Source organism: Chitinophaga horti (genome assembly GCF_022867795.2).
GTDB lineage: Bacteria > Bacteroidota > Bacteroidia > Chitinophagales > Chitinophagaceae > Chitinophaga > Chitinophaga horti.
Window position 1 is genome coordinate 5,766,344 of the sequence record NZ_CP107006.1, and the last position, 57,671, is coordinate 5,824,014.

52 protein-coding genes (2 of these 52 running past the window's edge) are annotated in these 57,671 nt (G+C 48.7%); 34 read left to right on the plus strand and 18 right to left on the minus strand.

Going from position 1 to position 57,671, the window contains the following annotated elements; genetic code table 11:
* The 6 genes from MKQ68_RS23415 to MKQ68_RS23440 form a co-directional block, all read left to right on the plus strand.
* Window positions 1–306: the final stretch of an ABC transporter ATP-binding protein gene (locus MKQ68_RS23415; protein ID WP_264281180.1), read on the plus strand. Its footprint begins 357 nt before the window's first position; 306 of the gene's 663 nt are visible here — the last part of the coding sequence; the start codon falls outside the window, past its left edge; its stop codon occupies window positions 304–306.
* A 150-nt stretch (window positions 307–456) separates the two neighbouring features.
* Entirely contained in the window at window positions 457–1,887 is a 1,431-nt protein-coding gene (locus tag MKQ68_RS23420; RefSeq protein ID WP_264281181.1) for a TolC family protein, read from the plus strand.
* Window positions 1,888–1,915: 28 nt separating this feature from the next.
* The gene (locus MKQ68_RS23425) at window positions 1,916–3,289 is read left to right on the plus strand and encodes an efflux RND transporter periplasmic adaptor subunit (RefSeq protein WP_264281182.1); all 1,374 of its coding nucleotides are present in this window, start codon (window positions 1,916–1,918) and stop codon (window positions 3,287–3,289) included.
* Window positions 3,290–3,338: 49 nt separating this feature from the next.
* A complete protein-coding gene (locus MKQ68_RS23430) occupies window positions 3,339–4,352 on the plus strand; it encodes an NAD(P)H-dependent glycerol-3-phosphate dehydrogenase (RefSeq protein ID WP_264281183.1) in 1,014 nt (337 codons plus the stop codon).
* A 448-nt stretch (window positions 4,353–4,800) separates the two neighbouring features.
* On the plus strand, window positions 4,801–5,160 hold the full coding sequence (locus MKQ68_RS23435) for a BlaI/MecI/CopY family transcriptional regulator (RefSeq protein ID WP_264281184.1): 360 nt from the start codon (window positions 4,801–4,803) through the stop codon (window positions 5,158–5,160).
* Window positions 5,161–5,170: 10 nt separating this feature from the next.
* Window positions 5,171–6,730: an N-acetylmuramoyl-L-alanine amidase gene (locus MKQ68_RS23440; protein WP_264281185.1), complete on the plus strand. Its 1,560-nt coding sequence runs from the start codon at window positions 5,171–5,173 to the stop codon at window positions 6,728–6,730.
* On the opposite strand, the gene hemW is transcribed toward MKQ68_RS23440, so the two are convergent.
* Window positions 6,727–7,851 (minus strand): radical SAM family heme chaperone HemW, encoded by a 1,125-nt coding sequence (hemW, locus tag MKQ68_RS23445; RefSeq protein WP_244836722.1) that lies wholly within the window; start codon window positions 7,849–7,851, stop codon window positions 6,727–6,729. The two genes, MKQ68_RS23440 and hemW, sit on opposite strands and share 4 nt — an antisense overlap.
* 126 nt (window positions 7,852–7,977) lie before the next feature.
* Here hemW and MKQ68_RS23450 point away from each other — a divergent pair, with 126 nt between their 5' ends.
* The 9 genes from MKQ68_RS23450 (at window position 7,978) to MKQ68_RS23490 (ending at window position 18,358) form a co-directional block, all read left to right on the plus strand.
* Window positions 7,978–8,931, plus strand: a complete 954-nt coding sequence (locus MKQ68_RS23450) for a DUF4271 domain-containing protein (RefSeq protein ID WP_264281186.1) — start codon at window positions 7,978–7,980, stop codon at window positions 8,929–8,931.
* A 164-nt stretch (window positions 8,932–9,095) separates the two neighbouring features.
* Entirely contained in the window at window positions 9,096–9,767 is a 672-nt protein-coding gene (locus tag MKQ68_RS23455; RefSeq protein WP_264281187.1) for a uroporphyrinogen-III synthase, read from the plus strand.
* A gap of 114 nt (window positions 9,768–9,881) precedes the next feature.
* Complete coding sequence (locus MKQ68_RS23460; protein ID WP_264281188.1) at window positions 9,882–11,936, plus strand: thioredoxin domain-containing protein; 2,055 nt, start codon at window positions 9,882–9,884, stop codon at window positions 11,934–11,936.
* 266 nt (window positions 11,937–12,202) lie between these two features.
* Complete coding sequence (gene porK / locus MKQ68_RS23465) at window positions 12,203–13,483, plus strand: T9SS ring complex lipoprotein PorK/GldK (RefSeq protein ID WP_264281189.1); 1,281 nt, start codon at window positions 12,203–12,205, stop codon at window positions 13,481–13,483.
* 124 nt (window positions 13,484–13,607) lie between these two features.
* The gene (gene porL, locus MKQ68_RS23470; RefSeq protein WP_244836727.1) at window positions 13,608–14,354 is read left to right on the plus strand and encodes a type IX secretion system motor protein PorL/GldL; all 747 of its coding nucleotides are present in this window, start codon (window positions 13,608–13,610) and stop codon (window positions 14,352–14,354) included.
* A 53-nt stretch (window positions 14,355–14,407) separates the two neighbouring features.
* A complete protein-coding gene (gene porM, locus MKQ68_RS23475) occupies window positions 14,408–15,967 on the plus strand; it encodes a type IX secretion system motor protein PorM/GldM (protein ID WP_264281190.1) in 1,560 nt (519 codons plus the stop codon).
* Between the two features lie 23 nt (window positions 15,968–15,990).
* Window positions 15,991–17,025 (plus strand): type IX secretion system ring subunit PorN/GldN, encoded by a 1,035-nt coding sequence (porN, locus tag MKQ68_RS23480; protein ID WP_264281191.1) that lies wholly within the window; start codon window positions 15,991–15,993, stop codon window positions 17,023–17,025.
* A gap of 76 nt (window positions 17,026–17,101) precedes the next feature.
* The gene (locus MKQ68_RS23485; protein ID WP_244836729.1) at window positions 17,102–17,677 is read left to right on the plus strand and encodes a Crp/Fnr family transcriptional regulator; all 576 of its coding nucleotides are present in this window, start codon (window positions 17,102–17,104) and stop codon (window positions 17,675–17,677) included.
* A gap of 66 nt (window positions 17,678–17,743) precedes the next feature.
* Window positions 17,744–18,358: a DinB family protein gene (locus MKQ68_RS23490; RefSeq protein ID WP_244836730.1), complete on the plus strand. Its 615-nt coding sequence runs from the start codon at window positions 17,744–17,746 to the stop codon at window positions 18,356–18,358.
* 266 nt (window positions 18,359–18,624) lie between these two features.
* Here MKQ68_RS23490 and uvrC read toward each other — a convergent pair whose 3' ends face one another.
* The 3 genes from uvrC to gpmI form a co-directional block, all read right to left on the minus strand.
* The gene (gene uvrC / locus MKQ68_RS23495) at window positions 18,625–20,451 is read right to left on the minus strand and encodes an excinuclease ABC subunit UvrC (protein WP_264281192.1); all 1,827 of its coding nucleotides are present in this window, start codon (window positions 20,449–20,451) and stop codon (window positions 18,625–18,627) included.
* A complete protein-coding gene (locus MKQ68_RS23500; RefSeq protein WP_244836733.1) occupies window positions 20,448–21,026 on the minus strand; it encodes a hypothetical protein in 579 nt (192 codons plus the stop codon). Before MKQ68_RS23500 ends, uvrC begins: the two co-directional genes overlap by 4 nt.
* A gap of 876 nt (window positions 21,027–21,902) precedes the next feature.
* Window positions 21,903–23,426 carry a 2,3-bisphosphoglycerate-independent phosphoglycerate mutase gene (gene gpmI, locus MKQ68_RS23505; RefSeq protein ID WP_264281193.1) on the minus strand — a complete coding sequence of 508 codons (1,524 nt, stop codon included), beginning with the start codon at window positions 23,424–23,426 and terminating at the stop codon, window positions 21,903–21,905.
* Between the two features lie 258 nt (window positions 23,427–23,684).
* Between gpmI and MKQ68_RS23510 the strand changes: the two genes are divergently transcribed.
* The 4 genes from MKQ68_RS23510 (at window position 23,685) to MKQ68_RS23525 (ending at window position 26,266) form a co-directional block, all read left to right on the plus strand.
* Window positions 23,685–24,080, plus strand: a complete 396-nt coding sequence (locus tag MKQ68_RS23510; RefSeq protein ID WP_264281194.1) for a DUF4783 domain-containing protein — start codon at window positions 23,685–23,687, stop codon at window positions 24,078–24,080.
* A 93-nt stretch (window positions 24,081–24,173) separates the two neighbouring features.
* Window positions 24,174–25,022, plus strand: a complete 849-nt coding sequence (gene nadC / locus MKQ68_RS23515; RefSeq protein WP_244836735.1) for a carboxylating nicotinate-nucleotide diphosphorylase — start codon at window positions 24,174–24,176, stop codon at window positions 25,020–25,022.
* 16 nt (window positions 25,023–25,038) lie between these two features.
* On the plus strand, window positions 25,039–25,914 hold the full coding sequence (locus MKQ68_RS23520) for a diacylglycerol/lipid kinase family protein (RefSeq protein ID WP_264281195.1): 876 nt from the start codon (window positions 25,039–25,041) through the stop codon (window positions 25,912–25,914).
* 16 nt (window positions 25,915–25,930) lie between these two features.
* Window positions 25,931–26,266, plus strand: a complete 336-nt coding sequence (locus MKQ68_RS23525; protein ID WP_244836738.1) for a translation initiation factor — start codon at window positions 25,931–25,933, stop codon at window positions 26,264–26,266.
* A gap of 704 nt (window positions 26,267–26,970) precedes the next feature.
* Here MKQ68_RS23525 and MKQ68_RS23530 read toward each other — a convergent pair.
* Entirely contained in the window at window positions 26,971–27,714 is a 744-nt protein-coding gene (locus MKQ68_RS23530) for a biotin--[acetyl-CoA-carboxylase] ligase (protein ID WP_264281196.1), read from the minus strand.
* A 170-nt stretch (window positions 27,715–27,884) separates the two neighbouring features.
* Here MKQ68_RS23530 and rsfS point away from each other — a divergent pair, with 170 nt between their 5' ends.
* From rsfS to MKQ68_RS23550, 4 genes are all read left to right on the plus strand, one after another.
* Entirely contained in the window at window positions 27,885–28,286 is a 402-nt protein-coding gene (rsfS, locus tag MKQ68_RS23535) for a ribosome silencing factor (protein ID WP_264281197.1), read from the plus strand.
* A gap of 77 nt (window positions 28,287–28,363) precedes the next feature.
* Complete coding sequence (gene ftsH / locus MKQ68_RS23540) at window positions 28,364–30,397, plus strand: ATP-dependent zinc metalloprotease FtsH (RefSeq protein ID WP_264281198.1); 2,034 nt, start codon at window positions 28,364–28,366, stop codon at window positions 30,395–30,397.
* Complete coding sequence (locus MKQ68_RS23545; protein ID WP_244836743.1) at window positions 30,397–31,032, plus strand: LutC/YkgG family protein; 636 nt, start codon at window positions 30,397–30,399, stop codon at window positions 31,030–31,032. Before ftsH ends, MKQ68_RS23545 begins: the two co-directional genes overlap by 1 nt.
* Before the next feature lie 30 nt (window positions 31,033–31,062).
* Window positions 31,063–31,839: a UDP-2,3-diacylglucosamine diphosphatase gene (locus tag MKQ68_RS23550; protein ID WP_264281199.1), complete on the plus strand. Its 777-nt coding sequence runs from the start codon at window positions 31,063–31,065 to the stop codon at window positions 31,837–31,839.
* A 67-nt stretch (window positions 31,840–31,906) separates the two neighbouring features.
* On the opposite strand, the gene recO is transcribed toward MKQ68_RS23550, so the two are convergent.
* Window positions 31,907–32,641, minus strand: coding sequence for a DNA repair protein RecO (gene recO / locus MKQ68_RS23555; RefSeq protein WP_264281200.1), 735 nt, complete (start codon window positions 32,639–32,641; stop codon window positions 31,907–31,909).
* A 14-nt stretch (window positions 32,642–32,655) separates the two neighbouring features.
* Window positions 32,656–34,854: a type IX secretion system anionic LPS delivery protein PorZ gene (porZ, locus tag MKQ68_RS23560; protein ID WP_264281201.1), complete on the minus strand. Its 2,199-nt coding sequence runs from the start codon at window positions 34,852–34,854 to the stop codon at window positions 32,656–32,658.
* A gap of 145 nt (window positions 34,855–34,999) precedes the next feature.
* Between porZ and MKQ68_RS23565 the strand changes: the two genes are divergently transcribed.
* From MKQ68_RS23565 to MKQ68_RS23580, 4 genes are all read left to right on the plus strand, one after another.
* Complete coding sequence (locus MKQ68_RS23565) at window positions 35,000–37,363, plus strand: efflux RND transporter permease subunit (protein ID WP_264281202.1); 2,364 nt, start codon at window positions 35,000–35,002, stop codon at window positions 37,361–37,363.
* A 277-nt stretch (window positions 37,364–37,640) separates the two neighbouring features.
* Window positions 37,641–38,318, plus strand: a complete 678-nt coding sequence (locus MKQ68_RS23570) for an IS1595 family transposase (protein WP_264281203.1) — start codon at window positions 37,641–37,643, stop codon at window positions 38,316–38,318.
* A 602-nt stretch (window positions 38,319–38,920) separates the two neighbouring features.
* Window positions 38,921–42,139, plus strand: a complete 3,219-nt coding sequence (locus MKQ68_RS23575; protein WP_264281204.1) for a SusC/RagA family TonB-linked outer membrane protein — start codon at window positions 38,921–38,923, stop codon at window positions 42,137–42,139.
* A 48-nt stretch (window positions 42,140–42,187) separates the two neighbouring features.
* Complete coding sequence (locus tag MKQ68_RS23580; RefSeq protein WP_264281205.1) at window positions 42,188–43,666, plus strand: SusD/RagB family nutrient-binding outer membrane lipoprotein; 1,479 nt, start codon at window positions 42,188–42,190, stop codon at window positions 43,664–43,666.
* A gap of 1,435 nt (window positions 43,667–45,101) precedes the next feature.
* On the opposite strand, the gene MKQ68_RS23585 is transcribed toward MKQ68_RS23580, so the two are convergent.
* From MKQ68_RS23585 to MKQ68_RS23605, 5 genes are all read right to left on the minus strand, one after another.
* Complete coding sequence (locus MKQ68_RS23585; RefSeq protein WP_264281206.1) at window positions 45,102–45,581, minus strand: helix-turn-helix domain-containing protein; 480 nt, start codon at window positions 45,579–45,581, stop codon at window positions 45,102–45,104.
* A 514-nt stretch (window positions 45,582–46,095) separates the two neighbouring features.
* Window positions 46,096–46,473 carry a VanZ family protein gene (locus MKQ68_RS23590; protein ID WP_244836760.1) on the minus strand — a complete coding sequence of 126 codons (378 nt, stop codon included), beginning with the start codon at window positions 46,471–46,473 and terminating at the stop codon, window positions 46,096–46,098.
* 36 nt (window positions 46,474–46,509) lie between these two features.
* Window positions 46,510–46,890, minus strand: a complete 381-nt coding sequence (gene gcvH / locus MKQ68_RS23595; protein WP_264281207.1) for a glycine cleavage system protein GcvH — start codon at window positions 46,888–46,890, stop codon at window positions 46,510–46,512.
* A 94-nt stretch (window positions 46,891–46,984) separates the two neighbouring features.
* Window positions 46,985–47,647 carry a peptidylprolyl isomerase gene (locus tag MKQ68_RS23600; RefSeq protein WP_264281208.1) on the minus strand — a complete coding sequence of 221 codons (663 nt, stop codon included), beginning with the start codon at window positions 47,645–47,647 and terminating at the stop codon, window positions 46,985–46,987.
* A gap of 18 nt (window positions 47,648–47,665) precedes the next feature.
* Complete coding sequence (locus MKQ68_RS23605) at window positions 47,666–47,998, minus strand: hypothetical protein (RefSeq protein WP_264281209.1); 333 nt, start codon at window positions 47,996–47,998, stop codon at window positions 47,666–47,668.
* Window positions 47,999–48,304: 306 nt separating this feature from the next.
* Between MKQ68_RS23605 and MKQ68_RS23610 the strand changes: the two genes are divergently transcribed.
* From MKQ68_RS23610 to rsgA, 5 genes are read left to right on the plus strand one after another with little or no spacing between them, the layout of a single operon-like run.
* Window positions 48,305–49,306 (plus strand): AAA family ATPase, encoded by a 1,002-nt coding sequence (locus MKQ68_RS23610; protein ID WP_264281210.1) that lies wholly within the window; start codon window positions 48,305–48,307, stop codon window positions 49,304–49,306.
* 27 nt (window positions 49,307–49,333) lie between these two features.
* Window positions 49,334–50,200, plus strand: coding sequence for a DUF58 domain-containing protein (locus MKQ68_RS23615; RefSeq protein WP_264281211.1), 867 nt, complete (start codon window positions 49,334–49,336; stop codon window positions 50,198–50,200).
* A gap of 10 nt (window positions 50,201–50,210) precedes the next feature.
* Window positions 50,211–51,209: a hypothetical protein gene (locus MKQ68_RS23620; protein ID WP_264281212.1), complete on the plus strand. Its 999-nt coding sequence runs from the start codon at window positions 50,211–50,213 to the stop codon at window positions 51,207–51,209.
* Between the two features lie 16 nt (window positions 51,210–51,225).
* The gene (locus MKQ68_RS23625) at window positions 51,226–52,236 is read left to right on the plus strand and encodes a vWA domain-containing protein (protein WP_264281213.1); all 1,011 of its coding nucleotides are present in this window, start codon (window positions 51,226–51,228) and stop codon (window positions 52,234–52,236) included.
* Between the two features lie 26 nt (window positions 52,237–52,262).
* Complete coding sequence (rsgA, locus tag MKQ68_RS23630; RefSeq protein WP_264281214.1) at window positions 52,263–53,192, plus strand: ribosome small subunit-dependent GTPase A; 930 nt, start codon at window positions 52,263–52,265, stop codon at window positions 53,190–53,192.
* On the opposite strand, the gene MKQ68_RS23635 is transcribed toward rsgA, so the two are convergent.
* Genes MKQ68_RS23635 through MKQ68_RS23645 form a run of 3 tightly spaced genes read right to left on the minus strand, consistent with a single transcriptional unit; the run spans window position 53,189 to window position 54,126 of the window.
* Window positions 53,189–53,368 carry a hypothetical protein gene (locus MKQ68_RS23635; protein WP_244836768.1) on the minus strand — a complete coding sequence of 60 codons (180 nt, stop codon included), beginning with the start codon at window positions 53,366–53,368 and terminating at the stop codon, window positions 53,189–53,191. The two genes, rsgA and MKQ68_RS23635, sit on opposite strands and share 4 nt — an antisense overlap.
* Window positions 53,369–53,393: 25 nt before the next feature.
* Window positions 53,394–53,543: a hypothetical protein gene (locus tag MKQ68_RS23640; RefSeq protein WP_264281215.1), complete on the minus strand. Its 150-nt coding sequence runs from the start codon at window positions 53,541–53,543 to the stop codon at window positions 53,394–53,396.
* 55 nt (window positions 53,544–53,598) lie between these two features.
* Entirely contained in the window at window positions 53,599–54,126 is a 528-nt protein-coding gene (locus MKQ68_RS23645) for a gamma carbonic anhydrase family protein (protein WP_264281216.1), read from the minus strand.
* A gap of 60 nt (window positions 54,127–54,186) precedes the next feature.
* On the opposite strand from MKQ68_RS23645, the gene MKQ68_RS23650 reads away from it, so the two are divergent.
* Entirely contained in the window at window positions 54,187–55,371 is a 1,185-nt protein-coding gene (locus MKQ68_RS23650; protein ID WP_264281217.1) for an aspartate aminotransferase family protein, read from the plus strand.
* A gap of 41 nt (window positions 55,372–55,412) precedes the next feature.
* Window positions 55,413–55,616 carry a hypothetical protein gene (locus tag MKQ68_RS23655; protein WP_244836773.1) on the plus strand — a complete coding sequence of 68 codons (204 nt, stop codon included), beginning with the start codon at window positions 55,413–55,415 and terminating at the stop codon, window positions 55,614–55,616.
* 4 nt (window positions 55,617–55,620) lie between these two features.
* On the opposite strand, the gene MKQ68_RS23660 is transcribed toward MKQ68_RS23655, so the two are convergent.
* The 3 genes from MKQ68_RS23660 to prfA form a co-directional block, all read right to left on the minus strand.
* Entirely contained in the window at window positions 55,621–56,304 is a 684-nt protein-coding gene (locus MKQ68_RS23660; protein WP_264281218.1) for a YiaD family glycine zipper/OmpA-like lipoprotein, read from the minus strand.
* Between the two features lie 140 nt (window positions 56,305–56,444).
* Window positions 56,445–57,023, minus strand: a complete 579-nt coding sequence (locus MKQ68_RS23665; RefSeq protein WP_264281219.1) for a DUF937 domain-containing protein — start codon at window positions 57,021–57,023, stop codon at window positions 56,445–56,447.
* 142 nt (window positions 57,024–57,165) lie between these two features.
* Window positions 57,166–57,671, minus strand: the final stretch of a protein-coding gene (gene prfA, locus MKQ68_RS23670) for a peptide chain release factor 1 (protein WP_264281220.1). The gene runs 559 nt beyond the window's last position; 506 of the gene's 1,065 nt are visible here — the last part of the coding sequence; its start codon lies beyond the right edge, outside the window — the gene reads right to left on this strand; its stop codon occupies window positions 57,166–57,168.

Here is a 57,671-nt window from a genome sequence, read left to right on the forward strand (position 1 = left end):
AGTCGCGTGGCCGACGTGCTGGATAGGTTTAACATTGTGGCTAAAAAAGACCTGTTCCCAAACCAGTTGTCGGGCGGCCAGCAGCAACTGGTGGGCATTGCCCGCGCCATTATCGGCGAGCCGAAGGTGATATTTGCCGACGAGCCTACGGGCAACCTGCACTCCGATCAGGCCCTTTCTATCATGCAGCTTTTCAGGGAGCTGAATCAAAAAGATAAGATCACCATTGTACAGGTAACCCATTCCGACCAAAACGCGACCTACGGTAACCGGATCATCCGGATTATGGACGGCCAGGTGCAATAGCTGGCAAAAAAAGCCTTTCGTATGATGTTTTCCTTTAAATTCGTATGGCCTTGCACCATACCTACCCTCAAATTGCCATTTATCAAGAAGGGAAGAATGGTGTCTTTACATTTAATATATTTTTGTCAGGCTATGATATTAAATCGATGCATGAAAGCCGCCATGCTTTCCGCTTTATTGTTTGTTGGTTCCTTCCGTGCCCAGGCGCAGGACAAGTGGAGTTTTGAAAGATGTGTGGCGTTTGCATTGGAGCATAACCTTACTATTAAACAGTCGGTATTGCAAAAACGGCTGGCGGAACTTGTTTATCAGCAGAATCAACTTTCCCAGTTGCCTACCCTCAACGCCGGTGCGGACATCGGGTACAACTTCGGTCGTTCCATTAACCCGACCACCAACTCCTTCGATAATACAACCCTGTTTAGCAGTGGCCTTAGCCTGAGTGCCGGAGCCAACCTGTTTAACTTCTTCAGGGTACAGAATAATATTAAAGGCAGCCGCTACGAAATGGAGGCCAGCAATTTCCTGCTGGAAAGAGCGCGTAACGACATGTCGTTCAACATTGCCAATGCGTTTTTGCAGATACTGCTGGCTAATGAACAGGTAAAGATCGGCGAATCGCAGGTGGCCCTTTCTACCTCGCAGTTGGAAAATACGAAGAAGCTGGTAGCAGCCGGCTCCGTACCCGAAAGTAACCAGGCCGACCTGGAAGCACAGCTGGCGCGCGACAGCTCTACGCTGGTAACCGCCCGCAACCAGGCGGTGATTTCCGTACTCACGTTAAAAGCTATATTGAACCTCGATTTCAATATTCCTTTTGAGCCAGAAGTACCCGCCAACATCAAAACTACTCCTGTATTAGATATTGCGCAAACCGCCCCGGAGATGGTGTTTAGCGCAGCCCTCTCGAACCAGCCGCAAACAAAGGCCGACCGCGCCAATGTAATGGCTTCCGAGCGTTATCTCGCAGCCGCCAGGGCACTCCAGTATCCATCGCTGCGCGCAGCGGGAAGTTTGGGTACCAACTATGCCAGTACCTCGCAGGAGGTGTTCGGCGCGCCGGTTTTTAACGGCTTCGATACGATCGCTGCCGTGAATGTAGGAGGCTCGGAGTACGGTGTTTACCAACCCAGCTACGGCTTTAACACCCGCAAAACGCCATTTGGTACACAAATCGGTAATAACTTCCGCCAGTATATTGGTCTGAGCCTCAACATTCCCATCCTGAATGGCTGGGCCAACCGCAGCGCCGTACTGCGTGCGAAAATAGATGTAGAGAACCGCGAGCTTACACAGGCGGTGAACCGTCAGCAACTCCGTCAGGATGTTTACACCGCCCATGCGAATGCCGCCGCTGCATTACAGAAGTTTCATGCAGCAGAGTCGACGGAGCGCGCATCGCAAAAAGCATTCGACTTCGCCACCAAACGTTACAATGTTGGTTTAATGAACTCGGTGGAGTATATTACTACGCAAACGAACCTTAATAAGGCACAGATAGACAAAGTATCTGCCCTCTACGATTATATATTCAAAATCAAATTGCTGGAGTTCTACCGCGACCAGAAAATTACGCTGTAGCGTAGGCCCGGCCGAAACAAAACCGTTTATGAAAAGAAAAAGAAGAGTAGTCTACATTGTGTTGGGCCTGCTTATCTTAGTGATTGCTGTCATTGTCATCAAAGGCAGAAAGAAGGATGACAGCATCACAGTAGCGACAGACAAAGCCGCCATGCGCGACATCATAGAGGTAGTTTCGGCGACCGGCAAAATATATCCTGAAATAGAAGTGAAAGTTAGCTCGGACGTGTCCGGCGAAATTACCGACCTGCTCGTACAGGAAGGCGATTCCGTTAAAAAAGGACAGGTACTGGCACGCATCTACGCCGACGTGTATGGCTCCATGCGCGACAAAGCCTCCGCTTCCGTAAGCCAGTCGCAGGCCATGTTGGCCAACAGGGAGGCGACTATCGCCGCTTTTAAAGCCCGGCTCGACCAGGCCAAGATCGTATACGATCGTAACAAGAAACTACTCGACGATAAAGTAATCGCCCGCACCGAATTTGAAACGGCGGATGCAGAATACAAAGCCGCGCTCTCTGACTTTAATGCTGCACAACAACAGGTAAACAGCGACCGGTTCGCGGTGCAGAGTGCCCAGGCCAATCTGAAAGAAGCGAATACGAATCTCGGTCGTACCACCATCCTCAGTCCCATGAGTGGTATCATTTCTATGCTGCCCGTTAAAAAAGGCGAACGCGTAGTAGGTACCGCACAAATGGCGGGTACCGAAATGCTGCGCATCGCGGATATGAACGTGATGGAAGTACAGGTGGACGTGGGCGAGAACGACATTCCGAAAGTGAAGTACGGCGATACGGCGGTAATCGAAGTGGATGCTTATAACAACCGCAAGTTTAAAGGACTGGTAACACAAATCGCCAGCTCCAGTAAAGACGCTGCAAGTGCTACCGCATCCAGTTCCACCGAACAGGTGACTAACTACATTGTACACATCCGCGTACTGCTTCAGTCGTACGCCGATTTATATGATCCCAAACATCCCAACGTATTCCCGCTGCGCCCGGGTATGAGCGCCAGTGTAGATATTCAAACCCGCTATGGAAAAGGCGTATTGTCTATTCCCATCACCGCCGTTACCACCCGCGATATGAACGATACCGGTAAAACTACGCCGAAAGGTGGTAAACCCGCTGGTGGTGCTCCTTCCGCTGATGAAGGTCCGGAAAAGAAGAAAGACATCCGCGAAGTAGTGTTCGTGTTGCAGAGCGATGGTACCGTGCGTATGCGCGAAGTGACGATCGGCATCCAGGACGATAACAACATCGAGATCCGCAGTGGTCTTAAAGCCGGCGAAGAAATCGTGCAGGCGCCATATGCAGCCGTATCGCGCGAGTTGAGCAATGGCAAGAAAGTGAAGGTGGTGCCTAAAAAAGATTTGTTCGAAGGGCAGGCTAAATAAGTTCCCGCAATATTATTTACATTGCAGGAAATTTCCTGGAACGTTGAGCATGGGTAAAAAAATCGGGATTATCGGCAGTGGCAGCTGGGCCACGGCTTTGGCGAAAATACTGACCGATAACGAGCATCATGTGGCGTGGTGGGTACGTAATGAAGATACGATCCGTCACCTGCAGTTAAGGCATCACAACAAACACTACCTTACTTCCGTATATTTCAATACACAACTGCTGACCGTCAGCAACGTGGTGGCCGATGTAATTGAGGCCAGCGAATATATCATCCTGGCCGTACCCTCCGCCTTTTTGCGCGATGTACTGGCCCCGCTGTCCAACGACGCGTTGCAGGGCAAAAAGGTAGTGTCGGCCATCAAAGGCCTCATCCCCGGCGATAACATGCTCATTAACGACTTTCTCGCCGAAACATTCGATCTTCCCCTCGAACAATATTTTACGATCACCGGTCCGTGCCACGCCGAAGAGGTAGCCGCGGAAAAGCTGTCGTACCTTACGTTCTCTGGTGTTAACCTGGCAGATGCCCAGTCGCTGGCAGACTTATTTACGAACAGCTACCTGCAGACCATCGTGAACCGCGATGTGTTAGGTGTTCAGTTCGCGGCCGTACTTAAAAACATTTACGCCATGGGCGGTGGTATCGCTCACGGTCTCGAATACGGCGATAACTTCCTGAGCGTTTATGTCGGCAACTGCTTCCGCGAAATGCAGGTGTTTCTCGAAACGTACGAGCGCCAGCAGCCTGAGGAAAGTGCCACCCAGCACAATTACAACGCCAGCGCCTACCTTGGCGACCTGCTCGTTACCTGCTATTCCCTGCATAGCCGTAATCGCACGTTCGGTAACATGATTGGCAAGGGGTATAGCGTAAAAGCGGCGCAACTGGAACTGAATATGATCGCCGAAGGCTACTACGCCAGCCGCTGTATTTTCGAGATCAATAAACAAACCGGTGCCCATATGCCCATTGCCCAGGCCGTTTACGCCATCCTCTGGGAAGGTCTTCACCCCGAAGAAGCCTTCCTTGCTTTAGAAAAAGAATTTATCTAGCTGGTAACCAGCTTTTTATACGTTTCTCGGCCGCCGTTGTGTCACTCACTTCGGCGGCTTTTTCTTTCTTCATCTTAAGAGGATCCTAAGTGCATCGTAACTAACTGTAACTAAAATGTAGCTAATTGTTACTGATCCAGTAGTGTTTTAGCTACCATTCAGTAACGATCCTCTTTAGATCCTCTTACGATCTACCATCCGGTTCCGGGCCGGGGTAGATCCATCGTATACGCTTTCTATATGCCTGGTTAGCACCAGCAAGGGTTTCAGCGTTTTAGTATATACACAGGGTATACACCGGATATACCACCACTTTGCTGAAAAAAAGAAAGAACGGGTGTTCCGTAGCTGTTTTCCATCGGTTTAACTGAAAAATAAGTTCAATAACTGATAAAATAGTTGTTCAACTGAAAAATACGTTATATATTCGTACTGTATCATTAACAGTATGGAAAGTTTAACCAAGGCAGAGGAAAAAGTAATGCAAGTTTTGTGGAAGCTCGGCAAGGCGTTCGTAAAAGATATCATCGAACACATGGACGAGCAGCCCAAGCCGCCGTATACCACCATTTCCTCGATCGTGAGAATATTGGAGTCGAAGGGGTTTGTAGGCTATAAGGCGTACGGTAAAACCCATGAGTACTTCCCGGTAATTCAGCGGGAAGAATACAGTAAACGCACGCTGCGCCAGATGATCACGGATTATTTCGACGGCTCTGCGGCGAATGTGATGTCGTTTTTAGTGCGGGAGGAAAAGTTGGGAGAGGCGGAAATAGAAGCGTTGAAAAAACTGATCGAGAAATCTTAAAATCCTGTGTATGCCGCAATTCCTGCAGTACCTGTTACAAAGTTCTGTTTGCCTGTTGGCGTGTTACCTATTGTACCTGCTGGTATTCAGGCGCCTGACCTTTTTTGGGATGTCGCGGCTGTATTTGCTGTTGGCGTTGGTAGCCTCGCTGGTGATACCCTTATTGCGCATCGCGGTTCCGGAACAAGTGGCGCCGGTGGCCATGCCTGTCATAGATGCCACGCCCATTGCCATTGCATCCGGCAGCTTTGAGGCAGATATGCCGGAGGTAGCGCCGCAAGCGCCTTTATGGCCGGTGCTGTTACTGGCGGGTTACGTGTTGGGCGCCTTGGTGGTATTGGCGCGGCTTATGCTGGGATTGAAAGGATTATGGAAGCTTATGCGGCAAGGAGAGAAGCTGATTATCGACGGCTACCGGGTGGTGTTGACGAACGGCGTAAATGCTTCTTTTGCTCCTTACATTTTTGTAGACCGTAACGCTTTCAATAGTGCAGACCGCGCACAGATCCTGTTACATGAAAAAACGCACATCCGGTTATACCATGCGGCGGACCTGCTGTTGCTGGAAGTCGTGTCGGTCTTGTGCTGGTTTAACCCGGTAACCTGGTTTTACCGTCGCTCGCTGAAGGAGGTGCATGAGTACCAGGTAGACAGGGTGGTGAGCGGCCAGACGGATATAAAAGCGTATGCATCTTTATTACTCAGACTGGCCACTGCCGGTCGTTCGTACCCGGTTAATACTTTCAGTATGCAACCCCTGAAAGGCCGTATTACGATGTTATTCACCCATCCATCTCATCACATGAAAAAGTTACTATTCGCGTTGGCCATACCTGTTGTGGCAGCACTGCTCTACAGCTTCTCGCTGGAACGTAAGCCTGTTATAACTTCGGGCGAAAAAAACTTCGTATTACTACTCGATGCCAGCCATGGCGGCGATGATGCGGGCGCAGTAGGTCATGGCGCCAAAGAAAAGGAACTGACTTTGTTACTCGTCAAAGAAATAGGCGAACAGGCTAAAGCTGTCGGTTTCGAAGTGAACTATACCCGCACCGGCGATGAAACTGTTGGCTTAAAAGAAAGAGTCGCGCAAATGGAAACCAACAAGGCAGATCTTTTCCTGAGTGTACATGTGGATGCGGTGAATAACGCCGATGCAGGCAACTCTGCTATTTACCTGAATACGAGAAATGCACATGCATCGTCCTCCGCAAACGCTAGCCGTATTTTATACGCGCAGCTGAAAAACCTGGAAGGGCTTCCCGTAAAAAACCTGCCCATGCATATGGATAAGGTGATGGTGCTGGAAAAAGCTTCTACGGCGGCAGTGCTGTTATCAATGGGTAACATGCTGCACGAGGCCGACCTCAAATTGCTGTCGGACGCAAAATGGCGTACTGACTTCGGAGCCAAAGTGGTGCAGGCGCTGCAGAACATCAAAACCGCTGGCGCACAAAGTACAACGCTGCATGAAATGATGGGCGTGCCCGAGGAGATGACGCACATCTGGCAGATGGAACGCCCGCGGCGTACAGTGAATGCGGATGGCGAAGTAAAGGAAGGATGTTAAACGAACAGGTCGGCGGCAATGCCGTCGGCGAAGAACTTTCCTTCGCGGGTGAGTTTGAGGTGTGACCCCTCATGTATCATCCATCCCTGTTGAACATATTGTTCGCCGGCAGCCAGCAGCTGCCGGCTTTTTTCTTCCCCGAAACGTTCGTTCACGACCCGCAGATCGCAGCCGGCAGCGGTGCGCAGCGATATCATGATCAGCTCATTGAGCATCATCTCCGGCGTGAGTAATTCAACCTCGAAAGGTACTTGAGCCTGGCGGATGCTTTGCATGTACAGGGCATTGTTCGCCACATTCCATTGCCGGCTTTTGCCGTTGAAGGAATGGGCAGATGGGCCTAAACCCAGGTAGGGCGTACCTTTCCAGTAACTGCTGTTGTGCCGGGAGTGGTAGCCGGGCAGGGCAAAGTTGGAGATTTCGTAATGCTCGTAACCGGCAGCCTGCACCATATCCATCAGGATCGCGAAGTGGCGGGCGGCCTTATCAGCATCTATGGGTGGTATCTTTTTCTTTTCGATGAAGTGGTCGAGCGCGGTACCTGGTTCCACGGTAAGTGCGTAGCAGGAGAGGTGCGGAATGCCCAGTGCGATGGCACGTTCCACGTTTTCTTTCCAGGCTTCGTCTGTTAACGTGGGGCCGCCATATATAAGGTCGATGCTGATGTTGCGGATGCCGCTTTGCTGCGCGTTCATAATACAGGCGACGGCCTGGTCTGCATTGTGCGCACGGTTCATCCAGCGCAGGTCTTCCTCGCTGAACGATTGTACACCGATGCTCAGGCGGTTTATGCCAGCGGCCGAAAATTCGGCCAGCTTCTCCATCGTAAGGTCGTCGGGATTGGCTTCGAGAGTAATTTCCGGAACGGGAATAACGTTGAAGAGCCGGCGCGCTTCGGTGAGCAGGCGTTGGATGTCTACAGCGGGCAATATGCTGGGAGTGCCGCCGCCGAAGTAAATCGTTTCGATAGACTGGCCGGCCAGGTAAGTTTGTTGTATGGTCATTTCCGCTAACAGGCAGTTCACCATCTCGCCTGCGTTGTGCCGGGTGGTAGAAAAGTGAAAGTTGCAGTAATGACAAGCCTTTTTGCAAAAAGGGATGTGAATATAAATACCGGCCATGGTCGCACGTAAAAAAGAAACTGATCTAATATTTGCAATCCTCGAAAAAAGAGGGAGTTTTGTCAAAATTTTCGGAACAAGAAATAGTTGCACTATATTACGGTGCATCGCCAAAAAAAGCTATCCGTGCGTATTGTAGTATCCTTCCTTGTCTTATTATTTGCCTACTTTCCGCTTGCAGCGCAAACGGATTCCCAGTTGGTCGCTCCCGCGCCACAGCCGGCCAAACCAGCCGTACGCGTAGCAGCACCCAAAGTTAAGACAGATTCCGCGCAACTCCTTATGAAGGTGGCAGACTCGCTGCAGGTGAAGGATTCGCTGCCTGAAGTGCACGCATATGACACGCTGATGGCCGCCCTGGAAGCACGCAATTTGCTGCTCAGCAAAAAAATCGATCCCCCTTATTACGATATTAATCCCCTGCGGGAAGCGCCGGACGAAGACTGGCTGGTGTATACCGTAGCGGGTGTATTGCTGCTGCTCGGTATCATCCGTGCAGCCTACGTGAAATACTTTTCCGACCTGTTCCGCGCATTTTTCAATCCGACGTTGAGCCAGCGCCAGTTAAAGGACCAGCTGTCGCAGTCGCCGTTCCCGAATTTTTTGCTGAACGTGTTTTTCGTGATCAGTCTTGGGTTGTACCTATACCTGCTGATGAAGCGGCTCGATTATCTTAAAAATGAAAATGCCTGGATTTTGATCCCTGCGCTCATAGTACTGGTGGCAGTCATTTACTTTGTAAAATATGTAGTGCTGCGATTCTGCGGTTGGCTGTTTGGTAACGCAGAACTGATCGATGCGTATGTGTTCGTTTTGTACCTGATCAACAAGATACTCGGCATTTTGCTGGCGCCTTTCCTGGTGCTGCTGGCCTTCGGAAAGCCCGATTTAGCCATGGCAATGCTATATATCTCGTTATTTTGTATAGTATTATTGATTGTCTACAGGTATATAAGGTCATATTCACTGGTCAAACAATACTTATCTTTCAGCAGATTGCATTTTTTTCTTTACCTTTGCGCATTCGAAGTAGTGCCGGTGTTGATTATAACAAAGGCTTTACTGAAACTAATTGGTTAACTGGTAATCTAATTTACTGCGATTGTTAACACAAGAGCAAATTACGTATGATAAAAGGCGGGCCAAAAAAAGAATTGCTGGATAAGCAACTGTCAATCCTGATTTCCCAACCTAAGCCAGAGACAGAGAAATCCCCTTACTACGACTTAGCAAAGAAATTTAACGTGAAATTGGATTTCCACCCTTTCATCAGGGTAGAAGGAGTTCCGGGCAAGGAGTTTCGCAAGCAAAAGGTAGATATTCTCAACTACAGCGCTGTCATCTTTACGAGCCGCAACTCCGTAGATCACTTTTTCCGCGTTTGCGAGGAACTAAAGCTGAAGGTATCACAGGACTGCAAATATTTCTGCATTACAGAAGCCGTGGCTTTGTACCTGCAGAAGTTCATACTTTACCGTAAACGTAAAGTGTTTTTCGGCGCCGACGGCACTACCAAAAGCCTGCTCGATGTGATGAACAAACACCGCGAAAACGAGAAGTTCCTCTTCCCCAGCTCCGACAGTCAGAAGAAAGACATTGAAGAATGGATGAAAGCGAACAAGTGCGAATATGCAACAGCAAGTTTGTACAAAACCGTTTCCAACGATGTGAAAGACGTATTGGCGGCCACTTCCTACGACATGATCGTGTTCTTTAGTCCGTCGGGTGTTAAATCGCTTTTCGAAAACATGCCTAAGTTTAAGCAGAACGGCACCGCTATCGGCGCGTTCGGTCCTACTACTTCGGCAGCGGTGGAAGAAGCCGGATTACGTTTAGATCTCAAAGCTCCCGCTCCGCAGGCACCGTCTATGGTAGCTGCTTTAGAAAAATATCTTAGCGAGCGCGGCAAAAAATAAACAGAATTGCCAAAAATATATTTATTTGCAAGGGAACGGTGAAAGCCGTTCCCTTGCTGCTTTTGGGGCGGCCTGTATTTTGAGGGGGAATAGACACATTAAACCATAACATGAATGCCTGCACATACGAACAGGCTGGCCCGCGAGGCCAGTCCATACCTGCTACAGCACGCCCATAATCCCGTAGACTGGTTTCCCTGGGGGGAAGAGGCGCTTCGTCGCGCAGAAGAAGAGGATAAACCTATACTTGTGAGTATCGGGTACGCCGCCTGCCACTGGTGCCATGTAATGGAACGCGAAAGTTTCGAAAATGAAGAAACGGCGGCCATCATGAATCAACATTTCATCAACATAAAGATCGACCGCGAAGAGCGGCCCGACCTCGATCATATTTACATGGACGCCCTGCAGGCGATGAGCGGGCAGGGCGGCTGGCCGTTAAATGTGTTCCTGTTGCCCAACAGGCAACCATTTTACGGCGGCACCTACTTTCCGCCCGTGCAGGCGTACAATCGCCCGTCGTGGACGCAGGTGCTGGAGTCTATCAATGATGCCTATCACAACAGGCGGGCGGAGTTGGAGGAGCAGGCGCGTACGCTGACCGAGCATCTCGAAAACTCGAACAAGTTTGGGGTAGAGGCAGTGAAAAACAGCCTGGTGCCGGTGAACGAACTGTTCACCCGCGAACAATGCGACACGGCGGCAAAAGCCATATTGGCGCAGGGCGACAAGGAATGGGGTGGTTTTGGCAGGGCACCAAAGTTCCCCGGCACGTTTTCGATCCGTTATCTTTTACAATACCATCACGCATTTGGCGATGAGGCGGCAAAAAAGCAGGCCTTACTTTCCCTCGATAAAATGATACAGGGTGGTATTTACGACCAGCTTGGCGGCGGCTTTTCCCGTTACTCCACCGACGAAATGTGGCTTGCGCCGCATTTTGAGAAGATGCTGTACGACAATGCGCTGCTGATCGATGCGATGGCCGATGCCTACCAGCTCACTTCCAACAAAACGTATCTTGATACAATTGTTCATACCCTGGAGTTCATCAAACGCGAAATGACCTCGCCGGACGGGGCCTTCTATGCCGCGCTGGATGCGGATTCCGAAGGAGTGGAAGGTAAGTTTTACACCTGGTCAAAAACAGAGATAGAAGACATCCTGGGAGATCATGCAGAATTGTTCTGCCGGTTTTACGATGTCCGCGACGGGGGAAATTGGGAGCATACAAATATTTTATGGACGCCCGAACCTGTAACTGAATTTGTAGCCGGCACCGGATTACCCATTGAGCAGCTGGAAGTTATACTTGCCGGATGCCGCGCAAAACTGCTACAGGAGCGAAATAAACGGGTAAGACCGGGGCTCGACGACAAAATATTATTAGGCTGGAATGCGTTATTGATTCACGCGTGTTGCAAAGCATACAGTATAAGTAACGATCCCGTTTACCGGGACATGGCGGAAAGCGCTATGAACTTTGTACTAAAGGCGATGGAACAGCCGGGAGGAAGCGGGGCCCTATACCATACCTACAAAAACGGTGCTGCCAAGTATCCTGCCTTCCTGGATGATTATGCATATGTGATCAGGGCGCTGATAGCGCTGCAGGAAGTGACGGGCAATCTTTTCTACATTCGCCGTGCGAAAGCGCTGGCGACCTTTGTAGAGGCGGCTTTTGGAGATGAGGAAGGAATTTATTTTTACTATACGGCAACCGGTCAAACCGACGTTATCGTACGTAAGAAGGAAATTTATGATGGCGCCGTCCCCAGCGGTAATGCAGTAATGGCCTGCAACTTGTTGTATCTCTCCATCGTATTCGATGAGCAGTCGTGGGCAAACAGGGCAACCGGTATGATGTCGGGCCTGGCGCAAACGGCAGTACGGTATCCAACTTCTTTCGGTGTATGGGCGGCTTTGCTGATGCAGCTGGTGCTCGGAACAAAAGAACTAGCGGTCGTTGGGCCGGAATATGCGCAGCGCATGAACGAGATTAACCAGCGGTTCATTCCATTCAAAGTATTGTTAGGCTCGCCGCGGAGTGAGGCAGATATGCCGCTGTTGCAGGGCCGGGAACAGGAAAATGAAACATTAATATATTTATGCGAGCATTATTCTTGTGTTAAGCCCGTGAAATACATATCAGAAATTTTTAATTTGTAATGAAATTTGAGTATTTTTGATTGGTTTTTCAAGAAATTTGATCGGATATAATAAAATGTTAAAAATCTCGTTTAAATTAGTTACAGATATAAAGAGCGGGTTGAAAAAGTTGTGGTAAAAGTAACTACGGATTAAAATTAATTATTACATTTGCTATCTTTCTGATAAACAACCAGGTGAAAAGTGATGATCAAACGGCCGAAAAGGTTGGCAGAATGCATCTGGCAGGTAAAAGGAAAACGCATATTCTAATGAAAGTCACCCTTATGAAGATTAATTATTGTAAAGGGCTTTTGGCTATACTGCTGCCTGTTCTGCTTGCGAGTTGCGGCGGCAGCAAGACTCCAAAAAACGCACAGGGGCAACTGATCGGTGTGAGCCCCAGGCCCAAGTATTATCCTCCTGTACCTTATGGAATGGTGTATGTGCCGTCCGGAACTTTTCACATGGGCCCCAGCGATGAGGACGTGAACTATTCCTTCACAGCCAGGAACAAAGCCATCTCTATTTCCGGGTTTTACATGGACGCGACCGAGATCACGAACAACGAGTACCGCCAGTTTGTAGGCTGGGTTACGGATTCTATTGCCCACGTACTGATGGGGCATGTAAAGAACGTAGACGGTATCGATTATGTGGACTGGAAGCAGAAGATCAACTGGAAAGACAAAGCTACCCTCGACAAAATTGATGCATTGTTATACTCTGAAGAAGATCGTTTGTACGGTCGTAAGGAGATAGACGTGCATAAATTAAAATATCACGCCGAGACCTTTAACTGGGATAAGGCGAAGCTGCGTGAGAACGCTAACAAGCCGCGTTCGCAGTTCGTGGAAAAGAAAGATGTGGCCATTTACCCGGACACACTTTGCTGGATCAGGGACTTCTCGTATGCGTACAACGAACCGATGACCAGGATGTACTTCTGGCACCCGGCCTTCGATAACTATCCGGTTGTTGGCGTAACCTGGCACCAGGCAAATGCTTTCTGCGAATGGCGCAGCCGCTTCTGGGATGACTATCGTACCTCGCACAAACTGTTTACGGAAGATAAATTCCAGCTGCCTTCTGAAGCGCAGTGGGAGTACGCAGCCCGCGGCGGACGCGAGCAGGCGCCCTATCCCTGGGGTGGTTACTATGCACGCAACAAAAAAGGTTGTTTGCTGGCGAACTTTAAACCAGGTCGTGGTAACTATCCAGAAGACGGCGGTTTCTACACGGTACGTGCCGATGCTTACTGGCCTAACGATTACGGCCTGTACAACATGGCTGGTAACGTAGCCGAGTGGACGCAGGACATTTATTATGAAAACGCCTACTCTTTCACATCGGACATGAACCCGTACCTGCGTATGGACGTTCCGGACGATGCGGCGCCTAAGATGAAACGTAAAGCGCTGAGAGGTGGTTCCTGGAAAGATATCGGCTTCTTCCTGCAGAATGGTACCCGCTCGTACGAATTCCAGGACAGCGCCAAATCTTATATCGGCTTCAGGTGTACGATCGCCTTCCTGAGCCGCTCCAAAAATGACTTTAGTAAGAAATAACCATTAGTAGCTATAGGGGTATTGAAAACCCTGCATTGCAAATCAAGTCATGAGAACACTATATTCTATAAAGAGCTTTTTAACCTTTAAAAAAAACACAAATTTTAATCTAAAATTTTGACCTATGGCTATGAATAACTCTACTGGAAAATGGCTGAACTTCGGTGTGTGCGTTGCTGCTGCCGTTGTAATTATGGGTGCGCTGTTTAAAATCCAACACTGGAAAGGCGCAGACGTTGCTTTGATCGTTGGTTTGAGCGTGGAAGCGTTTATCTTCCTGATCTACGCGTTCATCCCGGACAACTCTCATCCGGCAACACCTGTTGAAGTAACTGTTGCGGGCGCAGGTCCGTCAAGCACTGCTGCAATGGACAAAATGCTGCAGGAAGCTGACATTACTCCCGCAAACCTCAAACGCCTGAGCGAAAACTTCCAGAAACTGGGAACTACAGTGGAAGGAATGAAAGACGTGAGCAACGTTGTTGCCGCGACTGGCGAGTACACCGCAAAAACCAAAGAAGCTACCCAGGCTCTGGGCGCCGTAACAAATGCTTACACCAGCGCAGCTGCCGCCGTGGCTTCCTTTAACTCTGCGTCTGATTCAACCAGAACGTTCCACGAGCAGGTACAGGTGATGACCAAAAACCTTGCTTCCCTGAACGCGATCTATGAATTAGAACTGCAGGATACTAATAATCACCTGAAAGCAATGAACAACTTCTACAGCAACTTGCTGACTGCTTCTCAGGCGATGACTAACAGTGCAGAAGACGCGAAGAAAACTCAGGAGCAGATTTCTCTGCTGGCGAAAAACCTGGGTAATCTGAATACCATTTATGGTAATATGTTGACTGCAATGCAAGGCAGATAAGGTAATCGCAATAGATTGGAACAAAGACATTAATCTAAAATTTGTAAACAACTATGGCACTACCTAAAGAACCCAGGCAAAAGATGATTAACATCATGTACCTGGTCTTAACGGCGATGCTGGCGATGAACGTATCGGCAGAAATCCTCAACGCATTCGACATAGTAAATGACTCTATCATCACTTCAAATAACTCGATCGACGCTAAAAATACGGTAACCTACAATCAGTTCACCAAGCAGGCTGCTGAAGATGCCGCCAAAGCGGGTCCTTACAAGGCGAAAGCTGAAACGGTGAAAAAATTGTCGGCCGACGCGGTATCGTACATCGAGAACCTGAAGAACAGAATCATCATGGAAAGTGATAAGCTCGACAAGCTTCCCCCCAATGCACAATTGGTTAAAAGGGACGACCTGGACGCTGCTACACGCCTGATGGAAAACCAGAAAGAAGGCCCGAAGCTGGAATCAATGCTGAAAAAGCTTCGCGTAGACATGCTGGAACAAGTAGATCCTAAAATCCGCACCGAAATGAGCAAAAACCTGCCGCTGAACATCCAGGTAGGTCACGCTAAAACCGGTCACGACGACGGAACGCCTAAATCATGGTCTGTGTACCACTTCAACATGGTACCTTCCATTGCAGCGATCACCATCCTGAGCAAGTTTCAGAATGACATCAAGAACTCTGAAGCCATGATCATCGATGAATTGCTGAAAGAAATCGGCGCTAATGATATCCGCTTCGACGCGATGGAAGCTTTCGTTTCCATGAACTCGAAAAGCTTCACCACCGGCCAGGACCTGGAAGCGAAGATCGCTATCGGTGCTTACAGCACAACTGTAAACCCGGACATCATCGTAAACGGTCAGAAACTGGAAGTGGTAAATGGTATCGCTACCTATAAAATGTCTGGTCTGACTTCACTCGGCGAACACGCACTGACTGGTAGCATCTCCCTGAGAAAACCAAATGGAGAGCTGATTACCCGCCAGATCAACGAAAGCTACAATGTAGGTGCTTCTGCAACAGCTATCTCTGCTGATAAAATGAACGTACTCTACATCGCTGTACAAAACCCGATCTCTATCACCGCTGCCGGCGTACCTGCAGAAAACGTGGTAGCAACGATCGAAGGCGGCGGCGGACGTATCGAACGCGTAGGCGCTGGCAAGTTCATGGTGTCTGTTACCAACCCTGGTAAAGCAATCATTAAGGTAGCTTCTAACGTAGGTGGTAAAGTAACACAGCTGGACGCTAAAGAATACCGTGTAAAAATGATTCCCGACCCGATCGCTATGGTTGGTTTGTCTAAGAGCGGCAACGTTAAAACTGCCGAGTTTAAACAGCAACAGGGTGTAAGGGCGGTACTGGAGAACTTCGAGTTCGAAGGTGTTAAATACGATGTAATGGGTTACCGTATCGGTATCGATGCAAAGGGTAAAGATTATGTGGATGAAGTGGCCAGCTCCGCTTACTTCCCTGGTCCTGCCATGAGCGCCATCAGATCACTGAAACCAGGCGACCGCGTATACATCGAAAACATCAAAGTGAAAGGTCCGGACGGTAAGGTGCGCGACATTCCTTACAACCTGACTTACAATTTAAACTAGTCAAAGTATAAACCTCCCTGGTTATGCGAGCAGAAATGATTAAAAATATTGGCCTCGGCGCGCTGCTGATTTCAGCAGTAGCAGTTACAGACGCGGATGCTCAGAGGCGCAGGCGTTCAACAACAGAAACGACCCCTCCACCGACGGAGCAGGCGCCTGTTACCAATCCTGCCACTGGCAACCCGGTAACGCCACCACCAGCTGGTGCAACTCCGGCTGCCGCCACTCCCGGCGACGTAGCTCCGGCGCAATTTAACCCGGCTGTTGATACGCCGCGTAAATCGCTGAGGATCGACGGTGTGGTAGAGAAAACGCTGAACCGCGAGCGCACGCCTATCCAGTACGACTACATCCGCGAGGATGACCGTTTCTGGGAAAAAAGGCTGTGGCAGGTAATCGATGTCCGCGAAAAAATGAATCTTCCTTTCCAATACAACGTGGAAGATGAAAGCGGCACGAACCAGCTGTTCATTAACATTCTGCTCGAAGCCATCAAGAACAACGAAGTAGAAGCCTTCAGCCCGATAGATGATCGTTTCAGTACGAAAATCTCCTGGCAGGAGATCCAGACTAAAACCGGCGGCGAAGAAAGGACGGTACGTAGTATCGACCCGGTATCCGGCGAGGAAAAACTGGTAACTACCCGCGACGAGTTTAACCCGCTTACGGTTAAACAGTTTAAGGTGAAGGAAGTTTGGGTGTTCGACAAAGAAGCTTCCGCACTGAAAGTGCGCATCCTGGGTATCGCGCCCCTGATGTCACGCTTCAATGAAGACGGCTCCTTCCGCGCTTCCGTTCCGCTGTTCTGGGTTTACTACCCGGACCTGCGCCCGGTGCTGGCTAAGTACGACGTGTACAACCAGAACAACGACGCAGCTACCATGAGCTGGGAAGACCTGTTCGAAATGCGTTTCTTCTCCAGCTACGTAGTAAAGGAAAACAACACTTACAACCGCGAGATCCGCCATTACATCAAAGACGGTGTAATGCAGCTCCTGGAAGGTCAGTCTATCAAAGAAAAGATCTTCAACAAGGAGCAGGACCTGTGGCAGTACTAATCGTGTAACGTAAATCCTGTATAGAGAAGCTGCTCCGCCTGGGGCAGCTTCTTTTTTTGTTTATTTTGGGATAGATATGCAGATCGATCAGCTGAAAGCCGCCGTGCAGGCAACCGTTCAACTTCCTCCCGAACAGTGGGAGGAGCTGGCCGCCTGCTGGGAACCGGTCAGTTATAAAAGAAAAGAAGTGGTTACGGCCGCCGGTGAAGTCGAGCGCTACGTATACTTCGTGCTCGAAGGCGTGCAGCGCGCCTTCGCCATTGAAGGTGACCGGGAGGCCACCATCGTGTTTAACTATACCGGCTCTTTTTCCGGCGTGATCGACTCCTTCCTGTTACAACAACCTTCCCGTTACTACCTCGAAACACTTACCGCCTGCCGCTGTTTACGCATGCCTTATGCGGAACTGGTGCGGTTAATGGATAAATATCCGCTTATCGAACGTTGGGTGCGTTTGGGTACCACCTGGGCCCTTTCCGGCGTAATGGAGCGGCATATAGAAATGCTGACGAGTAACGCTGAGCAAAAGTTTAGAAAGCTGCTGGCCCGCAGTCCGCATGTACTAAACCTCATTCCTCATAAATACCTGGCTTCTTATTTAGGGATTGATCCGGCTACTTTCTCGAAGTTGCTTAGTACGGTGCGTTTGTAAAAATGTTTGTGCAGGTCAAGATTTTACGAAAATGCCCGGCCTACTTTTGCATAAATAATTCATTGTATGAGAACATTTGATCGCCAGCAGCTCCTGCAAACCCTTGAAGCCGACGTTCGCCGCATCGAGAGCGTTATCAGAGAACAGCTATGTGGCCTCCCCGAAAAAGTTTTGTTACAAGCCCCCGCAGCCGGCAAATGGAGCATTTCACAATGCTTAGATCACCTAAACGGTTACGGACATTATTACCTGCCACAGCTCGAAGCTGCTATCAATAAAGGCTTACAGCAAAAAGCAATTGCACCTGCTACATTTAAAAGCTCGTTATTAGGTAATTACTTTGCTAATACGATGAAGCCACAGGACGACGGCACGTTAAAAACAAAGATGCAGGCACCGAAAGGTCATCGCCCGGAAGCCGCGCTGGATACGACCGCTGTACTCACTGAAGCATTAAGGCAACAGCAGCAACTGATCACGCTGTTGGATCGCGCTGCAAAAATAGATATGCAAAAACTAAAGGTGCCGATCTCGATAGCAAAGTGGCTGAAACTCTCTGTAGGCGATACTTTCCGCTTTCTCATTGCGCACGAGCAACGTCACCTGCTGCAGGCCCTGCGCGTTAAGTCAACGATAACAGGAGGTAAAGCCATTACGCCAGCCATTCTCCTTGCCATATAAACAGCCACAGTAAAGGATTTACAGGCATTAATGAGTGTTGTAACAAGTGTGTTATACCACGTTGATATTTGTGGTGATAACAAGCCCTTAACATAAGGATAATGAAGCCATCGCTATTTTTATATCGTACTCAGACGATGGGCGCAAACCAAGCGTGGTACACGAATTAGCCTATAATCTACCGGTAAATCCGGCATTCAAATATCTGTGTCTTTTAATGGTTAACTTGGGGAATGAGCCTGGTTATACAACCGGGCTCCCTTTTTTTACACAGATGTATTGCCTTGCTCCGGCTTATGGAAGTAATCATATACGATCTTACCTTTCGCCTGGCCGATTTCATTCACTAAATCCTGCAGCGTTAATAATTTGATTTTAGCCACCGAACGGAACGTTTGCAGCAGCTGCGTTGCAGTGTTCTGTCCAATGCCTTTAATACCCTCTAATTCGTTCTTAAAGGTGCCTTTACTGCGCTTCTGCCGGTGGAAGGTAATACCGAAGCGGTGCACCTCGTCACGAATGCGGCGGATCAGTTTCAGGCTTTCACTATCGTAGGGCAGTTTAATACTTTGGCTGTCGCCGGGAAAGAAGATTTCTTCCTCGTTTTTAGCGAGGCCCACTACGGTCATGCTGCCAATAAGGTCGAGCTTGCGGATGCTGTCGAGCGCTGCGCCCAGCTGACCTTTACCACCATCAATGATGATCAGTTGAGGTAAGGGTTGCTGCTCGTCCAGCAGTCGCCGGTAGCGGCGGTATACGACTTCGCTCATCGAAGCAAAGTCGTTAATGCCCTCAACGGTTTTGATGTTGAAGTGGCGATAATCTTTCTTGGAGGCTACGCCGTCCTTAAACACCACACAGGCAGACACAGGGTACGAGCCCTGGAAGTTGGAGTTATCGAAACACTCGATGTGGACGGGCAGTTCCTGCAATTCAAGGTCGGCCTGCAGCTTATAGAGTACATTCTTCTTCTCCATATCGCTCTTGCCTTCCAGGTGCAGTATCTTCTTTTTATACAGCTCCTCGCGGAAGTAGTTTACATTTTTGGCGGATAGGTCCAGCAGTTTCTTTTTATCACCCAGTTTAGGGACGGTAACGGTTACGTTTTCTTCCGGGTAACTTACTTCAAACGGAACGATGATCTCACGGGCGAGACTATTAAAGGCTTCGCGCAGATAGGAAATCGCGTACGGCAGTACCTCCTCGTCTGTTTCTTCGAGCTTCTTTTCGAGCGTAATGGTCTTGGTGTCGGCAATGGTGCCGTTCAGTACACGCAGGTAGTTAACGTAAGCATGATTGCCTTCGCTGATCACCGTAAATACATCTACGTGGCCGATGCGGCTGTTCACGATCGTCGACTTGGACTTATATTCCTGCAGGCTTTCGATCTTCTTACGCATGATCTCCGCCTTCTCAAATTCCATGTTCATCGCATGCTCCTGCATTTGCTCTTTAAACATGTTTAACACAGGTGACAGGTTGCCGCGTAAAATCTCTTTTACCTGCTGCAGGCCTTCGCGATAATCCTCCTCCTCCTGCCTGCCTTCACACGGGCCTTTACAGTTACCCAGGTGAAATTCAAGGCATACTTTGAACTTACCCTTTTCTACATTTTGTCTAGATAGATTCAGGTTGCAGGTGCGCAACGGAATATTATACCGGATCACCTCCAGCAATTCGCGCACGCGGCCCACGGAGGTAAACGGACCAAGGTACTCGGAGCCGTCTTTGATGATATTACGCGTAAGGAACACCCGAGGGAACGGTTCGTGTTTGATCACGATGAAAGGATACGTTTTATCGTCCTTCAGGTTAATATTGAACTTCGGCTGAAACTGTTTGATCAGTGAGTTCTCGAGCAAAAACGCATCCTGCTCGGAGTCAACGATCGTAAACTCGATATGGTGGATGTTTTCTACCAGTTTACGCGTCTTATAGTTGTCGTGATTTTTTACAAAATAGGAGCTCACGCGTTTACGCAGGTTAATCGCCTTTCCCACGTACAACAGTTCGTTGCTCGTATTGAAATACTTGTAGATCCCCGCGTTGGTGGGGATGGTGTGCGATATCTGCTGAAACTCTGCTGCCGTCATAATTTACTGCTTGTTTGTCCGCCAAACTGTACGATTACTTCCATTTCCTCTTCATCGAGAAATAACACCTTCTGAATAGTATTGATGCGTATACTCTTATCGCGCTCGTACCGCAGCTCCTGCTTAAAGCGATAAAGCATGTTACTTGCGGATGAGGTGATGTTCGCATTACGCAAACGCCTGTTCCGGTCCACCTGCAGTATTACCTGCGCCGGCCTTGTCTGTTTACCCTTCGCGGAGTAGATCACGCTGGTATCGCCGTTAAAGGCATTAGCGGTAATGCCTTCCGAGTAGGCGTCTTGCAGGGAAGGTTTGCTGATGTCTGCTTCCATAAAGGGCTGGAACAAGGTGAGCAGGTTAGTGGTGTCTGCCAGGGTAACCGTATCAGTAACGCCATTGAGGCGAACCACTTTGGTAACGATGGGGCGTTGCTGCTGCAATTGCGCAGCCTCGTCGGTGAATATTTGTCTGAGGTTCCGGTAACCTGCGGCCGTACGTGGCTGCTGCTCCGTGCCGGCGCAGGCGGCCAATCCCATCAACATTCCTAAAATCGAAAACCGGGCTATTGATCTCATAGACACAAAATTAGGGAAAACCGGGCCAACAGGCGGTGTTAACATGGCCACAAAAAAATAATGCGCCGTTGAGACGGCGCATCTGATGCATGAGCAAATCTGTCGAGAGCACTAAAAAGTTAAACCGGGCATTTGCCCGTAATGTTGTTCGTTTGTTTTTGCCAGGGCGCCCTTTAGGGCGATATATCTTGATGGCCAGCGGCCGTTGTATTTACAGGATGCCTGTTTTTACCCTTTTCCATAACCGGTCGCTACTTTTTCTTTTTAAGCGGAAACGAGTACCAGGTGCGGTTACAACACGAACCCGGCATCGCCTCCAAAATCTAAAGCACGTTCCTGTTTCCGTAATATCGTGACGCTTAGCGTTTATTCTTTACTGTTAGTAGCGGACCCTCTCAAATATTTTATCATGTGGACGTTTTCACAGGCTTTCGGGTCATCGAGCCATTAAACGGTTGTTTTGCTCAAAGTATTGCTGACCTCGCAAAACTTTACCGCCGGTTCCCCCACATTTCACTATAGAACGGGTAGGTAGAAATAAAAGTTACAGATCAGGAAAAATTCAGGGGTGGGATGTGTCGTAAAGTGTCGTGAACTGTCGTAAAGTGACGAGCATCCCTACTATCGTTATCGCGACTGAAAGAAGCGAACATCCGCTGGAGTCTTCGCGGCAGTAAGGTTGGCAGCCATGAACTACTTGCGCGAAGATGGCTTCACTTTGTTCGTTACGGAAAAGGGGAAGCCGCTTCGCCGAAAAGCGAAACTGCCGCACAAGGGAGTGACACAACGGCGGCTGATGAAGGCGCTATCGCCGGCGACCAAAATAAAAACGCCCCGGCGTTAATCGCCAGGGCGTTACAATTGTTTATCGAAAGTTTATACCAGTACGTTGCCGGTCATCTCTTTCGGGATGGGCAGGCCCATGAAATGCAGGATGGTCGGGGCAATGTCGCCCAGTTTGCCGCTTTTTACGGGACCTTTAAAGTCTTTGCTGATAATGAACAGCGGCACCAGGTTGAGCGAGTGCGCGGTGTTAGGCGTACCGTCTTCATTGATCATGAAGTCGGCGTTGCCATGGTCGGCCGTCAGGAACACGGTATAGTCGCCAGCCAGTGCGGCGGTTACTACGCGCGCTACGCAGGCATCAACTGTTTCTACCGCTTTCACTACTGCCGGCCAAACGCCTGTATGGCCCACCATGTCGGCGTTGGCGAAGTTGAGGCACACAAAGTCGGCGCTTTTCGCTTCCAGTTCAGGAACGATGAGGTCGGCCAGTTCGTTGGCGCTCATTTCGGGCTTCAGGTCGTAAGTAGCTACTTTAGGAGAAGGGGCCAGCAGTCGCCTTTCGCCGATGAATTCTGCCTCGCGGCCGCCGGAGAAAAAGAACGATACGTGCGGGTATTTCTCGGTTTCGGCTATACGGATCTGCGTGCGGTTGTTGATTTCCAGCACTTCGCCGAGCGTCATATTGAGATTGTCGTTATCGAAAATCACGTGTACGCCTTTGTACGACTTATCGTACTCCGTCATGGTCGTATAGTTCAGCGCAACCGGGTACATGCCCACTTCCGGAAACGCTTCCTGGGTAAGGGCCTGCGTGATTTCGCGGCAACGATCCGTACGGAAGTTAAAGCAAATCACGGCATCGCCGGGCTGAATGGTCGTAAGCGGACGTTCGCCATTTTCTGATACGATGATCGGTTTGATAAACTCGTCGGTTACGCCCTCTGCATAAGATGCTTTAATAGCGGTGAGCAGGTTTTGGGTGTAAGTACCGGTACCATGTACAAGGGCATCGTACGCCAGTTTCACGCGCTCCCAACGTTTGTCACGGTCCATCGCGTAGTAGCGGCCGGTTACGGTCGCAATTTTACCCGTGGTGGCTACCAGGTGCTGTTCCAGGTCTTCCAGGTAGCCTAAGCCACCCTTAGGGTCAGTATCGCGGCCATCGGTAAACGCGTGGATGTATACATGTTGCAAACCTTTTTCTTTCGCGATCTGCGTGAGTGCTTTCAGGTGGTTGATGTGAGAGTGTACGCCACCGTCGCTTACGAGGCCCATCAGGTGAAGGGCTTTACCGTTGGCCAACGCATAGTTCATTGCATTCTGCAGCTGCGGATTCGCGGCCAGTTCGCCGGTGCGCACTGCCACATTAATACGCTGCAGCTCCTGGTAAACGATGCGGCCCGCACCGAGGTTAAGGTGGCCCACTTCAGAGTTACCCATCTGGCCCTCGGGCAAACCTACGTCCTCGCCACATGTAATGAGCGTGCTGTGCGGATATTGCTGGTATAAAGCGCTAACGAAAGGCGTTTTTGCGTGTGCGATGGCATCTGCGGCAGGCACTTTACCCTGGCCCCATCCATCCATGATAATCAGGATTGCTTTCTTATTTTCCATACAATATCCGGTGCTTTTAATATTTAAAATGAGGTCGTGAAATTATACAAAAACTGGCAGATAGTTATTACAGCAGCACTGCATATAAGGTTTGACCGTCATAAAAAACTAACAACTAAGCTATTACATGCCAAATACTTTGCATAAATTGGGCGCTGATTTTTATAGCACAATAGTGCTATTTATAAGGCTGAGCCCGTGTTTGGCATGCTTTTGGTTTCTTACACTATCGATAAAAAGTATATTAAAAGAACGGACATGAAAAAGTTATTTTTTGTACTGACCTCCTTGTTACTGGCCGGAATGTTCTCTGCATTCGTGTGGCTGGCAGGGCCTTTCGACGACGTGGTCGGTGCAATCAAGAAGAGTGACGCGGTTGGATTGTCCCGTTACATGGATAATTCGATAGACATTACGATGGCCGGTAAATCTGCGTCTTACAGCAAAGCGCAGGCGGAGATCATCCTGAAAGACTTCTTCGGCAAGAACCAGGTAAAGTCAGTAGAAGTGATCCACAAAGTCGAAAGCGGTAACGGATCTGTAATGGCGGTGGCTAATATTGCCAGCTCAGGTGGTAATTACCGGACTACGATCTACCTTTTGAAAAAGGGCAACAACACCGTACTTAACGAGCTTAGATTCGAGAATAAATAACCAAAAGTTGAAATTAATTGTAAAAACCCCCGGGTGCTTCGCTTAAATTGCGGAGCACTTTTTATTTTTGGACCTGCGATCAAACGGTAGAATATGAATGAGCAAGCACTCAGCGCTTTTATAGACGCTGCACTGGCAGAAGATATTGGCAGTGGCGACCATAGTACACTGGCCTGCATCCCGGCGGGAGAGCAGGGAAAGGCGGTTTTGAAGATCAAGGAAGATGGTGTACTGGCAGGCATGGAAGTGGCCGCAGCTATATTTAGCCGCTTAGACCCTCAAAGTGTATTTACTCCGTTTAAGCAGGATGGCGACGACATGAAAGCTGGTGATAACGCCTTTGAGGTGAGCGCTACCGTACATGCGCTGCTGTCGGGCGAGCGGCTCGCACTTAACTGCATGCAGCGAATGAGCGGCATTGCTACGCTTACCCGCACCTATACCAACAAGCTAAAAGGCTATCACACCCGTATACTCGACACGCGCAAAACCACGCCCAACTTCCGTATGCTGGAAAAAGAGGCGGTGCGCATCGGCGGTGGCGTTAACCACCGTATGGGGCTATACGATATGGTGATGCTAAAAGATAATCACATCGACTTCGCAGGCGGTATAACCGCGGCGGTGAACCGTACGATAGCGTACTTAAGCAAGAACAGCCTGCCGTTGCAAATCGAGGTGGAGACCCGCACGCTGGCCGATGTGGAAGAGGTGCTTAAGGTAGGTAACGTACATCGGATTATGCTCGACAACTATCCGCCATCGCTTATTACAGAAGCCTTGGCGCTTATAAAGGGCCGCTTCGAAACGGAAGCCTCCGGCGGTATAACATTGACTAACCTGGAAGAATATGCCAAAACCGGGGTAGACTTTATCTCCGTCGGCGCCATTATTCATCATGCCGTTAGCCTCGACCTGAGCCTGAAAGCAGTAACGCCCTAACGCCAAATTCATTTTCTTGAAAAAGATACTCATCATTGTAAACCGCAAAGCTGGTACCGACCGGGAAAAACGGATGGAAGAACACGTGCGGCAGCATTTGCCGGAAGCACAGTTCCAGGTAGAGATCACGCATCTTGCCTACCTTGGTCACGGTGCCGACCTTGCCCGGGAAGCGGTGAAAAATGGCGTACATATAGTGGTGGCTGTCGGCGGTGACGGTTCCATTAACGAAATAGCCCAGGGGCTGGTAGGATCTGCTACCGCGCTGGCGATTGTGCCCAGGGGTAGTGGCAATGGCCTGGCCCGTGCACTTAAAATCCCGCTGGACGTTCCCAAGGCGTTACAACTGATCGCTGCGAATAAACAATTGCCGATGGATGTAGGTTATGCAAACGAATACCTGTTCCTGAGTAATGCAGGCGTGGGGTTTGATGCACTGATCGCAGACCGGTTCCGCCATAGCAAAAAGCGTGGGCTGATGAATTATGCGCGGCTGATCATCGGTCACTTCCGCCGTTATCGCCCCGAGGCTTACCAGATGCAGGTGGATGGCGCGTCGAAGCAAACACCGGCTTTCCTGTTAACGGTGGCAAATGGCAATCAATTTGGCTATGAGTTTAAAATAGCACCTCCGGCAGATGTGTTTGACGGGCAACTGGACGTTTGTATCGTAAAACCGGTCCGTTTCTGGGATTTATTGCCGATCAGCATCCGGTCGTTGGCGGGTAATATTCATAAAAGCCGCTACATGCAGCATGAAAGAGGGAAGGAGATCGTGGTGAGCAGCCCGGGTCTGGATAGTCTGCAGGTAGACGGCGATGCGGTTGAGCTGAGCGGTCGTGAAGTGCGCTTCCAGGTGGTTCCGGCAGCATTACGTATTATTGTACCATAATTAAAAGCGATTGATCATGAGCAAAAAGAAACATTCCAACCCTGGCGGGATCGTATACTCCACTAATCCCGACTTTTCTTATGACGCTGGCCATGATGAAGCGCAGGAAACCCTGCCACCTGCCGAGCAGCGCTTAAAGGTGTTGCTGGATAAAAAGCAGCGTGCCGGTAAAGTGGTAACACTTGTTGAGGGCTTCGTTGGTAAGGAAGAAGATCTGGAGAAGTTGGGTAAGGAGTTGAAAACGAAATGTGGTGCTGGTGGTAGCGCGAAGGACGGGGTTATTCTTGTACAGGGCGATTACCGGGAGAAGGTAGTGAAGTGGCTGAATGATTGGGGGTATAAAGCGAAGTAATCAGACGAACATATTTGTAAAGGATTGCCAGTATCAGGCAATCCTTTTTTCTTTCATCCGGATTGATTGACAATTATTCTTAATGTATTTTTTTGTGCTACACGGATTTATTGGTGGGGCGCGTTCTTGTCCAAAATTTAATTTTTATAGTCTGTTAGTGTCGTTTTTTGTTCATTGATTGAACAAAATATTCATATAGTTATTTATTTAATAAAATAGTGTTGTTAAGGGATTGTGATGAAATCGTTAAGGAAATGCAAAAATGTTGCAGTTTTTGATTTGTATAAGTTAAAAAGATTGGGCATCTTGGAAGTCCTTCCACTTTATCAACCAAAATTTATCGCCCCTTACGCCTGAAAACTTTGGAGAAGCACGCTTCTCCAAAGCAGGCTGACCTACTTGGGAGCATTCGCAGTATCTTTCAAAGCAAGCTGCATCCTTTAGCTTCTAAGCATCTTTCCTTAGCAGGCTGACCCGCTAGGCCACTCGCAATTATCTTTCAAAGCAGACTGCCCGCTTGGCCACTGGCAGTTATCTTTCAAAGCAGGCCGCATCCGTTTGGTTCTTCTTAGCATCTTTCAAAGCAGCCTGACTCACTTGGCCACTCGCAGTTATCTTTCAAAGCAGGCTGACCCGCTTGGCCACTCGCAGTTATCTTTCAAAGCAGACCCACCTGGCAACTAGAATCCAATCATTCCAGGCAGCTACTTCGCAAATACAAATTCTATTTCCCCGAAACCGGCATCCATCCGATCTCCGCTTTCTTTTTCCAGTTGCAGTTTGCCATCTGGGAGAACGTCGCGGATAGTGGCCTGGAACAACTCGCCGTCTTTCCGGTAAAATGCCGGGGTGTTGAAGCGGAACAGGCGGCTTTTGTATGCTTCCAGCAGTTCTTCGAAACGGCCAGGCACCAGTTGCCGGTACCGGCGGTCCAGGTGTTGACAAAGGTCCTTGGCCAATTCAATCGCGTCCCACTCGCGGCCGGTTATTTGCCGAAGCGAAACCGGGTTAACAAGCTGTTCGGGAAAGCGGGCGGCGTTGATGTTTACGCCTATGCCGACTATGGCATATTGCCATATACTGCCGCGCAATATATTTTCGATCAGGATGCCGGCTGCCTTTCTGTCACGCCAATAAATATCATTACTCCATTTAATACTGGTTTCATCGCCCGCATACGCTGCGAAGAAGTCGCAGGCACCCAACGCGACGGCTACGCTCAGCATGAACTGTTCAGTGAGGGGTAAGGCCGGCTGCAAGGCAGTTGAGAGGAGGATGTTTTCGCCGGGCGGGCTATGCCATGCTTTTCCGCGCTGCCCTTTTCCCGCTGTTTGCTCCATGGCGAACCATGCCGTACCTTCTGCCACGGGGCCTTCGTTCAGGCGGGCCATGGCATAGTTATTGGTGCTGTCTGTACTATCTAGAACATTAAAATATTTGCCGATCACGTTCGTCTACATTAATAAATGAAAGAACAAAGTACGTGATTTTAACATTTCTGAAAGTGGTGTGGGCGGCTGATCCAATGTTATCACCCCGTTACGCATTCCATTATTTAAGCTATTGTTTTAGTAATTTTGACAATTAAAGATTATTTTTAACGAAAACAAGGAATTTATTGGCACCCTTAACCATTCTGAATACGAGGAAAAAGGCGGGCAACCGCATCACAAGGAACAGTAAGATTTTTACAACCATCATAAAGGCCATACAGGACAAAAAGGGAGAGAACATTGTATCTCTCGATCTGCGCAAGATCCCTGAAGCAGTAGCTGACTTCTTTATCTTATGTGAGGCCAATTCCACTAATCAGGTTAAAGCAATCGCAGACTTTGTTGAGGAGGAAGTGCAGAAGTATACGGATGAAACGCCGTATAAGCACGAAGGCTATACTGCTCAGCAATGGATACTGGTGGACTATGTAAACGTCGTTGTTCATGTGTTTCAGCCAGAGACCCGAAAGTTTTACAACCTTGAGGAAATGTGGAGTGACGCCGAGCGTATGGAACATTTAGGTTAGGTGTCCATCGAACAAAATAGCCTTAATATCATTTATAATACTGATTGCATAAAAAAACGCGCTAAGGAGCGAAGAACATGGAAAAAGGAGGCAACAATTACTCAAAGGGATCAGAAAAATCTCCGAAAAAAGGACCAAAGTTCAATATATACTGGGTTTATGCCATTATTGGTATTGCCCTGCTTGCGATGAACCTCTTTACCGATTTTCGTTCCAAACCGGAAAGTATCAGTTTTCAACAATTTGAAACGAACTATCTCAAAAATGACGACGTTGAGAAATTAACGGTTGTCAATAAGAAATATGTTGAAGTTTATATCAAGAAAGAAAAGCTGAAAGATCCCCGGTTTGAAAAGGTATCCAAGGGTAACCTCGGCGGCGAGAACCCGGGTCCCCACTTTACGATCACCATCGGATCTGTAGAAGATTTCAAAAAGGATTACGATAAAGCGATAGCAGCATTGCCACCAACCCAAAAGAAGGTGGACGTGTTCTATGAAGATCGCGCTAACTGGTTCGACCAGTTCGCTCCTTTATTACTCCCGATCATCCTGATCATTGGCGTATGGGTACTGTTGATGCGTAAAATGGGCGGTCCTGCAGGCGGAAGCGGCGGTCCGGGCGGCATTTTCAACATCGGTAAATCCAAAGCCACCTTGTTCGATAAAGGCACGCGTGTAAACATCACATTTAACGATGTTGCCGGCCTCGACGAAGCGAAAGTGGAAGTAATGGAGATCGTAGATTTCCTGAAGAACCCGAAAAAATACACCGCATTAGGTGGTAAGATACCCAAAGGAGCCCTGCTGGTAGGCCCTCCTGGTACTGGTAAAACCCTGCTGGCGAAAGCTATGGCGGGTGAAGCACAGGTGCCGTTCTTCTCTATGTCCGGTTCCGACTTCGTGGAGCTGTTCGTAGGCGTAGGCGCCAGCCGTGTACGTGACCTGTTTAAGCAGGCCCGTGAAAAAGCGCCTTGTATCATCTTTATCGACGAGATCGATGCGATTGGCCGTGCACGTGGTAAAAACGTAATGATGAGCAATGATGAGCGTGAAAACACGCTGAACCAGCTGCTCGTTGAAATGGATGGTTTTGGCACCGATAGCGGCATCATCATTTTGGCGGCCACTAACCGTCCCGATGTACTGGATAGCGCGTTATTGCGTCCAGGCCGTTTCGACCGCCAGATCTCTATCGACAAGCCAGACCTGAATGGCCGCGAGCACATCTTTGAAGTACATCTGAAGCCAATCAAAAAGTCGGCTAACCTCGATATTAAGAAACTCGCCTCCATGACCCCTGGCTTTGCCGGTGCGGATATTGCCAACGTGTGTAACGAAGCGGCGCTGATCGCTGCCCGTAAAGGCAAGACCGAAGTGGAAATGGATGACTTCAACGACGCGATCGACCGTGTGATCGGTGGTTTGGAGAAAAAGAACAAAATCATTTCCCCGGAAGAGAAGGAGATTATCGCTTACCACGAAGCTGGTCACGCCATTTGCGGCTGGTACCTAGAGCATGCGAACCCGCTTGTGAAGGTAACGATCGTACCACGTGGTGTAGCTGCACTGGGTTATGCGCAATACCTGCCGAAAGAACAATACCTCTATAATACCGAGCAGCTGATGGACGATATCTGCATGACCCTTGGTGGTCGCGCGGTAGAGGAAATCGTGTTCGGTAAAGTAAGCACCGGCGCACAGAACGACTTGCAGGTAATTACCCGCATGGCATATGCGATGGTGACGGTTTACGGTATGAACGATAAAGTGGGTAACGTATCATTCTATGATCCGAACAGCGACCAGGCGTTCACTAAACCTTACTCCGAAGAAACAGCGAAGCTGATCGACGAGGAAGTACGTAAACTGATCGACGAGGCTTATGTTCGTACCAAACGTATGCTCACCGAAAAACTGGGTGACGTAAGAGTGCTGGCGGCCGAACTGCTGAAGAAGGAAGTACTGTATAAAGACGACCTCGAGCGCCTGATCGGTAAACGTCCTTATGATACGCACAAGGAGCATCAGCCTGGTAAAGAAGGTATGACCACCGACGGTGTACATCCTTCCGACATCATCAACCCATCCCCGGTTAACGTAACTGAATAATGAAGGTATCTCCGGCCAAGGAAAATATTTTAAAGAAAGTACGGAATGCGCTGAGCCAGCCGGTTCAGCTGCCATTCCCGAATGCAGAGGGTAACAGTTCCGTTTTTGTGACGGATAACGACGGCCTGGAGCTGAAATTTGCTGAAGAATTTAGCCGCCTGCAGGGCAAGTTTGTCTTTTGCTCGTCCCGCAACGAGCTGGCAGATAACCTGCAGGCGCTTGCTGATCATAAAGAGTGGAAGAATGTGTTGTGTATAACGCCTTCGTTACTCAACATGCTCGCCCCATTCAATCCTCCTTTCCTGAACGTAGGAGAGTTAGACGATATGGACGCAGCCATTACCGACTGCGAACTGCTGGTAGCCCGTACCGGCAGTATAATCCTCAGTTCAGCCCAAGCCTCCGGCCGTGTACTGCCGGTATATACACCCATTCACATCGTTATCGCCTTTGCTCACCAGCTGGTGTTCGACATCCGCGACGGTATCGTGAAAATGAAGGAACGTTATGGCGAAAGCCTGCCTTCACAGATCACGCTGGCCACCGGGCCAAGCCGCACGGCCGATATCGAAAAAACGCTGGTGGTAGGTGTGCACGGTCCTAAAGAGGTGTACGTATTTCTGCTGGACGAGTAAAAAATGGCATCTTCCGCTATCTTTGCACCCATGCAAATCGAGCTTCCTGAAAACAAACGCATTTATTTCGCTTCCGACTTTCACCTTGGCGCTCCTACGCCAGAAAAAAGCCGTGCCCGCGAAAAGTATATCCTCAAATGGCTGGAAATGGCCGAAAAGGATGCTGCGCATATCTTTTTAGTAGGTGATATTTTCGATTTCTGGTTTGAATATAAAACTGTTATTCCTAAAGGATACACCCGCCTGTTGGGTAAGCTGGCGCAGCTTACAGACAAAGGCATTGGCATTTCCGTTTTTATCGGCAACCATGATATGTGGATGGACGGATACTTTGAGGAAGAGCTGAACATCCCCGTTTACTATGAACCGCAGACCTACGAGATTGGCGGTAAAAAGTTTTACATCGGTCACGGTGACGGCCTCGGCCCCGGCGACCATGGTTATAAATTCCTGAAGAAGGTATTCCGCAACCCTGTTTGTCGTTGGTTGTTCTCCAGCATTCACCCAAGCTGGGGCATTTCGGTAGCCAACTATTTTAGCCGTAAGAGCCGCGCTAAAACCGGTATGGAGCTGGAGCAATTTCTTGGCGAAGAAAACGAATGGCTCGCGATCTATTCCAAAGAACAACTACAGCGCGAGCATTTCGATTACTTCATTTTTGGTCACCGCCATTTACCGCTTAACCTGCAAGTTGGCAACAACAGCCGCTACGTTAACCTGGGCGACTGGATCAATTACTTTACCTATGCGATGTTTGACGGCAATACCGTTGAATTGAAGTACTACAAAGAAGAGCAGCCACAATAGTTTTACCAAAGTTGAAGTGTGCGACGCAACGGCGGCTCCATAGAGGGCTGACGCTGGTTACATGATCCTAATCCAGAATTTCATGGAGGATGGGAGGGGAATTGAGCTCCGTAAAGTCGGGCAGGTGCAGGCGGAAGAAGTCGAGGTAGGCGTACAGCAAAAAGCGGCGGCGCTCCTTGTTCAACGGTACCTTGTCGAGATCTAAGGGATTGGGTACGCTCAACAGGCGATCCGTGATTTCGCTGTTCGTCGCATCAAGGTGGTAGTTGTGGTGCGGTGGCAAATCGGTGTATACACCTTCCTGTAAATCAAGATACGGGGTATAGTTAGAAAAGTGACCGTTAACACGGAAACCCAGCTGATCGGCCAGTTTCAACGTAAAATAAAGCGGGATGTTGGCCGCCACCTGCGTGCTGGAAAGGTCCAGCGCCTGCAAAGTGGTGGTGGTAAAATAAAACAACGCAGGCTGGTGTTCCGGCTGCCGCAATGATTTCTGCAGCAATTCGATGATAAACAGCGCCACAGTGTTTTTGACGATATTAACATGCAGCGATGTGTAGATGTACGACATCTTATACTCCGAAATGCGCTGAATGTTTTTTTGCTCCTGGTGATACACCACCAGGTCGAGCATATTGCCTGGCTGCAGCAGGTTTCCTTTACTGGCTTTGGGCTTAGAAGACCGCGCGCCATTTACGATATAAGATTGCACACCGAACAACTCCGTGAAGATGCTCACGATTACGCTGGTTTCACCATACTTGATGGCGCGCAGAACAATACCGGGTGTTTTATGCAGCATGAGAAGCTGCAAAATTAATGAATGAAGACAATTTTTGTGACCAGCTTTTCTGTACCGGTATCATCTGACGAGAACACAAGGTATACCCCACTTTGTGGCCGGTGCCCCGTATAATCCTGTCCATTCCACACTGCCTGCCCTCCCTGCGCCCGGCCCTGGTATACCAGTCGGCCGCTGATGTCAGTAATTTTTACCAGCGCGTTGGTGACCAGTCCACGTATGGCGACGGGGCCGGTATGGCCAGGTGGTACCGGGTTCGGGAAAACCAGTACATCCTGCGCTTTGTGAGTATCCCCGCCTCCTGTAGCGGTTCCGCGGAAGCTAAGCAATCCTGCCGTCGTGGCAAAAAACACCTCGCCTGTTTGCGGGTGTACCGCAATTTTGCGAACCTCGTTGCTAAGTAGCGGGCTGTTTTCAATATTAAAATGATGAATGATCTTGTCGCCTGCAGAACTAATGAGCCATACGCCGTTTTGTGTGCCTACCCATTTACGGTCGGCACCATCAACAGCAATAGTGTTCACCTGCTCGTTGCGAAACAGGTAGCCGGCAAAATTGCCCTCCTGTAACACGGGAAGGTACGCATCGCAGCCGGCCGCCGTGATGGCCTGTTGCGGGCATTGAATAACGCCCACGCCGCGTGTAGTGCCTACCCATATGTACCCACTTTTGTCTTTGGCAATGCAGCGTACATCAGCGCTGGGCAAGTTTCCACGGCCAGTGCCGGTTTGATAGATCGCCCATTTATCGTCCGCTGGCAGGTCGATATTACTGCCATGGTTGTATACGATCAATCCGCCGCCTTTCGGTGCAACGATCCACTTTTGTCCGAAGTCGTCGATGACAATCTGCGAAAGGGCGTAGGATGGGAGGAAGTAGGGTGTGGTAAAATTTTGCCAGGAGCCGTCCTTTTTGCGCAGTGCCAGGTTGCGGTTTGCGCCGTAGTTGCTGAGCCATAGATTGCCTGCCGCATCTGTTGCTGCGCCACCTACGCGGTAGGCGTTTAGGTTATCTATGGCAGCATCCAGTTGCGGGGCTTTAAATATTTCACCTTTAGGTAATATTAGTACGCCGCTGCCGAAGGAGCCTGCCCAGAGCGTATTGTCCTGCGGAGTGTAGGCGAGGGCGATGATATCTTCCGGAACGTCGGTGTAGTTTGTCCATTCCTCCTGTTCAAAGTGGAAAAGGCCGCCTTTATTTCTTGTAGCCGCCCAGTTGCCGGTCACCGCGCCGGCGCTGGCCCATAACGTGTTGTTGACGATCAGCAGATCGCCGAGAACGAGATCGTTCGGGGCATTGGGCGTTACGGTTTCATAGTTATCGCGGTGGATGATGAGGCCTTTTGTGCTGTCTGCAATGAACGTTTCGCCGTTGCGGGTGAGTGCCTGTACCGGGAGTCCGCCAGGCGTGAGTGTGGTCTGTATAGCGCCGCTGGCGGTTAGTATTTGAATATTGTTAGCACCTGTGGCGATGAATTGTGTGCCGCTGGCGCTGATGTCGCGGAACTTGTTCGTTGGTCCCCAGGATTGCCAGCCAGCGGGTGATGCACTGAACAGGAGACTGTCCTGAAGGGCAACCATCGTGCTGCCAATGGCGGCAATGTCTGTGACGGGCCAGGGTTGCAGGCCGGTGTTAAACGGCTGCCAGCTTTCATAGTTTGCCAGGTTGGCGCCGGTGACCGGGGCGCGACGAATACCTTCGCTGGTGGCGGCATAAAACCATCCTTCGTTTTGGGTCATCGCCCATACCTTTACGTAGTTGCCTGCCGCGGCGGGCAGCCAGGTAGCTGCTATTTCCTGTTTTTTCAGGTCTACCACCAAAATGCCGAAACCGGTACACACGTAAGCGTTGTCCTGGAAAAACGCGATGTGGTAGATGGATTTATCGCCGTTGACTTGTTTACGGAGCAAGTCGGGAATATTAATGATATTTTCGCGGCGCAGCAGGTCGATGTTACCATTCTTATAACCGATCGCCAAAGTGGAGGTGCCTTCATGGTAACCGATAGCGGAGATACCTACGTCGTGCAGGCCGTTAAGTTTGTTATAGCGGGTGATTTCGCGGGTATTTGTGTTGGCGGAGAACAAGGCGTTGCCGGCGGCGCAGTACACCGCATCCGGGCTTAGCGCCAGGGCCGATACGCGGCGGTAGGGCAGATGTTCGCGCCAATGACCTATCGGTACGGTTTGTGCGGTCACATTACCTATAGCCATAAAGAGGAGTAACAGCAAAAGAAGGCGATGCATGCACCAAAAATATTCAATATTGTGAAAGTTTCGCATTTGTTTGACAACTTGGCGATAGTATATAATCATTTTCTTTAATTACCTTTACGAAATTACCAAACTGTAAAAACCCATGTGGCAGCGCTTAGCAGGTCTTGTATTGAAGTATAGACTAGCATTGTTGGCAATATTGATCATTAGTACCGGAATTATGGCCTGGTTTGCCGTGAAGGTACAGTTGTCTTACGATTTCACGGGCGCCGTTCCCCGGAGTAATGAAAAGTACCAGCAATACCAGGAGTTCAAAAGGAAGTTCGGGGAAGATGGTAATATGATGGTGGTATCGGTAGAAACCGACAGCCTGTTTCAGCTGGACTTTTTCCGCGACTATGTTAAACTGAACGATGAGATCCGCAAGATACCGGCGGTAGAGAACGTATTGAGCGTTCCGATCGCGGTAAACATGATCAAGAACGACAGCACCCGCAAGCTGGATGCGCGTCAGATCTTTTCGCCTATCCCCCAGGACCAGGCTACGCTGGACAGCCTGAAAGATGTATTTTTCTCACTGCCATTCTACAAAGGATTGTTGTACAGTCCGAAGGTGCCGGCCTTCCTGATGGCGGTGAATATTAATAGAGATACCCTCAATTCGAAAGCGAGGATCAATGTGGTGCAGGCTGTGCAGCGCGTTGCCGGCGACTTTGGAGAGCGTCATAAGATAGATGTGAAACTGAGCGGTCTGCCGCTCATCCGCACCATCATGGCGACAAAAGTGAAAGATGAACTGGTGATGTTCCTCGGCATTTCGCTGGTGCTGACAGCGGTGATCCTGCTGCTGTTTTTCCGTTCGATCAGTGCTGTATTGATGTCGATGATCGTAGTGATCATGGGCGTAATATGGTCGGTAGCCACGATCTACCTCTGCGGATTCAAGATCACCTTGCTTACCGGGTTGATTCCTCCATTGATCGTGGTAATCGGTATTCCCAACTGCGTATACTTCCTTAATAAATATCATACGGAATATGCCGTGCATGGCGATAAAATGTTCGCCTTAACAAGGATGGTGCAGAAGATGGGTATCGTAACCCTGTTCACCAACCTGACCGCAGCTATCGGTTTTGGTGTGTTTTATTTTACAGACAGCGCCATCCTGAAGGAGTTCGGTATTGTGGCGGGCATTAACATCATGCTCATCTTCCTGATATCGTTTATTTTCCTGCCGGCTGTGCTGAGCTACCTGCCACCCCCGAAAAGCAAACATACCAGCTACCTGGACAGCCCTATATTCAACAAGCTGCTCACGATGCTGAACACCCTGGCTTTCCGCCACCGTCCTGCCATTTACCTGATTACCGGTTTGATGGTGATTGGTGCGATACTGGGTATGATGCGCCTGAAGCCAGTTGGTTTTATAGTGGACGATATTCCTAAATCGGACAAGCTTTATAAAGACCTGAAGTATATCGAACAAAACTTCAAAGGTGTGATGCCGCTGGAGATTGTGCTCGATACCAAACGTAAGAACGGCGTGGTAAACCTTAAAACCCTGGAAGGTATTGATAAGTTTACCCGCGAAATCGCTGAGAAGCCGCAATTCGCCCGTCCGCTCAGCGTATCGGAAGGTATCAAGTTTGCTCGCCAGGCTTACTATAATGGCGATAGCACCAGCTACTCTGTTCCCAACCAGTTCGATATCGGCTTCCTGGCGCCTTACATGCGTATGAAGGCCACCAGCGATAATCCTACTGCTTTTACGAAACTGGTAACATCCTTTATGGACAGTACCCGCCAGGTAGCGCGTATCAGCGTGAACATGGCCGACGTTGGGTCGCAGGAGTTGCCCAGACTGTTGGATAGCTTGCGCCCACGTGCGGCGGAGATTTTTGACACGGCCAATTACAAAGTAACATTTACCGGTACCAGTGTGATCTTCCTCGAAGGCAGCCGTTATATTATCAACGGTTTGCTGGAGAGTATTGCGCTGGCATTCGTGCTGATCGTGTTCTGTATGCTGTATCTGTTCCGTTCCTGGAGAATGCTGATCATATCAATTGTACCTAACATCATTCCGCTGATCGTCACCGCCGGCGTAATGGGTTGGCTGGGCATCGCCATTAAGCCGTCTACCGTACTGGTATTCAGTATTGCGCTTGGGATAGCGATTGACGTTACGATCCGGTTCCTGGTGAACTTCAAGCAGGAGTTGGAGCACCACGAATCCAATATATCCGATACCGTTAGGCAGACCATCAACCATACAGGTTTAAGTATCATTTATACTTCGATGATCCTGTTTGCAGGGTTTATGATCTTCGCTTTCTCTGAATTTGGAGGAACGAAGGCCTTGGGTTGGCTGACCTCTCTCACACTGGTGATGGCCATGATCACTAACCTGACCATTTTGCCTGCTATGTTGCTGTGGATGGAGAAGGCTTTGCTGAAAAAAGCCCGCAAGAAAGAGTTGTGGAAGGCATTGGACGAGGAAGAATAACATTTTGATCAGATTATTTCGCAGGCCTATGGTGTACATCACTATAGGCCTGTTTTATTTCCACCATATATCTATTCGGGGTCTCGATAACTATAACGCCACATTTTGCCCCAAATCCCTTGTCTGGCGGAGATTTCCGTAATTCCTAAATTTTTAGTGGTAAAGTGATCTAGTGGAAATCATTCATCATATCTTTCTCACCGTTTGTAAAAAACCGTTCGGGATACACATGAAAAAATTGGAGGTTTATAATGCCATTCTCAAACCTCTTAGTCCCATGAAAAATAAGTACTTAAAGGGCGCTCACTTGTCCGAGCGGAAATTTAAGGAGATACTGAAGCTATTTTCAGAAGATCTCACTGCCACGCAGATCGCTAACATCAGTGGTGTTAGCAGGGTTACGGTTAACAGCTACCTGAAGAAGATCAGGATGCAGATCGTTAAATACTGCGAATCAGTAATGCCGGAACCAACCGGTTATCCGAAAATACAACACCGTAACGGTCATGATACAGCAGTGGCCGTGAAGAGTGAAGTAGACCGGATTGTAAAGCCGGTGATATTCGGCATTTACAAGGCTGACGATAAGGTATTCACAGAAATTTTGCCTGATGTAAGCCGATCGATGATACAAGCCATTGCCCGCGGCCGGTCTGTCCTGGAAACAGTTGTTACAGCAGACAGGATCCGCAGATTCCACGGGGTAGTGGATCTGGGCCAGTACCGTTTGTACAACCTGAACGGCAGCAGCCATACAGAACATGGTAAACAGCTGGATGACGTAGACGGCTTCTGGGGCCTGACCAAACACCGGCTGGCGAAGTTCAAAGGCTTGAACCGCAATACCGCTTACCTGCATTTGAAGGAATGCGAGTTCCGTTACAACTACCGTAACGAGGAGCTTTACCAGGTTTTATTGAACTTACTTAAAACACATCCGCTCAACTTATCTTGACCCGGGTGTAAAATGCCTTCTTTCGTTACAACATTCCTTCAGGAATTGTGGCGGAGGGTGTTAACATGTTAAAGACATACAATACCGGTGGCAATGGCAGCAACCGGATCAAACAATATTCAACTTTTTTCGATTTAGATTTTGGTTGATGACAAGCGGGCGATTTTTATTGCCTGCTTTTCTTTTTTATGAACCTTATACTTATCCGGTTTGTTATAACTGTAAAGTAACTATTTGCCCTGATTGGCTGCGAATTTAGCGCAGTGAGTTCGCTGTAGTGGTTAAAAGTCAAATAACGCAAATAGCGTCGGAAATAAGCCTCAAAATGAACATGACTGACATCGGAAAGCTTGGGAAATCAAGACCTTGATAAGAACGTACAAAAAATTAGTGTTTAAACGGCTGGTGGAAGATAAGCCACCTGATAACTTGCTAACGGTTCATTATAAACTATTTAGCGACATCTGCAATTGATTTTTTGTAGATTCTGTTAAGGCTGCGTTAAAATTATTCAGTATTTTAGAAATATAGTGGCTGTCGTATGATCCTGTATCATAACTTAGCTGTTAAATTTTCGTTAAACGTTAAACCAAACTTTGCTTATGAGGAAAAGTCTATCGGCGCTTTTCCTGTCCCTGGTGTGCATTGTCGCCAGTGAACAGGTCATTGCGCAAAACCGTACCGTTACAGGCACGGTAACATCTGCTGAAGACGGCTCGCCTATCCCCGGGGCGACCATTATTGCCAAAGGAACAAACATCGGCACTGTAACCAATGTGACCGGTGTGTTTAGTCTCAATGTTCCGCAGGGTACTACTGCGCTGCTAGTGAAATTCGTTGGTATGAAAGACCAGGAGATCGCACTCTCTGGCAATGGTCCGTATAATGTTGCGCTCGCGGCAGACGTAACAACACTGAATGAAACCGTGGTAACAGCTAACGCTATTCGTAGGGAGAAGAGCTCCCTGGGCTATTCGTCCCCTACCATAAAAACTGAAGAGCTTACAAGAGGCCGTAGCAGCAGTGCGCTGAATGGTCTTACCGGTAAGGTGGCTGGTGTTAACATCACCTCCACCGCCTCTGCGCCTGGTAGTTCCTCCCGTATCGTATTGCGTGGTGGTTCTTCCATTCTCGGTAGCAACCAGGCCCTCATCGTTGTGGATGGTGTGCCAATCGATAACTCCAGTTATATCGGTGGCGACGATAGCCGTTCGTCCGTAGACTTCGGTAACCGCGGTAACGACATCAACCCGGAAGATATCGAGTCTATGACTGTGCTGAAAGGCCCGGCTGCGGCGGCGCTGTATGGTTCCCGTGCATCCAATGGCGCGTTGATCATCACCACAAAATCTGGTAAAAGGGGTGATAACAAAAAGAACGAGGTGACCTTCAACACCACTACTACTTTCTCTAACGTCTTGAGACTGCCTGAATACCAGAATGAGTTCGGCCAGGGTGGTAGCGGTGAGCCAGATCCGATGGAGAACTGGAGCTGGGGACCGAGGTTAGACGGTACCCTGCAGCCATGGGGACAGTCCATCAATGGTGTACGCCTCGAAAAACCTTACGTTGCTGAGAAAGATAACGTGCGTAAGTTTTTTGAATTAGGAACAGCGCTGAATAACAACCTCTCGCTTTCTGGCGCTGGAGAAAAAACTACTTATTATCTCTCGATCAACACCCTCAATTCTGATGGAGTGATGCCTGACAACTACGATAAGTATGCTAAGTATGGCATCCGCTTCAACGCGGCTACGCAGCTGAGCAACAAAATCTCTTCGACCATCAACGTGAATTACAATAAAATTTCATCGAACATGGTGCAGGGTGGCCAAGGCCCCGGATCGGTTTACAATAACGTGATACAAACGCCGAGAGATATTCCTTTGCACAAGATGAGCGATCTTAATAATCCATATTACAGCTTTGGCGATGTGTTGCAGGATGCGGATGGTAATCCGCAATACGGTTACTATGGTGCGTATACCAATAACCCTTATTGGGTATTGAAAAACTATAAGAATCAGAACTATGTTGATCGTATCACCGGTAACTTCTCGCTCACCTATCAGCCTGCTAAATGGCTCACATTAGTGGAACGTTTGGGCGTTGATAACTATTCTGACAGGCGCCGGTACAAGTATCCGAAATTCAGCTTCACGCCGGCGGATGATGCTGGCAACTATCCTGAAGATCAGATACACACGGAGGTGGGTAAGTATGAGGAAACCAATTATAACCTCAATGAGATCACCCATGACTTCATGATCACGGGTAATCACCAGTTCAGCCCTGACTTCACGGCCAGCCTTATGCTAGGTAACAATATCCGCCAGAGAACATTCTCCAGCCTTACTGCTTCTACGAACCCGCAGAATGGCCTGGTAGTTCCGGGTTGGTATAACCTGGCGAACAGTAATGGACGTGTGGCAGCTTCAAATAACATTGAGACGCGCCGCCTGGTTGGCTTCTACGGTGACCTGAACCTTGCGTATAAAAACATGCTGTACCTGGGTGTATCTGCCCGTACAGACCTTTCATCTACCCTGCCGAAGGATAAATACAGTTTCTTCTATCCAGGTGTGAACGCATCGTTCGTGTTCTCTGAACTGCTGAAGAATTCAGGTGCCGGGGAAGTGATCAACTACGGTAAACTTCGCGCCAGCTGGGCCTCTGTGGGTAACGATGCAGATGCTTACATCCTGGAAACCTACTTTGGTCAGACCGACATCCTGGGTGGATTTGGTAGCACGACCTTCCCATTCGGCGACATACCCGGCTATTCGTTGAGGAACACTATCGGTAACGCGAACATCACTCCTGAAAAAACGCAGGCGTTTGAAGTGGGTACCGAATTAGGGTTCTTTAACAACCGTATTTCGGTTGACTTCTCTTACTATGAGAATCGTTCGAAAGATCAGATCATTCCCGTTCCGATCTCTCCATCATCCGGTTATTCTGCAACTATTATCAATGCAGGTGAAGTACACAACCGTGGCGTGGAGCTGACCTTACGTGGTACACCTATCAGAACAGCTGACTGGACCTGGGAAGTATACGGTACTTACACAAGAAACAGGAATGAAGTGAAATCACTGATCGAAGGTGTAGACCAGGTGGTGATCGGCGGTTTTGGTGGTATGAGTATCGTAGCTGCTGTGGGCCGCCCGTATGGTGAGTTCTACACGACCGACCTGCGCCGCGCTCCTGACGGACGTGTGGTAGTTAGTCCTTCTACAGGTATGCCGCTTCTGTCTGAGCAGTCGGTTTATCTCGGTTCTTACAATCCGAAATATCAGGCTTCGCTCGGTACTAACGTGAGCTATAAGACATTTACCTTTAATATCCTGTTTGATACAAAGCAAGGTGGTAAATTCTATTCCCGTACAAAGGACATCATGGACTTCGTAGGTACGGCGAAAGAAACCACAGTGGGTAATCGCGAAGAGCAACTGTGGCCAAATTCCGTATATGTTGACAGTGATGGGAAATATGTTGAGAATACCCAATATACCTATCTTCCGCAGGATTACTTCTCCAGCCAAATCCCGGTAGGCCGCCACGTATTGGATGCATCCTATATCAAGTTGCGCGAAGTGAGCCTTACCTACAAGCTGCCTAAGCAATTGCTGGCCCGTACGTTTATGGGCGAAGCGTCCATTGGCGTGTTTGGTAACAACCTCTGGATTAAAACAGCCAGCGAAAACCAGTATGTCGATCCGGAAATCAACTCTGGTGGCGCAGGTAACGAACAAGGCCTGGACTTCACGGCCCAGCCTTCACTGCGCAACTTTGGTTTCAACCTGAGAGTAGCGTTCTAGCATGAATCCCAAGGCTCAACACAAGAGTTAACTTAAAAAAGTAAAAGAATGAAAGTACTAAGTATAAAAAACATCCTTCTGGGCCTGGCAGTAACGGCTGTAGCGTTACCCGGCTGTAAAAAATTCCTGGATGTAAACGATAACCCGAATGATTTGAAAAATGCGGATATTTCGTTAGTGCTGCCATCGGCAGAGGCTGCGATTGCGCATGTGGTAGGTAATAATTTTCAGGTTTATGGAGGCATTTGGGCACAATACTGGACACAGTTCTGGTTATCGTCCCAATATAAAACCATCGATCAGTATCAGCCTGTAGCCAGCGATTTTGACCGCGGCTGGGGCATATTGTACAATGATGCGCTGACCGACCTCAATTATATAATCAGTCAGCCTGCGACTGCAAAGAATAATCAGTATCGTGCCATTGCATTTATATTGAGAGCTTACACCTTCCAGTTGCTGACCGATGCTTTTGGGGATATTCCTTTAAAAGACGCCACTAAAGGTCAAAGCGGTAATCTTAGTCCGGCTTATGATCCACAGCAGGAGGTATACGATTCTATTTTCACTTACATCGACCAGGGTATTGCCATACTGGATGCGGATAGTGATTTTCCTCCCGGTGCTGCTGACCTGATTTTTGGTGATAGCGATGATCAGATGGGTGATTGGCTGCGATTTGCAAATACCCTGAAGCTGCGCGCTTACCTGCGTATTTCATTGAAAGATGAGGGTAAAGCTACTGCAGGTATTAACGCTTTGTATGCAACTACTCCTGAGTTCCTGGAGGAAGATGCGCAGATCGAGTATACAGCTTCCGGCGGTAACCAGAACCCTTTGTTCTCTGAAATCCTCGGTTTAGGCAGAACCCAAAACCTGTATGCGAGTGCAACTTCTGTTGATACGCTGCAGAAAAGCAATGACCCACGTAGGAGAGTGTTTTACCGCAACGTAACGGGATTTGACACCATTGTAGGTATTCCGCAGGGTAGCTATGACAACACGCCTTCAGATGACATTACCGATGGTTTACGTTCTTCTGCGTCGTTCCGTGTAGGTGCGAGGGGCGGTGATGATAATTCAGCGCTGGCGCCTGTGAAGCTGATTTCTGCGGCGGAAAGTTATTTCCTGCAGGCAGAAGTATATACTAGAGGCTTTAGGGCCGGTAATGCGCAGACGATGTTTACAGAAGGTATCAGGGCCAGTTTTGCATCATACGATGTAGCAGGTGTGGATGAGTATATTGCTACATCGCCGTCTGCGGCATGGCCTGCGGGCGAAGATGCACAGTGGCAGGCAATCATGTTCCAGAAGTGGGTAGCGATGAATGGCAGCCAGGGCTTTGAGGCATGGACGGAGTGGCGCAGGACGGGTTATCCGAACTTGTTACAGCAGTCACAGGCCTCTGTGCTTGCCGCTGGATTAATGCCGCAACGGTTCCTTTATCCAAGTACAGAGCTTACCCGTAACCTCAATTTCCCCGGCCAGACGTTGGTGGAGGACAAGGTTTGGTGGGATGCTAACTAAGCAGAAAATGTTTGTATGATAGAGAAAGAGGCTGCCTGTTCCGGGCAGCCTCTTCGTTTTTGGGCGGGCAAATAATTGCCTGCCGTTTTTTACCACGTGAAAAATATGGTTGGTTATATCTGGCTATTGTGGACGGAGTCAAATATGTTTGGCAACAAGGGAATAGTAAGCCGGCAAAGAATTGCCAGCCGTCGTTTTTTTGTTGTAAACCCTATGTATAAACAGTAAAAACATAGGGTTCCGTGTTGCTATGTAATATCTTCAGTTGGTCATCAGTTATGGTTTTCTACTGTGGACAACGACCTCCTGACCGATCAATTTGCTCATCGAAAACATCGCGTACATCTTCTTGCCTGCCATTTATTCGTTCGGGTGACCCCGTTGTCGAAGCTCCCGAAAGGCTTTGCATACGATCTCCTGTTCGATGAATTAGCTCATCGAAACACACCTCGTACATCTCCTTGTCGCAATTCATTCGTTCGGGTGACCCGTCATCAAGGCTGCATCAGTCGCTTGCATACGATCTCATGTCCGATGGAGTCATCTCATCGAAAATAACTTGGCACACGTCTTCTCGCCTGGCACTTAATTCGTTCAGCTCCCCCTCCTCAAAACTGCATCACTTAGTTCGCATACAATCTCCTGTCCGATGAATGATCTCATCGAAAGTAACGTCTCATACATTCCCTCTCGTTCGGCTAACTTGTCCTCAAAACCACATCATTTACTGCGCATATAATCCCCTGCTCGATGGATGATCCCATCGAAAGCGGTTGTGCGGCCTCTCGCAATTAAGCATACAATGCGCATCAACGACATTATATATCGTAGTGAAGTGACTTTCGTTGGCTAACACACAATTTCTATCACTTCAAGCAAGAGCCGCTTGTTTGCTAATGTACCGCGAGCCGCCAGGCATGGGACGCTTGACCCGCCGGGGTAGTATCCATGGGCAGGCTCGCAGTTCACTAGCAGTATTTATAATGTGATAAGTTGTTCTAAATTTCTATTGTCAAAAAGCAAATCGAATGGCCAATTTCGTGTATTCGTTACCTGTATCCCGTATTTCTTGTCAGGTCGTAGTATGTTAAGTCTAATGCAAGATCACCTTCTCTCAAGGAGCTCTGCATGTAAAATTCATTTCATAAGATTTGGTTTAAAATAACAATAATAGGGTTTCCAGCAGCCTGCCGAAGTATATACTATGCCTACCGCTAACCCATGCTGCCACATGGTTTTAACCTTTTTTCGACAGACTTTTCGGAATATAACAAATGCTGTTCCCCGGCAGACGGGAAATGTTATTTGTGGGCACAATTGGTTTGTCCTGAGTGGAATTACCGGCTAACAATTGTGGTCAACAATTCTATTGCATGGCATTTGCCAACCAGCGAAGCGCCGGTTATGTCTTATTGCTATTGGAGAGTACTAAAATCTATTTACGTCCCTGTAGGATCGTTACTAACTCTTGTTGCTTCGCATAAATCTTATGCAGCAACTTATTGTGTTCTGCCATCGCCTCGGCCAGACGACTATTAGCCTCCCGCATATTACTTAATAGTGCGATCAGCATCTTTTTGTCCTGCGTGCCTTGCTCTATAATGGCAATTATACACGACGTATAAAACTCATCAACCTGGCCAGGAACTTCTTCACGTTGCTGCCCCGGATTGATATGATATGGCTTGTTCAGATCATAATTAATGATCTCGGCAAAGTCGATTCCCAAAACTTCTGCTATCGACATCAAACGCTCTACAGACAAACCTTTCACGGTGCCACGCTCTATGTTTCCATACGCGGTAGTACCAAGATTGAGGCGGCTGGCCATGTAATCCTGCGTAATGTTTTTTAACTCTCTCAACTTTTTAATCTTCGCGCCAAGCCGCATTTGCTTAAGAACCTTGTTCTCCATTTTTGGTACGATTTAAAAGTAGAGTATTATTTAATCCCGGAAAAAAGGAAAATCGCAATAGCGATATGTTGTCACGATCTGTTGAAGTCAGGTTCATAAGTACTGACATTTTCGAGGTGTATAGATGTGATAAAGGATATAGTTTTTCTACAGGTAAAGGTCTCGCATATTTAACATGACTACGTAACTGAAATAGAAATTGGGTAACACAAAGATAACAACATGTTCACAATAAATGCAGGTTAGAACGATAATCTGAGAATCAGTGTGCGGTTTTCAATGGAAAAGATGCGGCTATAATGAGCTAATGCGTTGGTCAGCAGTCATATCTATTAAGTATTGGGTTTAGAAAAAAAACTGTTCGGTATAATGATAACATACTTTTATGTATACACGCAAATAACCGCCCGCAGTACCTGCATCTTACTCGTTACTAATTATTTATTGAAGACTTAGCCGTTACAGTTAGGTGGAGAGAAGGTATGTTTATATACGATCAGGGGATTAATCGTTATCAGAGATATCGCTTTTGCACAAACTTGAAAACGAAGATTGCCGCAAAGGCGCCTGCAGCATCGGCCAGCACATCCCACATATCGAAACTGCGGCCAACTACAAGGTACTTTTGCATATACTCGATCGCCAGTCCATAACCGGATGCAATGAGCGCAATAAGAATGAGCATCGCATTGCTGATATGCCCTTTTTGCCTGTAGTAGCCCATACTGAGCCATACTACTATACCACCAAATAAAGCGAAATGTACGATTTTGTCAACGTGAAGATCGTCGAACAGCGAAGCTTTGGGAATGTCTTCGCCGGGGAGTGCACATAAAACGAGAATGAGGCCAATCCAAACAACTGCGGGTAAATAATATCGGATAGTCCTCATTCTCTCTGTGTATTAGTTAAATCTTGTGTGTCTTAATTATTCGCCAACGAGCTCTTTGTAAGCATCAGCGCTCAACAAAGCTTCTACATCAGCAGGGTTGCTAACGGTCACTTTCACCATCCAGCCTTCACCATATGGATCGCTGTTAACCAGTTCGGGCGAGCCATCCAGTGCAGGGTTAACCTCATTAACCGTGCCAGCTACCGGCAAAAACAGGTCGGATACGGTTTTTACCGCTTCTACAGTACCGAAAACTTCTTCAGCACCAAGGGTCTTGCCAACGTTCGGAATGTCTACGAACACGATGTCGCCCAACTCGCGTTGCGCAAACTCAGTAATGCCAATTGTTGCAATATTCCCCTCAAGCAGTACCCACTCATGGTCTTTGGTGTAGCGGAGATTAGATGGAAAGTTCATGATTTTTGATTTTGAGCCGTAAAATTAAAGATTACATATAGAAAAATAAAACTTCTCTTATTGCATGGGTCAAATATGAAAAAGATTCATATCATCAGAACAGCAGCAGTTTCTTCACCACTCTTATTTTCATGGGAACGTCGGTCACCGGGCGATTACGTTGATCTGTCTTAACGGCCGCGATTTTGTCAATCACTTCCATGCCTTTGATCACTTCTCCAAACACGGTATAACTTTGATCGAGATGTGGTGTGCCGCCGATCTTTTTATACACGGCGCGCTGATCTACCGGGATCTTGCGGCCTCCAAGGCGATTCTTCTCCACCTTGTCAAGTTCCTCGTCGGTGAACTTTTTGCCCTGAACAATGTAAAACTGGCAACCGTCGGATGCTTTAGCCGGATTGTCGTCCCTTGCTGCAGCCAACACGCCTTTCTTATGAAACAGGTCGAGCTGAAACTCTGCGGGCACTGTATAACCTACGCTGCCATTCCCCAATTCCTCACCAGCCTTTGCCCTGCGCGAATCCGGATCGCCCCCCTGTATCATAAAATCTTTGATCACACGGTGAAACAACAGGCTGTCGTAAAAATGTTTCCTGGTAAGCTTCAGGAAGTTGTTCCGGTGTTTGGGTGTTTGATCGTACAGTTTAATGATCATGGTGCCATAGGGTGTGATCACTTTTACTTTACGGTTCTTTTCGGCCATGGCGGGCTGTAAGGCCAGGCAAAAACATAATGCGAGCAAAAGGGTGCGCATGGAAAGGGTTGGTTTTGGTTAGTATTCGAAATAAGTAAGTACGTGTTCCTTAATAAAGTGCTCCTGCTCTGTCAACTCCATTTTGGGAACGGGATGCTTCTCCGCAAAGTGCGGCCAGCCGTCTTTGTCAACTCCCGCAAACTCAAAATACCCGCTTTGCGATAACAAGGTGCACATCGCAATATGCATCAGATCCTGCTTTTGTTCCTTTGTAAATTTCTTTTTGGAATAGTTGCCCAGTTCCTGCACGCCAATCAAAAACAGAATCGCCTCCATATTGGGTGTTTTTCCGAATCGTTCTGCCAGCATGGTTTCCAGCTGTTTCCATCTATATTCAAAATCTTCCTGCATGTTAGTTATTATTTAGGTGGATGGGATGCCCGGCGTACATTACTGCCCGTTAGGCGTCGCCCGGCCGCTATCCCGCTGCCGACGGCAAATGTACGGTTAAACTTGCGCCGCCAGAAAGTCCCGGTTTGAAAAATATTGTGCAATATCGATCCGCTTTATTAAATTGAAATTTTTTATAAACCATATCCTGCCATCAGGGAAAGCCGTTCATATATCATTTAACAGCATTTTAACGGCCACATCCCGCCATGGTAGGAGGTTTTGAAAAGAGAATGTTTATTTTAGCAACCTCGAAATGTAAAAATAATGGAAAATACATCGTACGATATCCGCCAGTTAAATGAAAAGATTCACCAGGCCAGCTCGTTTGTTGATTTGCTGCAAATGGAACTGGGCAAGGCGATCGTTGGACAAAAATACATGGTTGAAAGGCTGCTGATCGGTCTGCTCGCCCAGGGTCACGTATTGCTCGAAGGCGTACCCGGTCTGGCTAAAACGTTGTCGATCAAATCGCTGTCACAAGCCATTAACGCTAAATTCAGCCGTATCCAGTTCACCCCCGACCTGTTGCCGGCCGACGTAGTAGGTACGATGATCTATAACCAGCAGAAGAACGAATTTGTTGTACGTCGCGGTCCCATCTTTGCCAACTTTATCCTGGCAGATGAGATTAACCGTGCCCCGGCAAAAGTACAGAGCGCCCTGCTCGAAGCGATGCAGGAACGCCAGATCACGATCGGTGATACTACTTTCAAACTGGATGAGCCTTTCCTGGTACTGGCTACGCAAAACCCGATTGAGCAGGAAGGTACTTACACGCTGCCGGAAGCGCAGGTAGACCGTTTCATGCTGAAGGTGGTGATCGGCTATCCTACGAAAGAGGAAGAACGCCTGATCATCCGGCAGAACCTGAACCCGGAAGGCATGCAGAAGATATCGCCGATCATCGATCCGCAGGATATTCTCAATGCGCGTAAATTGGTGCGTGAAGTGTACATGGACGAGAAGATTGAACGTTATATCCTGGATGTGGTGTTCGCCACCCGTAACCCGGAAGACTATAAACTACAGAAGCTGAAGCCACTTATCGCTTATGGTGGTTCGCCCCGTGCGAGCATCAACCTGGCGCTGGCTTCCAAAGCATATGCGTTTATGAAACGCCGCGGTTATGTAATTCCGGAAGACGTTCGTAACGTATGTTTCGATGTAATGCGCCACCGCGTGGGCCTAACGTACGAAGCAGAAGCAGAGAACGTAACAAGCGAAAACATCCTCAGCGAAATCCTGAACGCGGTAGAAGTACCATAGTCTGAATAACCCATAAAGCTACCAGCCATGGACACCTCAGAAATTTTAAAGAAGGTACGACAGATAGAAATTAAGACGAAGGGCCTGACGAACCACATCTTCGCCGGCGAGTACCATAGTGCCTTCAAAGGCCGCGGTATGTCGTTCAGCGAGGTGCGCGACTATACTGTTGGCGACGACGTAAGGGCGATCGACTGGAACGTGACCGCACGCTTTAATCACCCGTTCATTAAGGTGTTTGAGGAAGAGCGCGAACTTACGGTGATGCTGATGGTCGACGTGAGCGAAAGCGGCGCGTTCGGCACGGTGAAGCAGACAAAACGCAGCCTGGTAACAGAGTTGTGCGCAGTACTCGCCTTTTCTGCCATTAAAAATAATGATAAGGTAGGGGTGATCTTTTTTAGTGATGGAATGGAAAAATACATCCCGCCTAAAAAAGGTAAATCGCATATTCTCTTTATCATCCGCGAACTGTTGTCGTTCGAACCGAAACGTAAAGGCACTAACATTGCCGAAACGTTGCGGTTTTTTAATAACGTTGCGAAGAAGCGTACGATCGCGTTCCTGATGAGCGACTTCCTGGCGGCTAATTACCAGGATGCGTTGAACATCGCCGCCAAACGGCATGATATGATCGGGATACAGGTATTTGATCCGCGTGATAAAGAGTTGCCAAACGTAGGACTGGTGCAGATGAAGGACGGGGAAACAGGGCTTACGCAGTGGGTAGATTCCGGCGATAAACGGGTGCGTGATTATTATACCAACCAGTTCGTGCAACATTCTCAATATTGTAAAACATCTTTTGTTAAAAGCGGGGCAGAGCTTGTCACGATTCGTACCAACGAAGATTATGTGAAGGCGCTGCAAACGTTTTTCCTGAACAGGGCATAGCACAAAGCAAATGCAAAAACAGATCAGAGCGATTAAACAAGTATTTTTTATTTGGATGATGTGGATGCTGGCCTCACCGCTGGCAGCCTCCGCCCAGGATTACCTGGAAGTAAAGGCCGTGCCCGACACCACGCAAATCCGCATCGGCGAACAGTTTAAACTGCATTTGTCCGCACGCGTGCAACTAGCTGCCAGCCCGGGTGTACACTTCAAGATTGTTTTTCCGCATGTGCCTGATTCGTTCGCTCACTTTGAGTTGGTGGAGCGTTCGGAGATCGATACTACGGGCAGTAATAACCTGGAAAAAATATTTCGTCAAACCGTTACGCTAACCAGCTTCGATAGCGGCCGTTGGCAAGTGCCGCCGATGAAGTTCGAAGTGTTTTCGGCGACAGATGGCTCCTACGATTCGGTGTTTTCGAAGCCTATCGATATTGATGTAAATACCGTAGCGGTAGATACGACTAAAGCTTTTAAACCGATAAAGCCACTTCGTACCGTAAAATGGTTGTGGACGGATTATATCCTGTACATCGCCGCCGGCGTATTGTTACTGGTGGTAATCGGTTTGCTGATATGGTTCAGCAGGCAAAAACGGGTGCCGAAGTTTGTGGCACCTCCGCCCACAGAAACGCCTTACGAAGCCGCCATCCGCCAACTGCAGCAGATGAAGACTGAGCAGGCCTGGAACAACGGCGACATTAAATTATTCTACACACAACTTACGGATATATTAAGGGTGTACATCGAAAAGCAGTTCCGTATTGCTGCGTTGGAACAAACGAGCGCGGAGCTGTTGCAGAACATTAAACCCATTACCATCCTGAACCAGCAGCGCGATAAACTAAGCGCTATTCTTACCCTGGCCGATCTTGCGAAGTTCGCGAAACTGCAGCCGGCGCCACAGGAGCATGAGCAGTGCGTACAAAGCGCCATCGAGTTTGTTGAATGGAGCAAACCGAAAAAGGAAGAGGTAAAGGAAGAAGGTAAAATTAATCCGAAAGCATAAGTAAAGTATAGACAAGATGAACCTGGATACCTGGAAAACTATACAATTCGCGCAGCCTGAATTTTTCTGGTTGCTGTTACTGATCCCGGTCATGATCTGGTGGTTTTTGTCGCGCCGCAGAACGCATCAGGCCGCTATGAATGTATCGTCGCTGCAGGGTTTGAAAGGATTGCCCGTATCCTGGAAAGTACGCTTACGGCCGTTGCTGTTCGTGTTGCGTATGATCGCTTTCGCTGCATTGGTAACCGCCCTTGCCCGTCCGCAAACATCTAATACATCCGAAAACATCAATAGCGAAGGTATCGATATCGTCATGAGTATCGATATATCAGGCAGTATGCTTGCCGAAGACCTGAAGCCCAACCGTATGGAAGCGGCGAAAAAGGTAGCACAGAACTTTATCGACAGTCGTATCAGCGATCGTATCGGGCTGGTTATTTTTTCAGGAGAAAGTTTTACCCAATGCCCGATCACAACCGACCACGCGGTGCTTAAAACACAGCTCTCGCAGATACGTAGCGGTATGCTGGCCGATGGTACTGCTATCGGTATGGGTTTGGCCACTGCGGTCGATCGCCTGCGCAGCAGCAAAGCAAAGAGTAAGATCATCATCCTTTTGACAGATGGTGTAAACAATATCGGCGCAGTGGACCCATTAACGGCGCTGGAGATTGCCAAGGCATTCAAAGTGCGGGTGTACACTATCGGCGTAGGTACTTACGGCAAAGCGCCGTCGCCCGCCACTATGCCCGATGGCAGCCTCGTCATGCAAATGCAGGACGTGCAGATCGATGAGCCGCTGATGAAACAGATTGCTAAGGAAACCGGTGGCCAGTACTTCCGCGCTACTGATAACCGCTCGCTCGAAAACATTTACCAGGAGATCGATAAACTCGAACGTACGAAGGTAGAAATCACATCGTATAAACGTTTCGCCGAACACTTCTTTCCGCTGGCAATACTGGCGCTGGCGTGTATACTGCTGGAGACTGTACTCCGTTACACCATCTTCCGCAGGCTGCCGTAACGAAAATCCGCTTAACTTTACGGCAAATGCAGGCACTCATATACAAATCGACCGGTAGCTGGTACGTGGCTAAAACCGCAGAGGGCGAAACCTTACAGGCCCGCATGAAGGGCGTTTTCAAAATTGATGAAGATATTACTTCCACCAATCCCATCGCTGTGGGTGATGAGGTAACGCTTGCCAGGGAAGATGGAGAAGCCGGTAACGCCATGATCACCGGTATCGCCGCGCGCCGCAACTACATCGTAAGAAGTTCCCCCCACGGAAAACATAAGAAGCACATTATTGCCGCCAACCTCGACCAGGCCGTATTGGTTTGTACGGTAAAGGAGCCGCGCACCTCGCAGGGCTTTATCGACCGCTTTCTCGTAACCGCCGCAGCTTATCACATTCCGGCCGTATTGGTCTTTAATAAGAAAGATGTGTACCGTGCAAAAGAAATGGAGAAGTTCGAGCATTGGAAGGCCGTGTACGAAAGCATCGGTTATAAAGTGATGCTCGTATCTGCCGAGAAGAAAGACGGTATTGATGAATTAAAAGCATTGATGCAGGATAAAACGACCTTGATGTCTGGCCACTCCGGCGTGGGTAAATCCTCCCTTATCAATGAAATTATGCCCGGCAAGGAGTTGAAGACGAAGGCCGTGAGCAACTGGAGTGGAAAGGGGCTACACACTACCACTTTTGCCGAGATGTTCGATCTGCCTTTCGGTGGTCGCCTGATCGATACGCCGGGCGTGCGTGAGTTCGGCATTGTGGATATGGAAAAAACAGAGCTTTCCCATTACTTTTTAGAGATGCAACCCTACCTGACGCAATGCCAGTTCAATAACTGTTTACATCTGAATGAGCCGGGCTGTGCGGTGCAGCAGGCGGTTAACGACGGAGACATAGATGTAGACCGCTTCGTCAGTTATGCGTCCATCCTGGAAACGATAGAAGAAAAGCAGTATTAATACCTGTTCTTTCGTTTGAACAACCCTTTCTTCGGTGGCTTGCTCATATCGTCCAGCACTTTTTCGGCACCCATATTACGTTTGGGAGTAGGACAGCCGGTTTTGGTAGAACGACACGCTGCGGCCGCTACCATGATAGCCAACATCACCACAATATGCCGTATCCGGATTTTCATAGTCAAGTCTTTTATGAATAACGCGCTAAAACAGCTTATTCATATGTTTGGCCGCGCGTTTATTCTGTTTAGCGTTACCGCCCGAATAAAAATTACTGCCGGGGCAGCCCGTCTTTTGCGAAGCGCAGCCTGCCGCCATGGAGGCTACCCAAATTACAAGCAACCACTTTTTCATAGGTAAGGATTTATCCTGCAATATAACGTTTTTTATTAACGTATTGTGCGTGGGTCTATTCTCCCGGCGTTTCCTTGAACCAACCGCTGTACATCAGGTAGTTATTCGCGATGCGGTTGATTTCGCCGCTTATTAACTCCTGGCTGATCTCCTTCACCTTTTTTGCGGGTACACCTGCATAAATGCAACCTGCTTCTACCTTCGTATTCTCCAATACTACCGCGCCAGCCGCTATGATCGTATTGCTGCCGATGTGGGCATTGTCCATTACAATAGCGCCCATGCCGATGAGCACATTATCTTCTACCGTACAGCCATGCACGATGGCGTTATGCCCGATAGATACATTGTTGCCGATGATTGCTTTCGTTTTTTCATAAGTGCAGTGGATCACCGCGCCGTCCTGTACATTGACTTTATTGCCCAAACGAATGCTGTTCACATCGCCGCGTACCACGCAATTGAACCAGAAGCTACAATCGTCGCCGCTCACCACATCGCCTACGATCGTGGCATTGGGGGCTACAAAACAGTTTTCTCCCAGCTCTGGAAGTACGCCTTTAACAGGTAAAATAACGGGCATATTTTCTTTTTTAGGTGGATCAAAGATAGGAACTAACTTCGCATCCAATTAATGTAATCAATGAACAACAGGCAGCTTTTTTTACAACATGTGGCGCAAACATCGGATGCGCCGCTGGCGATTGAAATGGTGAAGGCATCGGGCATGTATATGGAAGATGCGCAGGGTAAACAGTACCTGGACCTTATTGCGGGCATCAGCGTTTGTAATGTAGGCCATTGCCACCCTGCGGTGGTAAAGGCTATACAGGAACAGGCGGCGTCTTACATGCACCTGCTGGTATACGGCGAGTTTGTGCAAAGTCCGCAGGTGGCGTACGCCAAACTGCTGTCTGACCACTTGCCTGAAAACCTCGATTGCGTTTATTTCACTAACTCCGGTAGCGAGGCTACTGAAGGTGCGATGAAGCTGGCTAAACGGCACACTGGCCGTACGGAGATCATCGCTTTCAAAAACAGCTACCACGGCTCCACGCAGGGCTCCTTAAGCCTGATCGGCGATGAATACTGGCGTAATGCCTATCGCCCGCTGTTGCCGGATGTACAACATCTTTCATACAATTCATTCGAATCGATAGCACAGATCACCACCCGCACGGCCTGTGTGATTGCAGAAACAGTACAGGCGGAAGCCGGTGTGCATCCACCAGCAAAAGAGTGGATACAAGCCTTACGTAAAAAGTGCACGGAAACGGGAACTTTACTGGTGCTGGATGAGATCCAATGTGGTCTTGGGCGCAACGGAACATTATGGGCGTTTGAACAGTTCGGTGTAGTGCCGGATGTGTTGCTGCTCGGCAAAGCATTGGGTGCAGGTATGCCGCTGGGTGCGTTTATTGCTTCCAAAGATATTATGTGGTGCCTGACGAATAATCCTGTGTTAGGCCATATCACCACGTTTGGCGGGCACCCGGTAAACTGCGCCGCCGGTATGGCTGGTATGAAAGCCTTGCTCGCGGAGCAAATGATTAAAGATGTAGCTGCGAAGGGAGCGTTGTTCGTTTCGCTATTGAAACATCCGTCAATTAAAGCGGTGCGCTGCCTGGGCCTTATGCTGGCAGTCGAGTTCGACAGCTTCGCCGTCAACAAAAAAGTAATTGACTATTGCATTGCCAATGGTGTCATCACCGACTGGTTCCTGTTTGCCCCGGAATGCCTGCGCATTGTGCCGCCGTTAATCATCTCCGAAGCAGAAATCAAACATGCCTGCGAAGTGATCTTACAGGGCATAGATGCTACTGCGTAGCCCGATTAAAAGAGGTCGCCATACGATCCCCGCTGCAAAACATGCGCCGCCGCGTGGTCCGTGTGAGCGGCCAGAAAATGAACGGGAATGAGATTGCGGAGCAGCTGTCGATGTTGCTGCAAACCGTTAAAAAAATACTGGCTACCTTGCTGCAGCACATCCCGGATACGGCATCAGACATAACTACCTGCATGGAAAAGCCCCCGAATAATCAGGGGGCTTATCAAATGCTTATGAAGAATTAATATTTTACTGTTTGCCAGCTTCGTTCTTAGCGTCTGATTTCATTTTCTCGTTCGCAAAGATGGAAAACTCTACACGACGGTTCTGTGCGCGATTAGCTTCAGAATCGTTCGCTACTTTAGGCTGTGTTTCGCCAAACCAGAATGTTTGCACCCTGTTAGCAGCCACACCCTGAGCTTTCAGGTAAGTAGCCACAGCGTTTGCACGCCTTTCAGACAGGCTGTAGTTGTAGGAGTCGGTACCTTTATCATCGGTATGACCTTCTACACGTACGTGCGTATCCGGGTATTTATTCAGGATCTCTGCCAGTTCGTGAATGTTAGATTTCGCCTGGGCGGTAAGATCTGATTTATCGAAACCGAAAAGTACACCGGAGTCGAAGGTTACGTTAATACCTTCACCTACACGTTCTACCTGTGCATTCGGCACTTCGTTCTTTATTTCTTCGGCCTGTTTGTCCATTTTTTTACCGATCAGTACACCTGCAGTACCACCTACAGCTGCACCAATGATAGCGCCGAGGGCTGTGTTACCTGCCGCACGGCCAATTACCGCACCGGTAGCTGCACCGCCGGATGTACCAATTACTGCACCTTTACCAGTGTTGTTCATTCCATTCCAGGTGTTACAGCTGCTGAACACGATTGTTCCAGACAAGGCCGCTACCACCATAAGTTTCATTCGTTTCATCTTGAATGTTTTTTTAATTGCTGCGTTTACTTTTAGAGGTGCAAGGTACAAAACAAAATCTTTGCCAGTTTCGTTTTTTAGTTACAATATATTGATAAACAAAATGTAAAAAATATCAATTTGTAATAATTACATTTTATTTAGTTGAACAATCCACCCAGCAATCCACCGAGGCCACCACTTTCGCCCTTTTGCTGCTGTTGCTGTTTAGCCCCTTTGCTCAGCATGCTGGTAAGGTCCTGGAAATCGACATCGCCGTCGCCATCTTTGTCCAAACCAAGTTTGGCCAATACGCCGCCCAGGTTAAGGCCTGATGCGCTGCCACCGGTGAGGGAGTTCAGGATGTCGGGCAGGTTAAAGCTGCTGTCGCCGGGGTCGTTGGTCTTTTTTACGAGTTTACCCAATACCATCGGGATCAAAGCGCCCGCGATCTGTGAAGCGGTGCCGCTGTTTAGTCCGAACTTTTGTACCAGGCTGCCTACCAGGTTACCGGAAATGTTGTTTACCACGGGGTTGCTCTCATTTGCTTCCGCTTTGCCGCTTAACAGGCTCAATACGCCCTGTGTGTTACCATTCGCCAGTTCGTTCTGCAAACCGGTAGCTACGGCGTTGGATGCCTCGCTGATCACGGCTTCATTTTGCTCATTGGGAACGGCGGGGTTGTTTACCACGGCCTCGTTGGCGGAGCTTTTCACTAATTGCAATAGCTGATCTAACATAGTTTTAGTATTTAAGGGGGAAGATGATACAGTTGCCTGGGAAAATAAAACAACGCACCCGGCGGTAATGTTTTGACCGGCATGAAAAAGGTTGATGCGTGCCCATGACGGTACACACATCAACCTGAATATGTTGCCTGGCTTAGTGTCCCTGCTTCATTTTTTCGGCGTTCTCCGCGAACTGCAACGCCTGGATCATGTCCTGGATGTCGCCGTTCATGAAGGCGTCCAGGTTGTAGACGGTCATGCCGATACGGTGGTCGGTTACCCTACCCTGTGGATAGTTATAAGTGCGGATTTTGGCGGAACGGTCGCCGGTGCTTACCAGTGATTTACGTTGCGCGGCGATCGCATCTTCATGTTTACGCACGGCTACCTCCCAGATGCGGGTACGCAGCATTTTCATCGCAATGTCGCGGTTACTGTGCTGGCTGCGGCCTTCCTGGCACTCTACCACGGTGCCCGTAGGAATGTGGGTAAGACGTACGGCCGATTCCGTTTTGTTTACGTGCTGACCACCCGCGCCGGAGGAACGGAAGGTGTCCATTTTAATATCGGCGTCGCGGATTTCCACGTCTACCTCATCGGCCTCGGGTAATACAGCCACGGTGGCAGCGGAGGTGTGTACACGTCCGGAAGCCTCGGTGG

Bases quoted from the DNA above. Each gene is read 5' to 3' on its own strand.
- MKQ68_RS23655 (WP_244836773.1), top strand. From the start codon at position 55,413: ATGCGCCGCCGCGTGGTCCGTGTGAGCGGCCAGAAAATGAACGGGAAT.
- MKQ68_RS23485 (WP_244836729.1), top strand. From the start codon at position 17,102: ATGCAGATCGATCAGCTGAAAGCCGCCGTGCAGGCAACCGTTCAACTT.
- MKQ68_RS23660 (WP_264281218.1), bottom strand. From the start codon at position 56,304: ATGAAACGAATGAAACTTATGGTGGTAGCGGCCTTGTCTGGAACAATC.
- MKQ68_RS23500 (WP_244836733.1), bottom strand. From the start codon at position 21,026: ATGAGATCAATAGCCCGGTTTTCGATTTTAGGAATGTTGATGGGATTG.
- ftsH (WP_264281198.1), top strand. From the start codon at position 28,364: ATGGAAAAAGGAGGCAACAATTACTCAAAGGGATCAGAAAAATCTCCG.
- MKQ68_RS23635 (WP_244836768.1), bottom strand. From the start codon at position 53,368: ATGAAAATCCGGATACGGCATATTGTGGTGATGTTGGCTATCATGGTA.
- MKQ68_RS23460 (WP_264281188.1), top strand. From the start codon at position 9,882: ATGCCTGCACATACGAACAGGCTGGCCCGCGAGGCCAGTCCATACCTG.
- porL (WP_244836727.1), top strand. From the start codon at position 13,608: ATGGCTATGAATAACTCTACTGGAAAATGGCTGAACTTCGGTGTGTGC.
- porZ (WP_264281201.1), bottom strand. From the start codon at position 34,854: ATGGCTATAGGTAATGTGACCGCACAAACCGTACCGATAGGTCATTGG.
- rsgA (WP_264281214.1), top strand. From the start codon at position 52,263: ATGCAGGCACTCATATACAAATCGACCGGTAGCTGGTACGTGGCTAAA.
- hemW (WP_244836722.1), bottom strand. From the start codon at position 7,851: ATGGCCGGTATTTATATTCACATCCCTTTTTGCAAAAAGGCTTGTCAT.
- MKQ68_RS23625 (WP_264281213.1), top strand. From the start codon at position 51,226: ATGAACCTGGATACCTGGAAAACTATACAATTCGCGCAGCCTGAATTT.
- MKQ68_RS23565 (WP_264281202.1), top strand. From the start codon at position 35,000: ATGTGGCAGCGCTTAGCAGGTCTTGTATTGAAGTATAGACTAGCATTG.
- MKQ68_RS23605 (WP_264281209.1), bottom strand. From the start codon at position 47,998: ATGCAGGAAGATTTTGAATATAGATGGAAACAGCTGGAAACCATGCTG.
- MKQ68_RS23525 (WP_244836738.1), top strand. From the start codon at position 25,931: ATGAGCAAAAAGAAACATTCCAACCCTGGCGGGATCGTATACTCCACT.
- MKQ68_RS23645 (WP_264281216.1), bottom strand. From the start codon at position 54,126: ATGCCCGTTATTTTACCTGTTAAAGGCGTACTTCCAGAGCTGGGAGAA.
- recO (WP_264281200.1), bottom strand. From the start codon at position 32,641: ATGCTGCATAAAACACCCGGTATTGTTCTGCGCGCCATCAAGTATGGT.
- MKQ68_RS23640 (WP_264281215.1), bottom strand. From the start codon at position 53,543: ATGAAAAAGTGGTTGCTTGTAATTTGGGTAGCCTCCATGGCGGCAGGC.
- MKQ68_RS23580 (WP_264281205.1), top strand. From the start codon at position 42,188: ATGAAAGTACTAAGTATAAAAAACATCCTTCTGGGCCTGGCAGTAACG.
- uvrC (WP_264281192.1), bottom strand. From the start codon at position 20,451: ATGACGGCAGCAGAGTTTCAGCAGATATCGCACACCATCCCCACCAAC.
- MKQ68_RS23435 (WP_264281184.1), top strand. From the start codon at position 4,801: ATGGAAAGTTTAACCAAGGCAGAGGAAAAAGTAATGCAAGTTTTGTGG.
- MKQ68_RS23620 (WP_264281212.1), top strand. From the start codon at position 50,211: ATGCAAAAACAGATCAGAGCGATTAAACAAGTATTTTTTATTTGGATG.
- MKQ68_RS23510 (WP_264281194.1), top strand. From the start codon at position 23,685: ATGAAAAAGTTATTTTTTGTACTGACCTCCTTGTTACTGGCCGGAATG.
- MKQ68_RS23570 (WP_264281203.1), top strand. From the start codon at position 37,641: ATGAAAAATAAGTACTTAAAGGGCGCTCACTTGTCCGAGCGGAAATTT.
- porM (WP_264281190.1), top strand. From the start codon at position 14,408: ATGGCACTACCTAAAGAACCCAGGCAAAAGATGATTAACATCATGTAC.
- MKQ68_RS23650 (WP_264281217.1), top strand. From the start codon at position 54,187: ATGAACAACAGGCAGCTTTTTTTACAACATGTGGCGCAAACATCGGAT.
- MKQ68_RS23600 (WP_264281208.1), bottom strand. From the start codon at position 47,647: ATGCGCACCCTTTTGCTCGCATTATGTTTTTGCCTGGCCTTACAGCCC.
- MKQ68_RS23545 (WP_244836743.1), top strand. From the start codon at position 30,397: ATGAAGGTATCTCCGGCCAAGGAAAATATTTTAAAGAAAGTACGGAAT.
- gpmI (WP_264281193.1), bottom strand. From the start codon at position 23,426: ATGGAAAATAAGAAAGCAATCCTGATTATCATGGATGGATGGGGCCAG.
- MKQ68_RS23430 (WP_264281183.1), top strand. From the start codon at position 3,339: ATGGGTAAAAAAATCGGGATTATCGGCAGTGGCAGCTGGGCCACGGCT.
- MKQ68_RS23610 (WP_264281210.1), top strand. From the start codon at position 48,305: ATGGAAAATACATCGTACGATATCCGCCAGTTAAATGAAAAGATTCAC.
- porN (WP_264281191.1), top strand. From the start codon at position 15,991: ATGCGAGCAGAAATGATTAAAAATATTGGCCTCGGCGCGCTGCTGATT.
- MKQ68_RS23440 (WP_264281185.1), top strand. From the start codon at position 5,171: ATGCCGCAATTCCTGCAGTACCTGTTACAAAGTTCTGTTTGCCTGTTG.
- MKQ68_RS23550 (WP_264281199.1), top strand. From the start codon at position 31,063: ATGCAAATCGAGCTTCCTGAAAACAAACGCATTTATTTCGCTTCCGAC.
- MKQ68_RS23575 (WP_264281204.1), top strand. From the start codon at position 38,921: ATGAGGAAAAGTCTATCGGCGCTTTTCCTGTCCCTGGTGTGCATTGTC.
- nadC (WP_244836735.1), top strand. From the start codon at position 24,174: ATGAATGAGCAAGCACTCAGCGCTTTTATAGACGCTGCACTGGCAGAA.
- MKQ68_RS23425 (WP_264281182.1), top strand. From the start codon at position 1,916: ATGAAAAGAAAAAGAAGAGTAGTCTACATTGTGTTGGGCCTGCTTATC.
- MKQ68_RS23585 (WP_264281206.1), bottom strand. From the start codon at position 45,581: ATGGAGAACAAGGTTCTTAAGCAAATGCGGCTTGGCGCGAAGATTAAA.
- porK (WP_264281189.1), top strand. From the start codon at position 12,203: ATGAAGATTAATTATTGTAAAGGGCTTTTGGCTATACTGCTGCCTGTT.
- MKQ68_RS23615 (WP_264281211.1), top strand. From the start codon at position 49,334: ATGGACACCTCAGAAATTTTAAAGAAGGTACGACAGATAGAAATTAAG.
- gcvH (WP_264281207.1), bottom strand. From the start codon at position 46,890: ATGAACTTTCCATCTAATCTCCGCTACACCAAAGACCATGAGTGGGTA.
- MKQ68_RS23420 (WP_264281181.1), top strand. From the start codon at position 457: ATGAAAGCCGCCATGCTTTCCGCTTTATTGTTTGTTGGTTCCTTCCGT.
- MKQ68_RS23590 (WP_244836760.1), bottom strand. From the start codon at position 46,473: ATGAGGACTATCCGATATTATTTACCCGCAGTTGTTTGGATTGGCCTC.
- MKQ68_RS23665 (WP_264281219.1), bottom strand. From the start codon at position 57,023: ATGTTAGATCAGCTATTGCAATTAGTGAAAAGCTCCGCCAACGAGGCC.
- MKQ68_RS23490 (WP_244836730.1), top strand. From the start codon at position 17,744: ATGAGAACATTTGATCGCCAGCAGCTCCTGCAAACCCTTGAAGCCGAC.